We start from the raw sequence: 57,671 nt of genomic DNA, 5'->3' as shown, positions 1-57,671 counted from the left end.
GACGTTTGTAGAATTAAATATATTGATGTCTCTCCATCGTCACGCCCCTTCTTCTACCTACAGCTGACGTTGCTGATAATGACCGAAAAATAACAAAACGGTGGTATTCGTTGTTTTTGATTTCTCTTACACACTCAATGTGAGGAGAACATGTCATCGTTAATGTATGAGAACAGCGACAACGCAACGCATTAAAACATCATTACAAGAGGATTATTTTCTAAAAAATAGCGTTGATTATTAACAGATTGGTTTAGTCGATATTGGTAATCTATTGTTTTCACTCATACTAGTGAAAGCCCTGTGGGAGCCCAAACTCACAGGGTTATTTTTATCTTGCGTTTTTATTTAGGTAAGAAATAAGTTAATCAGAATTATCAATCTGGTATATATACTTACTTAAGCTATACTAACTAAAATCAACCTCGCTATACTCTTACTGATTGGTGTTTAGTTAGTTTGCCCATGCACCCATGCTGGGCTTTTTTTAGTTCACACACTCAACTCTAATGTAATCCTGCAACCCTTTAATCATCTGCTCTGACTCTGCAATTCGCTCTCTGAGTAACCAATAATTTCGGATAGCGGTGTCAGTAGGTCGGGCGGTGGTTGCATAAGCCAAGCTGGTGGCGGGAGTCGTCGTGCTTTTGGGACACTCGGCTTTGATATACACCCGCTCAGGATGACGCTCACTAATATCACGCAAGCGACTAATTTCATTCTTGGCATTCGCCAACTCCTGTATATATTGAATATCCAACTGATTTAATCGCATTATGCGTGCTTGATAATCAGTATTAATAGACTTCTGTTCTTCGAGAGCCACAGTTAGTTTTTTATTGGTATCTGTCAGTGAATTAATCCTGTTAGCTTGCCAGTTAATCACCCAATAACTACCCACAATGATGCCTACCATCGCAATGACGGCATAGAGTTTCCCGTATTTCATGATTAGTACCTATGATGTGAGAGAGCTATCTGACAGCGCTTTTCTAAACTAACTTGGTCTTTAGTACATGAGTTATCAATTAAGAGATAAATACCACCAGCGACTGTAATGAGTAATGCAAGGATAAAGCTGATAATGATGATTAAAGGTTTCCATGACATAGTGCTGACTCCGCCTCTCGACGACTGACAAGCCCTCGCCAAACCTTTCCACCCGCATATACCCAACGTTTTATTTCTTCACAGGCACCCGCTCTATCATCCGCATTTAATTTCTTGAGTAATGTTGAGCGAGCAAATGCTGTCATTCCTACATTAAAAGCAAAGGAATATAAAGCGGCTTTGGTGTAGTCATCGAGTGGTACTTTGATTAATGCATCGACTTGCTGTTGTGTCTTAATAAAATCGTTTTGTAATAACGCATCACATTCTTGTTGTGTATATGTCTTACCTTGAATAATGTCTTTGCCTGTATGCCCATAACAAACCGTCAAAACGCCTGCCACATCACGATAAGGTTCATAACGCACACCTTCAAAATGGGCTATCACTACTAATGCGATTGCTGTGGCTCCTGCTGTTGTTAGCGCCGCTATTTTCTGTTTGAGAGACATTAAATATCCTTTGGCGCTTTCACCATTAATTCAGCAAGTCTTTTTAACGTTTCAGTTGGGTTTTGCGGGTCAACATGACGAACAAGTTCTTCAAATAATTGAGTGCGTTTTCGTTGCTCTCGACGAGTCATAAAATAAGTGGCTAAACCAAGAAGCATGCTGAACGCCATCCCGATAACAAATCCCCATTCATATAATGAGAGGCTGGCAAAAAATGCCGTTAGGCCTGCGGTTCCGTAAGTAACATTGGTTAATTTTTCCATACGCATAGTCACCCCCAAAGGAGTGTCCGAGTTTAGTTACAGGAATGCAGACACACAGCTCTTGTGAAAAGTAATTAGAGTGTGATTAGTACTGTGATCTGCGTATTAGGAAAGGATAATTCTTGCAAAGCCCAAATAGTCCTTGCAGGTAAATTTGCTAAAGTGGCGATATCCGGCAAATAGTAGAGCCATTAACTTTTTTTATTTCAATGAGATTATTAGAAATAGCCATTAATGTGGCATTATTAATAGTCTCTAATTCACAGCTCGTTAATTGCATGCTAGCGAGCTGTTTTTGTAACTCAGCAATTTGCTTGCCTTGCTGAGTAACTTGTCGCATTAAGGTGCTCATTGTCATTTTTAATTGTTCATCACACATCATTCTCTCCTTATTCGCTTATTTGGATAAATTAAGTGCTTTTAATAAACCTTCAGGCAACTGCTCTTCCAGTGACGCATTAGAAACAATCACAAGGCCGTACATGGATATCCATGTATTCGTTTGTTGTAAGTGCCCTTGAATAAATTGCTTCGCTTTCTCTAACAAATAAACACAACTCTCTTGTGTGTTTTTGCGCCAATAGGATTCAATCGCCACCAGCAATGGGTCACCAGCATCACTAATTTTTTGCAAGCCGATCCGATATTGTTTTTTCCCTGCGGGAGATGTTGTGCAAATTAATTGGGTCAGTTGCTGAGTTTCACCATCAACCGTATGAATATTTACCGTTAAAATGGTTGAGATATTCATTTCACTGTCTGTTTCTGAGGCATAGTGAAGACTAAACTGTAATTCGCTTATCTCTTTTGACATAACATTTACCGATTTTTTTAGTTAATAAGGTGCCGACTCACAGCTCTTGTGTGAACGTGAGGTGTTGTGATTGATTCTGTGGTCGGCATATACGAAACCATTTCGAGCATATTCTCGACATGGTAGAAATGAAAAAGGCCACCGAAGTGACCTTTTATATTTGAATAATATTAATAGCGTGATTTAAACCATTTCATTGGTCGCTCACCAGCCTTCTCCGCCCACTTATTATACTCATTCACAAGCGCAGTGAGTTCATCATTAGCCATTTCAAACTCTTTTGATTTTTGATGAAACTCTTGAATATCTACCTCGTGAACCCTTTCGTACGGGTTAGGGTCTGGACAGTATTTTTCTGTCATTCCTTTGAATGCATTGTCACGCTTGCGAGCCGCATCTGCAATCTTAGACCTTAAGTGATGGCAGCGACCTAGAGCTTCGAAATCTATTTCAGTCATAAATGTATAATCCTTATTCATAATTAAATTGCGCATTAATTATACCCTCTATACTGAAAATACAAATCATTAAACCTTGAACGAAAAAAGACCGCCTAAGCGATCTTCTGAATGTGAACTATCCGGTAATTCCGGAGAGTTGGAATTGCCTACCTCACTCCCCCACCACACCAGAGCTTGGGGGACTACGAGACCTATCAGGTTTCTGCTATTAGCTTCATCAGTCGTAGTGTGCTCTGGCTCGGGTACCTACTTGGCAGGCCTTGGTACCGTATGACCTTTAAAATTTAGTTGAGCCTGCAAGAGTTACTTACAGGTTGCTATTCCCCCGAATTCGGGGAAATTAAAGTTTGAAATACCCATTACCGAAAAATAGAGAATCATTAAACTTCCGACTTCTTTCTTCACGCCCTTCTTCTGACAATTTATCGCGCTCAGTGTAAGGGTTGGCTTTTGCTAAATCAGCCCTAGTTGGATATTTAGAATCCATCGAATTCGTCATACATACAAACTCCAGATAACAAAAAACCCCGCCGAAGCGAGGTTTTATATATTCAACTATTTAATGCTTAACTCATTTGAGCTGTCATCACACTTTTGCAAAAGATACATTTTGCGCCATGTGGATTGTTCACTGTGACATCAAATTGTGATGTTCTATATTGTGAACCGCTACAACAAGGGCATTTAAAATAGAGGCGAATAGTAATAGCGCCTTTAGAGAGCCACCACGTTGCCTGCTGCTGGACCTTTCATACCATTTTCAATGGTAAATGAAACTTCTTGGCCTTCCATCAGAGATTTGAAGTCATCACTTTGGATTGCAGAGTAATGTACAAATACATCTTTACTTCCATCTTTAGGGGTGATGAAACCAAAACCTTTATCATCGTTAAACCATTTTACTGAACCAGTCATTGTATTAGACATAGAATTTCCTTTAATTTATTTAATTTGCCATAAGGCATATGCGGTTTGTTTTGTATTTTTACTTATGGGTATTAATTAGAAGGAATTCACAATGAAGAGGTATCGAGGATAACGCTAAACGGGAACAACTTTAAACTGACTAACATAAATAGGTCTGTACTTCCAAACCAGTGACGCTATTAAGCCATAGAAAAATTCAGATAGCAAACTTTATTTTTTAGCTGTAAATCAGATTACGTGCACCTCTAAAAAACACAACCTCGTTATACTCACGAGTTTTTTTTAATAGATAAACCATGTAATATCAAAACCATTATTAACACAATATATTGTGTTTTGTAATTACGCAAGACTATAAATAGGGTATTTTTTAATTATTTTATCCATATCTAATTTTACATTATCAACCGATAAACACCCTTCAATAAATCCTTCCGCTGCCTGTAATCGCTTAGCCACTTCATTATGCGAAATACCGAGTTTTGAAGCCATTGAACGCAAAGGATAATTCTTCACATAGTACATAATAACCAATTGAAACAAGTAACTATTATTTATCTTTAAATGTAATACCGCTTTATTGATTTTTAAGCCATCATCATCTGAACATTGCTCTTGGCTTCGTCTTGAACTTGGAATCAACCCTTTAAAACCTGCGGCAATTGATGAGTAATCGATACTATTTCCCTCATTAGCTGACCACGCTCCCCAACGCGATAAAACTTCCTGCATATCTCTCATACTAATGCTCCCCGTGCCGTATACACGTTAAACCAATGCCCCTATTCCTAATGAACGGTTTAGAAAAGAAAATAACAATTCGATTTGATTGCCATAAGTGGCTTCCCACAACTTGGGATCACGATGCAACTCATCATGGTGTTGCCGACATAATGGAATAGTGAATAAGTCATGAACTTTCGTTCCCATACCTCCCATACCATGGCCGATAATGTGATGTGGATCGTCAGCTTGTTGTCCGCAAACACAACAAGGCTGTATTTTCACCCATTGAAGCCATTGGGAATTCTCCCAACGTTGTATTTTAGGTTTCAAAAGGAATGACGCTAGTGGCTCAGGATCGATAGCAACTTTTGTGACTGGTCTTATCGTGTCTAATCGTTCATTCATTGTTGATAGTGCTGTTACATTGCTTGGAATAATATCTGCTTCAGGAAAACCACCATGTACCCTGCGCTCTTTAGGTTTTTCAGACCAATCCAAAATTTGACGTAATATCGCATCAGGTAATTCATCAACCAGTTTATGCATCACAGCAAATGAGAAAAAATCGGGTACTGTCAGCTGGTGGCCATTATCCAATCTTAAACGACTGCGAATAGTGTCTACCATCCAAGCAATACGATTTTTATGAGCCAATTCAGCAACCCACTCAGCTGATGAATGGCGAATATGATTATCATGGTACCAACAAGTCCGTATCACACCGTCTTTATGCCATGTGGTTGTTAATTCATGGTGATGATAACTGTCATGCTTATCGTTAATCTGACAACAATGGATATTTCTGCCTATCCACATATTCATCGATGACAATCCCCCCATAGCTTGGATAATTTTTTTATTATTCAAAAAATCAACAATGCCCTTGTTATCCAATAATGGCTGTTCATTTCCTGTTAATGCCCCAGAAGGCCATTTATCTAAACTTTTTGGTACATCGCTAATAATCACGCGAGAATGTGGTTTAAATTGCTTAAGCAACTCCGCTCCAGGCTTCAATAAAACAACGCCAAGGTCAGACTGAATATAGGGCGTTAAGAGTAGTTTCATTAAATCTCATCCCCAACTTTATATTCAGCCCATAACCCTGCAATCCACTTCACACCTTTAGTAGTAAACCTTGATTGTGCAAAAGCGTGGTTATTTTTTGGGTTCGTTCCCGTTTTTATCTCAAAGCGACCAAGATCGACATGAGTTTGATAAGGCGTAAACGTATTATTCAAGCGATACATAATTTTCTTATCAATTAAAAAACAGCGAAAATCGGTTTCTTTCGCCTGCAGTAATTTACACACTTGTCGAAACGTCATAGAACCATGGGATAAAACATAATTATCAACAAACTGAGCCTTAGGTGTCGCAATCGCCAGTTCACTTTCCAATTTTTGTTTTTCTTCTGCTAAGTCTGCTGCTAATCGCAATGCTTCTGGTAATGTTTGAGGAATGACTGGCTGCATTTTTGATTCTAATTCCTGCCAGCGATCAACTATTTTTGCTGTGAACTGAGGTGACAATCGAGCTACCAACACCAGAGAGTCTCTTTTATTAAAACGATATTCAGTATATTGATTGCCGTTATGTTCAAAAGGGAACTCAGCCAATGGCTGGGTTAAAATTTGAGCAACAAAAAGCCTATCGGCAGAACGCTTAACATCGGAATGATTACTTCCCGTTAAACTGGCAATCTCTCGACTCGACATAGTTAATTCACGATTCATTATGGGTAATACTGAAACTTCCATTATTTTTTGCATCATGCTATTTCTCTCCACGTTTTACTCGTGACCGTACATCACGTGATTAAATGGGCAGATTGTTCTCTCCTTCACAATATCCATTAACATCAACTCAGGCATAAGTACCCCATAACCCAATCAGTAATGTCACTACAAACCAAAAACCAACGAACAAAATGTATTTAGTTAGCATTACTGAGCCTCCTGTAACATTTCTATCGCTTGCTTCCAAATGCTGTTCCATGCTTGGCGACCTGAAAACTCACTCATACGACGAATGCCTGTTTTACCTGCTAGCTCAAGTGCAATTTCTTCAATGCGGTTTTTAGGTTTAGAGCGAGAGCCAATCAAGCGGGAAAAGGCGCAGTCACGTTCAACGGTGTCAACTTGAACTTTTGGTTCATTCCTTGGCTCTTGGCTACGGACAGTGAGTTCATCAAAGTGTTTACGTAATTTTCGAGGACTTAAAATATTTTTGTGCCAGAATGAATCTTTGTTAGCCCAATCGAACAAGGCACAAATTTGCTCATGGGTACGCCCATCGATTTGGCGCATCAGGCGGATATCGTTCGCCCAGTCATACCAAGTAGGCTCTAATGCGGAGGGATTCAGTTTTTTAACACGACCAAACATCCATTTCGCTGTTTTTAAATCATCTTCATCCCCCCATTTCTGCCCATTAGCGCTGTAAATTACTGCTTCAGGATAACGAGTTAAAAAATCATTTTTCGACTGGTCGCTGGATTCGTCAGAATTCTGCGACGAATGATCTGTTTCTGTTGTACTCTCTGAAGTAATCTCTGTTGTATTCTCTGTAAGAACAGGCCATTTTGACCCGTTCAGAACAGCACATTTTGCACTGTTTGATGGTTTCAATTTGCGCTTATCGATAAGGTCATTTTGAACTGTTCGATCAGATGAATTATCACCGTTCGACTGGGTCATATTGACCTCATCGGTCAGCAAGTGATGAGCGTAGTTAATCGCATAATAATTAGTACGATCATGGTTCGATTTATTGATTTGCTCGATGCGTAAAACACCCTGCTTTTTCAAATTAGCAAAAGCGCGTTTAATCGTTGATTCAGAGAAAAAAGGAAATTGCTCCTTCCACTCTTCAACGGTGTTATAAATCCAGCGTGAGCCGTCATATTCAACACCTGAAGTAGTTTCAGTTAGCCAATATTGAATTTGCTGTAATAACATCGCCTCATTTAAACCGAGACGTACCGCTAATTCAGGAATAACGACTAAAGGGCGACTTTTTAGTAATAATAAACTCATCTTGCCACCTCATTACTTAATACGTGTGTACTTTTCTTTAAATCGCTGTACAGGTTCACATTGCGGATCATCACAGCCATCCAGCATAAAAATGACGCGCTGTTTTTCTCTGTCATAACGAACAACATGAACAACAATACCTCGGTGATTTTTGTAGTAGCGATCAAGTTGGTTTGGGTTCTCATTGCTCATCGCCCCACTCTCCACTTGAAAAATAAAAATCAGCCCATGCCTTTTTAAGAGACTGTCTATCTACCAAACCTGTTTTTTGTTGGTAGTTGTTTGGTTGTTCGTCAGAGACTATGATTTCTACATAGCGAAATGACTGACTACCCGAGACAGGTAAACAACGGAATTGCTTTTTAGGTATTAAATGCGCTAATCTACCCATGCTAATTTCTCTTCACATAATTGAAATTTGCAAACCGAAGCCAGAGGCCGTACACCTTTGGCTTCACCCTTTCTGAATATAACCATCTTTAATTTCTCTTTTGATGTAACGAAACAAACGCATTCATAAATGTGCGGATCTGCGAAATTAATCCATCCAACATCATTTTTATTTTCTGTTCTTCTTCGTTATCAATAACGCCATCAGCCAAGCTATCTTTCATCAATAACGCTAATCTCCCCTGCATTTCGTCAATGTTGTTGCGTAATGTGAATAACTCTGTTGTGTCTAATTCAGCAGGGCTGACTCTATCCACCAACAAGCGATTTGATTCACGAGCAATAAATTCAGCAAATAAAACGGTCTTAGAAATATCTTGCATCGCTAATAACTCGTTTAAATCAAACGAACGACAACCGTTTTTCTCATAAAGCTTGTTATTAAATGATGTTAATGACAGGCCAAGCGCTCCAGCCATAGCCTCACGTCCACCAGCCGTCGCCTCACACATTTCTTTCACTACCTGTTTTATTGATTGGTTACTCATTTCCTACCCTTATTGATAATTTCTTGTAGTTAAATCGTTTGAATGGTTTTGTTATTGTTTTGGTAGAGAATTGGCTTCAGTTGGATACAGATCAGGACGCAATTTATTTCTCGGTATGCCTGTTACGAGTTCAACTAACAAAACTTTGTCTGAAGGAATACGTTTGTTTCTATTTAACCAATTCCATATTTGCTGTTGTTTTACCGTTTTACCTGAAACATCAGTTATTAACTTAGCTAAGCGAGTTTGCCCTCCTGACTTATCAATTGCTTTTTTTAAACCAATAACACAATCAATGTTGGTTGTTTTACTCATAACACCCCCAAGTTGTCAATACAACTTAATATTAATATATAACAACCAGATTAACAACATAAAGGTGTTGGATAATTAAACACTTAAAGTTGTAAAATGTATTTCCAAACAAATGGAGGTTGTTATGTCAATCGCAGAAAGGTTACTCTCTGCTAGAGTAAAGGCTGGTTTAAGCCAAGCCGAATTAGCAGATAAGGTGGGAGTTAGTCAGCAATCGATTCAAAAAATTGAATCAGGACAAACACTGTTTCCCCGCAAAGTTGAAGATATCGCACATGCAGTAGGAGTCTCGGCTCATTGGTTACAATTTGGTGCTCCTGATGAAAATGGTGCAAAGACAGATTTTAATGTCAAAGAGTGGGAAGAAATAGAACAGCACCAAGATGATTTTATTGGCATACCTGTATTAGATATAGAATTATCCGCAGGCTGTGGAGCAAATGCAGAATTAATAGAACAAGAAGAATACACATACCCATTCCGCAGAGATGAATTGAGAAGATATAATGTTAATGCAAGAAATGCCCGAATAGTAAAAATTATTGGGAATAGCCTGTACCCTGTATTAAATAGTGGTGATTTAGTTGCCATAGATACCAGTAAACGAGATATACGAGATGGTGATCTTTATGCTATACGTGACGGAGTTTTACTAAGGGTAAAAATACTTGTTTATCAATCAGATGGTGGGATAATTATTAAAAGTTTTAATAAAGATGAATACCCTGATGAGCGACTTAATAAAAATGAGATGGCTGCTCGGGTACATATTATTGGCAGAGTTTTCTGGTCATCGAGAAGTTGGTAACGACATTATTAACAACTTTTCTGTAATTGTTTTACATTAGGCTTTCACTTACTAACCTCAATGAAAGCCTTCTCTATCATCTATTAGCGTAGACTGAAAAAACTCTAAGCTTAAGAGCCAATAGCAAAAGATGAATATGCCATCGACAACAAAATTCCTATATTTTTAATGTTCCAACTATATTGACTCACATCCCTACAAATTAAAATTTCTACCAGTTAAACAATAGCCTACTGATATAACGTCTAGAATCCCCTCAGCCAAAAACTAACCAAAATTCAATATATAGAAACTACTCTAGTGCTCATTAACCATGCCATCTTTTTTACTTCCAATACACAAAAACAACATAAAGTTGTTGACTTTTTTATTTCAACAACTAATATAACAACTAAAAGGTGTTTTAAATAAAGTATTAATTACAACTTAGAGAAAACATTATGACAACTGCCCCACAATCTTACACCCAGATAATTTAACGAATAACCAGTACTGATGCAGTTAAATGGATGAGAGAAAAATTACAGTCTTTTGACCACTTATCTGAATTGTATGTGAGGCGTGATGTGCTGGTAACTCAATTAGAATGCGTTAATGCTGAAATAGCTGAGTACACAAATAAAAGTGCTATTCAGATACAAAAAAATGATTTTATGTGTGAAGAGAACGTGTGAAAAGAAACAATGGCTGGCTGAGTCTTTAACCATTAACGGGGGTGTGGTGATAATGTTCTGCTCAGTCAGCCATTTTTATCAAATCTAACAATAAATAAGGGTACTGGTATTGCTTGTGAAATGTCTTATCCGGGTTGTATCAACTCGCTAGTGCCCTTTCTTATTGTGTGAAGAGATAACATGAGGTTATAGAAATGAGCCAAGAAGATCGTAAGACAAATGTCCCTGACTTTCTTTCTGAATTAGATGCTGGCGTTTTTGAAAATAAAGTCTCTGCTGTTTTAAATGATGTGGCTTTAGGCGTTTTAAATAATGGTGGAAAAGGCAAAGTCACTATTGAATTAGATTTTGCTCGCATTAGTAATTCAATGGAAGAAAAACGAGTTGAAATAACTCATAAGCTTAAATTCTCTGCACCAACACCTAGAGGAAAACGGACTGAGGAAGATACCACCAAAACACCTATGTACGTGGGTAAAGGTGGCAAGTTGACCATTATGCAAGAAGATCAAGGTCAATTATTTTCTTTACAAGGTCAACCCGAAGGTAAATTAAAAGCCATTAATTAGTTTTCTTATTTTTAATTAAACCTGTCCATTTAATTTAATACTTTTAAATAAGTAGGAGTTTACTCATGTCTCAATTAGACAGTAATGCTATTTCGCAAATTCAAGATATGACAGTGGCTTCATTAAGTCTCAATGCAATAGAGAAGTCATTATGCCCAGCGATTGTGCTTCCGAATGACTTTAAAGTAAGTAGTTTAGAAAATTTACAAGAATGTCGTTTCCGTTTTCGCGGGGAAATGAAAACAACCAGTATCAGCGACTTTGTTAAATACTCAATCAAGAATGCGATAGAAGAAGGTGTTAGTTGCTTTATTGATGCCGATGAAATGAGAGCAGAAACTATTTTTAATCTCGGCACAATAGGTAAAGCAGGTCATGCTGATAACACTGCTATTGTGAAATTAAAACAAACCGCCCCATTCACAGCATTATTAAAAATGGATGGTGTTAAATATCGTCAAAAACAATTAGCCGAGTGGTTAGAAGATTGGCACGATTATTTAATGGCATTTGATGCTGACGGTAATGTTTTAGATATCAAACAAGCTATTTCTGCTGTTCGTCGTATTACGATTGAATCAACACGCTCTGCTGAACATGAAGATGCTGATTTTAGTGCTAAGCGCTCAGTGTTAGAAAATGTTGAAGCAAAAAGCAAAGACATTATGCCTGCCACATTCCAGTTTACTTGTACTCCTTATGACGAATTAAAAGAACGTAGCATTAAATTACGTTATAGCGTACTCACTGGTGATGATATTCCCGTTTTAGTCCTTCGAATCATTCAACTTGAAAAACTTGAAGAACAAATCGCTCAAGAGTTTCGAGATTTGCTTTGCAATGAATTCGATGAAAGCAAAATCGAAACATTCATTGGTAAATTTTCAGCCTAATTAATCGCCCAAATGCCACTAATTTAGTGGCATTTGTAAATTGTGTGGAGAGAATAATGTCTTATATTGCAACTGCAACAAATAAACATTTCTATTATCTCGATGTACGGATCGAAGATATAGATATTCAAGATATTGCCAGTGGCCTTGCTAATGAATGTCGCTTTAATGGGCAGATTGATAATTTCTATTCTGTTGCTCAACACTCGGTATATGTCAGCTATTTAGTTGCTCCTGAATATGCTTTAGAAGCCTTACTTCATGACGCTAGTGAAGCTTATATCAAAGATCTACCATCCCCACTTAAAAAACTATTGCCTGAATATAGGTTAATTGAGTTACGTGTAGAAAAGATGATCCGAAAAAAGTTTGGATTGCCATCAACTATATCTGACTCTGTTCATTTTGCTGATCTAATGATGCTAGCAACTGAAAAACGTGATTTAGAAATTGACGTTGGTAGTAATTGGTTAATGCTTGAAGGTATTCCAGCAAGTGATTTTGTTGTTAATCCATTAACCCCACCACAAGCAAAAGCTCAGTTTTTGCGTCGTTTTAACGAGCTTTATAAAGGAATATAAAATGGCTAACGGATCAGTAAATAAAGTAATCATTATTGGCAATTTAGGGCGAGATCCTGAAATTCGCTATCTTCCCTCTGGTGGTGCTGTTGCTAACTTAGCTGTGTCCACAAGTGAAAAATGGCGTGATAAACAAACGGGTGAAAACCGTGAAAAGACAGAATGGCATCGTGTTGTTTTGTTTGGAAAGCTCGCAGATATCGCCAGTGGCTATTTGTGTAAAGGCTCACAAGTTTATATCGAGGGACAATTACAAACCCGAGAATGGGATGATAACGGCGTTAAACGTTATACAACAGAAATTGTTGTAAAGGTTGGAGGCACAATGCAAATGCTGGGTGGTGCTAGTAAATCAGCAGGAACACAACCAGCACAACAAAACCAACCACCAGCTCAACCTCAAGCACAAAGTAGTCAGCCACCAATGGATTTTGATGATGACATTCCATTTGCTCCGATTGGGCTTATGTATCCTCGCTATTTAATTAATGTAATAGGTGGATGATATGAAAAAGCTTGGAATTATTTCTGATAATAAAGAATGTAGAGAATGAAAAATAAATGCATCCATTGCAATAAAAAACTAAACGATGAAGAGTTGTTTTATTATGGAAACACTTGCGATAAATGTGAACATCATTTCATAACTCTATTTCATGGAAGTAAATTTTAAATAATCATTTCAATGAGTAAACTATATTTCAGAAAAATAATAAGCCTATCAATAAAGTCAATAAGTAATTAACAAGTATATTTAAAACTGTGTACGGACAGTGTGGAGAGAAAATATGAATACTGTATTTTTATTAATGGCTGAATATGAAACATCTCAAATTCCTCTATCTGTTATTGCAGAAAAATTCCTTAATATTTCACCAAATTATGCAGATAAAAAAGCAAATTTAGGAGAGTTGCCTTTTCCAACATATAGAGAAAATCAGAAATCTGGTCGTTTAGTTCATATAGTAGATTTAGCCGAATGGATAGATAAAAAAAGAGAAACGGCTAAAAAAGAATTAGATTTACTTCAATAATATTATGAATATTAAACAAGCTGGAAATAAAATATAACCAGCTTGTTATCAATTATTTGTATTAGCCCAGACTTGACGTTTTTCACCAGCAGAACGATTTAACCAGTGTGTTGCATCCACCGATTGAACTCACAGCGAAGAACTGATGGTGATCTCATGATCATGTGTTGATTTTGTTTAAAATGGGTGAAAATATATGAATTACTGGAGTAGCTGGTTAAATTTCAATTAGTCAAAATAAATAATTACAGGTGTGTGGTATGTCAGAAAATAAATATCAGTACGTTCCCCCCAGAATTAAATGCTGGCTATCATATTGTTTTTATTATAGATCTCTTACCTGGCGCTGATAGAGACAAATATAAAATAACGGACAAATTAAAATAGATACTCGATAATGAGTCACTACCTATTGCAACCGCTTTCCCAAATAATAAAGAAGAATTAATATTTTCTTTTAAAATTCAATGCGGGGCTGGGCAAAAGAAGGGACGAAATACTTTTTGCAATTCGTTGAGCATGGATGTGAATATGGAATTAAAGTTGGAAGTGAAATTGTGGCATGGAAAGCACTTACAGAGCATTTTGAAAAAGTGAATGCTCTTAGTAATAATACCTTATTGTTGAATATGAGCACTTGCAAAGGCATAAATGCTATAAAAGCAACTGCGTCTGATGGCAAGTATTTTTTTCGGTGTTATTGGTGCAACTGAAAATCTTTTAGTAAAATATGCAATACAAATAAATGAGACGCTTTATAAAAAAATGATGGAGGGAAAGTCACTTAAAAAAATAATACCGGAAATAAACACCGAATTAAATAAAGAAGTCCTATTTATATTTTCTACAGAAGGTTTTAGAATGCTCAATAAATGAGTCAGAACTGACTCTAAAAATTAGTTATTTATATGATGCATCCTAAAATTGACCTTCTTTTTAGAATTGCATAAGGAGAATAAAATGGATGTCAATGAGCTTAGAGAGACTCTCATTCAGCATAATGGTCTTCAAAATACTGATGAAGTCTATACGCTGTATTATGATGAAACAAATAATATCCGAAGGCTATATTTAAAAGATTCTAGATTTAATGTTAACAAGGCGGATAATTTCGTCCTTGCGGGAATACTACACAAAGGGTTAAGTACTGACAGTGATTATTCAACTCTATTTCAAATGCTTAATCTTCAAAAAAACACCCATGAGCTAAAACTCAAGCATATTGCTAAGGGTAATTTTTTGGATATGCTTAAATCTGATAAGCTTTTAATTATTCTAAACTGGCTTATCGAAAATAAATTCTATATCCATTATTTTAATCTTAATATCACATATTGGTCTGTTATTGACATTATTGACTCTATTATTGGCGAGTTACATCATCCTTTTTATATCATGAATCACATGTCACTTAAGAGCGATTTTTATGAGCTTGCCAATAGCAATTCTGATGTTTTCTTGAATGCTCTATATGAATTTAACTACCCAGATATTCCAGAAGAAAAAGCTCATGAGTTTTGCCAATGGCTTATCGATTTTACATGCATGCACAGTTGTATGCTTTCGGATTATCGAGCGAGTGCACTCGAAAATTTGGTTAAAGAATCTCAGAAAATCGAAGATCTACCGTTCATATCGGGATTTCATGGTCGAGAACTGATCGATAGCTTTATGGTGTTTTATTTAAGGAACTTGTATCTATTTAAAAATTCCATTCACATATTTGATGAAGAAAAAAGTATTCAGGATGAAGTTAAAAAATTCCCGTTAACTGAAAATGGCATGCCAATACAGAATCATGAATTCGTTAAATCCCACAACTCAGAGGCTATCCAACTATCTGATGTTATCGCAGGCTTTTTGGGTAAGTATTTTTCTTACTTAAAAGATGTAAATGATGAGCAATTAGTGCTTGATAAGGCAGGCTTAACTAGCAAGCAAGTTAAGACGCTTTCTGCGTTAAAACACATTATTGATGCTTCTGATGATATTAGCAGAGGATTTTTTAATGTAGTTTGCAGCGAGGGAGAGCAACGAAGAAATAACTGGTTTTTACATGGTGTAAAACTGTAAGAATTAAAGTCTACTTTTGGCACAGACCTGCCTATCAGATTAGATTTTGGTCTGTGCCATAGCTGTGTCAGGTCAAATCTGAGCTAATACAAATTATTAATCTAAGAATTCAAACTCATCAACATTAAATTGCTCTACTTCTGGCATCCAACTCATATCACTCCATATTTCTTCTAAAGCATCAGTTATTTTATCTTTCTTTTCGTTTGCCTTTAGTCCATCAACAATTAATTTAGTTTGCGATCCCCATAACGTGCTAATCTCTAGCTCAGGATAAAAAGAAGCAAGTTTCCTTTTCACCTCTCTTTTAAGCGCATCAAACATGTCAGGATGAGTATTTTTTTTCATTGATTGATCAAAAATTAACTTTATATGGATCATAAACACCTCACTATACTGTTTATCCATACAGTATAATTTTGATGATAAAAAAATCAACTTTTATTCAATTTATTGAACTTGTCATGTAATGATTTAGGGTATAACTCTGTATAAACTTGCCACAAAACATTTAAGGATCTATGCCCTGTTACTTGAGCCACTTCTTCAATAGTAAAACCCGCTTCAAACAAACGACTAGCCCCCTCTCTCCTTAAATCATGGTATCTAAGATCTTCAATCCCTAACGCATTTCTAGTACGCTGAAAACCTGCAGTAACTGATTTAGGGTTATAAGGAAAAATTCTATCGCTTGTTTTTGGTTGTTTATTCAATATTGTCCATGCATCACCAAGTAAAGGTACTGACATATGGTTGCCTGATTTTTTACGCGGATCTTTTCTATCTCTAACAATTACTGATCTGTTTTTCTCATCAACGTCTGCCCATAGAATTTTGCACACTTCACCAATTCGCATGCAACTAAGAATAGAAAAATCTAAAATATCAACATAAGGGATAATGCACTCTCTGTGTTTGCTTCGTTTTTTAAGCGCTTCTCTTAGTTGTTTTAATTCTCCTTTTTGAGGTCTACGACTACGCCGTTGCGATTTACCGATCAATCCCATTTGAATGAGTAATGGACGAGCTTCATATGCAGGATTAGATGTATACTCTATACCGTAAATAGGTTTCGCTGTTTTTAATACTGAGGTTAAATAACTAATGTCATGATTAATTGTCGAAGGTGATGCACCTGACGCATGTCTATGCCTGCAGTGATCAACAATATGTGAAACGGTCAGTTCTGTTAACCCATATTTAGACAAATCAGAATCAAATAGCATTTCTAAAACATACCGTTTTGTCCTTCCCGCTTTTCCACCAAGATTTGGATCATTTAAATATTTAAACAGTAAATCTCTGACTGTTATTTTTGTTGCATCAGTTGGATCTGGTATGCCGTTTTGCTCTAGTTCTAAAACGCGTTTAGTTCCCCATGTCTTAGCATGCGCCTGCTTTGTGAATGTTCTGCTTTCGTTATAAATTCGCTTTCCACCAGCTTTCACAGAAACAGAGCATCTGTATCGTGCAGTACCGTCTGCTCTATCACGTTTTGATATGGTATAGTAAGCCATCTCTATATAAATCCTCTTTCACTCTCAGTGAGGACACCAAAATTTGGTGTCCTCACTGGTGTCCTGATAAAGAAAAAATACACTAAAATAGGTTATAATGCACGAAAATACACCAACCGATAAAACATTAAAAAACAAGCAAACACAGGGCATTCAAGGCAATTACCCACTTAATAGATTTTCTGTTGCGCCGATGCTCGATTGGACTGATCGTCATTGTCGTTATTTCTTTCGTCAATTAAGTAAAAATACGTTGCTTTATACTGAGATGGTGACAACTGGTGCCATTATTCATGGTAAAGGCGACTATCTAAAATACAGTGATGAAGAACACCCAGTCTCTTTGCAATTAGGCGGAAGTGATCCTCAAGCTTTAGCGCAATGTGCAAAATTGGCACAAGAGCGTGGTTATGATGAAATTAATTTAAATGTAGGTTGCCCTTCAGATCGCGTACAAAATGGGCGCTTTGGTGCTTGTTTAATGGGAGATGCGCAACTCGTCGCAGATTGTGTGAAAGCTATGCGTGATGTGGTTGATATCCCTGTTACAGTAAAAACGCGCATTGGGATCGATGACCAAGATAGCTACGAATTTTTATGTGATTTTATTGATACGGTTAGTCGCGATAATAATTGCGATACTTTTATTATTCATGCACGTAAAGCATGGTTATCAGGTTTAAGTCCAAAAGAGAACCGTGAAGTTCCACCTTTAGATTATCCCCGTGTTTATCAATTAAAGCGTGATTTCTCGCATCTCACAATGGCGATTAATGGTGGTATTAAGTCACTAGAAGAAGCTAAGGAACATTTAAAATATATGGATGGTGTTATGGTTGGTCGTGAGGCCTATCAAAACCCGTCAATTTTAGCGCATGTTGATCATGAACTTTTTGATAATCAATTGCCTATTGTTGATGCAGTCGCTGCGGTAAGAGCAATGTATCCTTATATTGAAAAAGAACTCTCACAAGGTACTTATTTAGGTCATGTTACACGTCATATGTTGGGAATATTCCAAGGTATTCCGGGCGCTAGACAATGGCGTCGCCATTTAAGTGAAAATGCTCATAAGCAAGGTGCTGATTTAGCTGTATTAGAAAATGCCCTTAAATTTGTGACTGAAAAATAATTAAATAATAAAACCAGCCATCTAATGGCTGGTTTATTCTTATTAAAGTAATGAGAAGAAGCGATTATAATTTGCAATTAAATAAGCAATTTGAAATTCAAAAGCTTCTTTTACTTCACTCTTACCCTCTTCTGAGCTTTCTTTCTTTTTAATATCAAAAAAGGCATTTTGCATTAATTGAACTGATACATCCATCGATTTTTGGAATGCTGATAAATTATTATTTTCACCAAAGCGTTTAAATAATGCATCTATCTTTTCATCAGCCACATCACGAATAAACTGTAACTCAACATTACTGACTTTATTATCTTCATAAATAAAATCAATAAAATCCTTTAATTCATCCTTTTGCATAAATGCTCCATATTCCATTAATAAAAATCACGAAAACATAAATTAAAAGAGATAGCGTTAAAAATAAATATAAAATAAAAATAAGGTTTTTTTTTGATAATCAAACTGGAAATGATTTATATTTATTAATAATAAATACTCAAAACCTATTTAATTTATTTTAAATAGGTTTTAGTCTTTAAAAATAATAATTAAGGAATAAGTAAGCTTGATCCTTGAGATTGTCTACTTTCAAGATAACGATGTGCATCTTTCGCATCAGCTAAAGCAAATTTCTGATTATCAGGCACACTTACATTAATTTTACCGCTACCAATTAACGCAAATAACGCTTCACTTGCAGCATCTAGCTCTTCACGCGTTGTGATATAACCCGAAATAGATGGGCGCGTCACATATAGAGAACCTTTTTTATTGAGAATACCTAAATCAACACCAGTTACAGCACCTGATGCATTACCAAAACTCACCATTAAGCCACGGCGTTGCAAGCAATCTAACGAATCTAACCAAGTTGATTTACCAACAGAGTCGAAAACAACAGGCACTTTTTGGTTATTAGTTAGCGCCAAAACACGTTCCACAATCGACTCTGTCTGGTAATTAATCACCTCCCATGCGCCAGCGGCCTTTGCTTTAGCAACTTTTTCATCACTACCTGCTGTACCAATCATTTTTGCTCCAATGGCTTTTGCCCACTGGCTTGCAATTAAACCAACGCCACCAGCAGCAGCGTGAAATAAGAAGGTTTCACCCGCTTGTAATTTATAGGTTTCATAGAAAAGATAATAAACCGTTAATCCTTTTAAAAAAGAGGCGGCGGCTTGTTCAAAAGAGATATTATCAGGCAGACGAGCCACTTTATTTTCTGGTACATTATGCGTATCGCTATAAGCTCCTAGCGGAGATTGCGCATACACAACTCTGTCCCCTTCCTTTAGTGATGTCACTTTAGCGCCAGTTCTGATAATAATGCCTGCTGCTTCAGTGCCTAATCCACTTGGGAATTGGCTTACAGGATATAATCCGCTACGTACATAAGTATCAATATAGTTAATACCAATTGCCTTATTGGCAACTTGAACTTCATGATCGCCAAGAGGTGCAGGTGCAAATGTTGCTAACTCAAGGACATCTGCATCACCATGAGTTGCAAATTGAATACGTTGAGCCATTACTATCTCCTTTGTAGGATAAGAGGTTAAATAAGCGAGCGCAAAAAGACCTTTAGAGATAATGACAAAGGATAGCTATTTCTACAAGGCACAGATAATTGGGTTAGCGTATACTAATATGCTGACTGAGACTTTTTCGATTTTATGCAGGATTTATGGCCAGAAACAAGACCACTGACAAGCTGATGTCTGATATTAAAGACCGACAAATGGAGGGATTAAAGCTACCTCCCCATTCGCTGGAAGCAGAGCAGTCCGTGTTAGGCGGTCTGATGATAGATAATGAACGTTGGGATAATGTTTCGGAGCGCGTCACCGCAGAAGACTTTTATAGCCGACCTCATCGTACTATTTTCTCACAAATGCAACGTTTGTTGGAATTAGGCAAACCTATCGATCTTATTACGCTATCAGAAGCATTAGAGCAAAATGCAGAACTAGACAGTGTAGGTGGTTTTGCTTACTTAGCTGAACTTTCAAAAAATACGCCAAGTGCAGCGAATATCAACGCTTATGCAGATATCGTCAGAGAACGTGCTGTTGTTCGCGATATGATAAAAGTCGCCAACGAAATTGCAGATGCAGGTTTTGATCCTCAAGGGCGCACCAGTGAAGATCTACTCGACTTTGCTGAATCAAGAGTGTTCCAAATTGCTGAGACAAGAGCCAACAAAGACGAAGGTCCTAAAGCAATAGATGCCATTTTAGAAGAGACTGTTGAAAAAATAGAACAGCTCTATCAAAAGCCTCATGATGGTGTAACAGGCGTTTCAAGTGGTTATCAAGATCTTGATAAAAAAACGGCTGGATTACAAAAATCAGATTTAATTATTGTCGCTGCGCGTCCTTCTATGGGTAAAACCACATTTGCCATGAACTTATGTGAAAATGCGGCAATGACAGAAGAAAAACCCGTACTTATCTTTAGCTTAGAGATGCCTGGCAACCAAATCATGATGCGTATGTTGGCATCATTATCTCGTGTCGATCAAACAAGAATTCGTACTGGTCAGCTTGATGATGAAGATTGGGCTCGTATTTCGAGCACCATGGGTATTTTGCTTGAAAAACGCAATATGTATATCGATGATTCATCAGGTTTAACACCAACAGAAGTACGCTCTCGTGCTCGTCGAATTTATCGTGAACATGGCGGTTTAAGTCTTATCATGATTGACTACTTACAGCTAATGAGAGTACCTTCATTATCTGAAAATAGAACACTAGAAATTGCTGAAATTTCCCGTTCTTTAAAAGCATTAGCTAAAGAATTACAAGTTCCTGTGGTTGCTCTATCACAGTTAAACCGTAGTTTGGAACAACGTGCTGATAAACGCCCGGTTAACTCCGACTTACGTGAATCAGGCTCTATTGAGCAAGATGCTGACCTTATCATGTTTATTTATCGTGACGAGGTTTACCACGAAAGTAGTGATTTAAAAGGGGTTGCAGAAATCATCATCGGTAAACAACGTAATGGCCCAATTGGTACAGTAAGGCTTACCTTTAACGGTCAATGGTCACGCTTTGATAATTACGCTGGCCCTGCTTACGACGATGAATAATCACTCACTTTGACTTAATTAAAGGAAGTATTGGAATAATATGAAAGCGGCAACCGCAGTGATAGATCGCCGCGCTCTGCGTCACAATTTTCAGCATGTGAGAGACTATGCCCCACATAGCCACCTGATAGCTGTCGTGAAAGCAAACGCTTATGGTCATGGGTTATTAGAAACAGCATATACCTTAATGGATAATGCCGATTGTTTTGGTGTTGCGCGTATTGGTGAAGCATTAACCTTACGCAGTGGAGGTATTGTAAAACCCATTCTTCTGTTAGAAGGCTTTTTTGATGTCATCGACCTACCTATTTTGGTCGTCAACCACATTGAAACTGTTGTTCATAGCCAAGAACAATTAGAAGCATTAGAACAAGCCGACTTAGATGAACCTGTCAAAGTATGGATGAAAATTGATACGGGAATGCATCGTTTAGGGGTAAGACCTGAAGATGCGCAAGCCTTCTATTTACGACTTTCCGCCTGCAAAAATGTACAACAACCTATCAATATTGTAAGCCATTTTAGTCGTGCGGATGAGCCAGATGCACCTGAAGCGACACAAAAACAAATCTCACTATTTCAAGATTTTATTCAAGATAAAGCCGGTGATAAGTCTATCGCAGCTTCTGCTGGTATTTTATTTTGGCCCCAAGTTCATTATCAATGGGTTCGCCCCGGCATTATTACTTATGGTATCTCCCCTACTGGTGATGAAAGAACGGGTAAAGACTTTGGCTTAATTCCTGCAATGACGCTAAAGACAAGCCTGATTGCCGTTCGTAAACATAAAGCGGGTGAACCTGTTGGTTATGGTGGCACATGGGTAAGTGAAAAAGACACTTATCTTGGTGTGATCGCTATTGGTTATGGTGATGGTTATCCTCGTAGCGCACCTTCAGGTACACCTGTGTGGATCAATGGTCGAAAAGTGCCTATTGTTGGCCGAGTTTCAATGGATATGATCAGCGTCGATTTAGGGACTGAACTGATTGATTGTGTCGGTGATGAGGCTATTTTATGGGGAGATGTGTTGCCCGTAGAAGAAATTGCCAAATATAGTGGTATTAGCGCCTATGAATTGATTACGAAATTAACCTCGCGCGTCATCATGGAATACCTAGACGAACAATAATACACACGATATTGTATCCCTATGACACACTAAAAGTGATTGGAGAAGAAGCCGTGTTTCAACAGGTTGAAGCGTTTCCGGGAGATCCGATTCTCTCATTGATGGATGTTTATAACAAAGACCCGCGTCAGGATAAAATTAATTTAAGCATCGGTCTTTATTATGACGAAGAAGGCAAGACCCCTATTTTAGGGACTGTTTCTGTCGCACGTCAGCAACTCAATGCCATGACACCTACCGCAACACTTTACCTTCCAATGGAAGGGCTAGCCCCTTATCGCAGTGAAGTTCAAAAGCTCCTTTTCGGTGCAGATAATCCTCTAATTGCAGAAAAGAAAATTGCTACAATCCAAACATTAGGTGGATCAGGTGCATTAAAAGTGGGCGCTGATTTTCTGCATCGCTATTTCCCAGGATCAGAAGTGTGGATAAGTGATCCAACTTGGGATAATCATGCTTCTATTTTTGCAGGCTCGGGTTTCAAGGTGAATAACTACCCTTACTTTGATCCTGAAACCAAAGGCGTAAAATTTGAAGCCCTATTAGATTGCTTTAAAAAGCTACCTGAAAAAAGCATTGTATTGATGCATCCATGTTGCCACAATCCGACAGGCTCTGATCTGACTAAAGATCAATGGGATCAAGTCACTGAAGTATTAAAAGCTCGTCAAGCAATTCCATTCTTAGATATTGCTTATCAAGGCTTTGCTGAAAATTTAGATGAAGATGCTTACGCGATTCGTACTATGGCAAAAGCAGGACTGCCAATACTTATCAGTAACTCTTTTTCAAAAATATTTGGGATCTACGGTGAACGTGCTGGCGGCTTATCGATTGTTTGTAATAATGCCACTGAATGTGAACATGTATTAGGTCAGTTAAAAGCAGCTGTACGTCGTATCTATTCAAGCCCAGCAAACTATGGTGCACAAATTGTCAATAAAGTGCTATCAGACCAGGTTTTGACTGCACAATGGCAAAAAGAAGTTGCACATATGCGTGATCGCATTAAAGAGATGCGTGTTACGTTAGTCAAAGCTTTAAAAGTTGCACTACCTGAAAAGAATTTTGATCATCTATTAACTCAACGCGGTATGTTCAGCTATACCGGCTTTACACAAGCACAAGTTGATAGATTACGTGACGAATTTGGTATTTATCTTGTCGGTACTGGTCGTGTATGTATGGCTGGTGTTAACACAGGTAATGTTCAGCGTATTGCTCAAGCCTTTGCGGCTGTGAGTATTTAAGCCAATCAACGTCATTTCATGATAAAAAATACCTGCCTATTTTCATAGACAGGTATTTCTTTTACTCCATCACAACATCACTGTCATTTTAAGCTTTTGCCTTTTATATATTGACAGCTTGCTTCTTTTCCCCAGCATTACGGCGCGCTTTTTCTTCCATTATCTCAATGATTTGAATATCTGTATGTTGCATTGCACGACTCGCTAATGCACAGAGATTCGCTATTGAGCTATCAACATTGTCGCTGACAATACCATCAGTACCCGCAACACTTTGATTTTGCATCGCCATCAATACTGCTTTATAAGCACTTGCTGCACTACTGGATACTTTCATTGCACAGCTATTCGATGCACCATCACAGATAATGCCACTGATATCACCAATCATACTGTTGATAGACATACTGACAGTGGTGAAATCTTTTGTGAGCAACCATGCCATTCCTGCGGCTGCTCCCATTGAAGCGGTTGTTGCAGCACAAAGGGCGGAAAGTGGTGGAAAATGACTATGAACATAAATTGCCATTAAATGAGATAAAACTAATGCACGTAGTAAAGTTTCATCATCTGCTTTAATAAATTCAGCAACAACCATTACGGGCAATGTTGCGGCAATACCCTGATTACCAGAACCTGAATTACTCATTGCAGGTAATACCGCTCCTCCCATACGAGCATCAGATGCTGCTGATGCCCTGATCATGATTTCATTAAGTAAGTCTTTACCTAATAAACCTTTCTCTTGCTGCAGAATTAAGGTACGACCAATGGCTAATCCATAGGTGTTTTGTAGCCCCTCTTCTGATAAAGCACCATTTAAACGAGCAGCATTAAGCATAAACTCAATTTCACTCACTGGCACATTAAGTGCGAAGTTATAGATATCTTCAGCACAAACATCAGTAAAAGGCTTTTCATCAGTACATGCACAATTATTGGTAAGCGCTGATTTGTCTTCTTCAAAAACAACATTACCATTACATTCACAACGAACAACGTGTGTATGCTCTCTTGCAATACTGACGATGGCATAACCAGATTGGCTATACACTTTCGCTTCAGAGTAAAGAACATCTTCACAAGGTGCTTTTACACCAACGGTGACTTTACCTTGAGCAACCAGTGTTTTAGCTTCAGCAACCGCATCAGTGGATGCTTTTAACAAGACCTCCAATCCAGCATCAGGATCTCCACCTGTCGCACCTAATGCTGCCGCAATAGGTAGCCCAGCCATTCCCGTTCCCGGCACTGTTACGCCCATTCCGTTTTTCATCAAGTTTGGCGAAACCCAAGCTTCGATACGAATAACTGGCTCTCCTAAAAGCGCCGTTGCTTTCGCTGCTGCCAATGCTAATGAAATTGGCTCAGTACAACCGACTGCAGGCTTAACACCTTCACGTAACTGACGAACAAACTGTGACCATAAATGAGAATTTTTGTTCTGGCTCATAACCTAACACCTTGGATTAATTTAGTTTTTAAAAACAACTCCTAACTAGAACCGAAGTTGGCGACTATGAGAATGCCAAGAACGGAGAGATAACGAGCAGTAACCCGGTAAAGATAATCAGATAGAGTGACGCACCTTTGTATTTGTGTAACATAGGTACTTTGTACACTAAGTATGCAGGGATAAGACAACCCACCATACCGAAGATTGGGCTACAAATTGAAGTGAAGCTCAGTACCGGTGCATTAAGGATGATTGCCCCCCATGCCAGTAGCACAGCGAAAATCATGATGCCGTTTTGTACCCATTTTTGGTTGATTTTCTCTAATGGGATATAACGTTGCAGAATGTTCATGACGATCCCTTGTGTCGCCTCACGGAAACCTAAGTAGACACCAAAGAATGCAGTCATTACAGCGAAGATATTCAGCATAACACTTACTACTGTAACCCAACCACCAGGGAAGAATTTCGCAGCAATCGCCAGAGCAGAGATATTTTGTTCATACGCTTTAACTGCTTCATCATGGCCCATTGCTAATGTGAATGAGATTGCATAGAAGAAAACAGTACAGAACAACACACCAAACGCGATATTCATTGCACGCAACGCTTTGTGACGAGCAACTTCACGGTTTTTATTACGACCACGGTAAGAGATAACCATTGGACTCAATGTTTGGATAAACAGAATTGAAGTCAGTGTAAAAGGTAATGTAATGATTGCTTCTTTGATTAAACGTCCAGCAGGTGGTAATGCTCCTACGTTATAAAGATGCCACATACCAATCATGGAGAGCCCTAACGCTGCAACAACAAGCAGTTTAGTTAGCACCATAAAGCTTGATAATTTAAACAGTAATTGCTCACCACGAGAAGAGATAGCGACTAAAGCACAAATCAGGATCAAACCATAAAATGGGTTTTCTGACAGTAAACTTTCAGTCACACCAAATGTTTGTAAATAAGAAGCACTGTCATTGGTGATTGCTGTTGAGTAAACAAACATCCAAATGACTAACATAACAAAGTAAAGTGCCCCTAATAAAATCCCCCAGTTTTTACCAAGATAACCAGTGATAACACTTGGATAGTCTTTACACTCTGGAGATTCCGCCAACGTATTAATAAATAGACGTTGGAAAAGGTACATAGCAGGATAACCAATCAGTGAGGATAGTAGAAAAACCCATAATCCCATCAGGCCTACCTGTACAGGTAAAAACACAATACCTGCACCGATCGCCATACCGATACTCATGATAACCCAGCCCACATCATTGCCGTCGAATTTAATAGCTGCACGCCATTCTTGTTCAGTCATACCTGCGCGACGCGCGCCAGCACTAGTTGCGGGATAGCTTGTTGTCTCTGTTTTTGAGGAAGCCGTTTCCATATTAGTACTCACTTTTTATATTGTAATTGTTAATAGCAAAACGAATTTTGGGGGTAAAAAAGTCTATCTAACATTGCGATGTCAAAATAACCTTACTCTTTGCAGGTATTATTTATTATGGGTAAATGATAGGAAATATTGCGGAGAAAAAAGTTGTTATAAATCGTGATAGCCTGAAATGATTTGGAAAAAAATTCTATCGTAAGGAGAAAAGTAGGATTATCTGTTCAAAGAGCACAGTAAATAATACCCCTCCCTTTATCCTAACCTTTAAAAACAAATAACCTATTGATTAATAATGTAAAACATCTATTGTTATACAATAATAGTCAAGTATAACAATTGAAACAAATCACCAAATAAACTGTGCAGTCCATCACGATATACTATGATAATCCTTTCTATTTAACTTTGTTATCTCGTATTTGGTTAAAATACTGTTACAAAACAGCATAATTAACCATTTAATCCGCTTTTTATAAAAATAGCCGATTAATAAGATAAAAATAGATAAGGAAGTGTATAACCAAAAGAGAATACTTTTTTCGATAGAATTAAATTCTATCATATTCCATGGATTTACTTTTCTTGAAGAAAGCGCGCTACAAACAGTAAAGTGTTTATTGTCTGTAGCGCTTAGATCATAAGAGAATAAGTAGCGCGATGTTAATAGCCACGCTCTAAGATTGGTTTTAAGAATCTTGCAGTATGAGAGCCTTCAAACTCTGCAACTTGCTCTGGTGTGCCTGACACTAAAATTTGACCACCACCGCTTCCGCCTTCAGGGCCAAGATCCACTATCCAGTCTGCTGTTTTGATCACATCAAGATTGTGCTCAATCACAACAATAGTATTACCTTGGTCGCGTAACTGATGAAGCACGTCAAGTAACAGCTCAATATCAGCAAAGTGAAGCCCAGTTGTAGGCTCATCGAGAATATAGAGAGTCTGTCCCGTACCACGTTTTGACAACTCTTTTGCTAACTTAACCCGTTGCGCTTCACCGCCCGATAACGTCGTTGCTGATTGTCCCAAGCGAATATAAGAAAGACCAACATCAATCAATGTTTGTAGCTTACGAGCTAATGCAGGCACCGCATCAAAGAACTCTCTCGCCTCTTCAATGGTCATATCTAACGCTTCGTGAATATTTTTTCCTTTGTATTTAACTTCAAGAGTTTCACGATTATAACGCTGGCCTTTACATTGATCACAAGGTACATACACATCAGGCAAGAAATGCATTTCAACTTTTAAAACACCATCACCTTGGCAAGCTTCACAACGCCCACCTTTTACGTTGAAACTGAACCGACCCGGTGTATAACCACGAGTACGAGACTCAGGTACACCCGCAAATAACTCACGAATAGGTGTAAAGACACCGGTATAAGTTGCGGGGTTTGAACGAGGAGTACGACCAATTGGGCTTTGGTTAATATCAATCACTTTATCGAAATATTCTAGCCCTTCAACATCTAAATAAGGTGCAGGTACACTATTTGTCGCCCCATTTAATTGGCGTTGTGCGATAGGGAATAACGTATCGTTGATCAGCGTTGATTTACCTGATCCTGAAACACCTGTAATACAGGTAAATAAACCTACGGGTAATTTTAGATTTACATTTTTTAGGTTATTACCTTTTGCGCCAAGAATGGTCAGCATTTTTTCGCGATCAACAGGCACTCGTTGTTCTGGAATTGCGATGCGACGTTCACCACTTAAGAATTTCCCCGTTAATGAATTCGGGTTATTAATAATATCTTCAAGCGTCCCTTGGGCGACAATTTCACCGCCATGAACACCCGCACCAGGACCAATATCAATGATATGATCAGCGGCTCGGATGGCATCTTCGTCATGCTCTACGACGATCACAGTGTTACCCAAATTGCGTAAGTGGATCAGCGTTTCCAGCAAACGATCGTTATCTCGTTGATGTAACCCTATCGAAGGTTCATCCAATACATACATCACGCCAACTAATCCCGCACCAATCTGACTCGCCAAGCGAATACGTTGAGCTTCACCACCTGATAAAGTTTCTGCAGAACGAGATAGTGTGAGGTAATTTAATCCCACATTGACTAAGAATTTTAATCGGTCACTGATCTCTTTTAAGACTTTTTCTGCAATCTTCGCTCGCTGACCACTCAATTTTAGATTTTGGAAAAAGATCATTGCATGACCAATACTGTAATCGGCTATTTCAGGTAATGTTGTATTCTCAACATACACATGGCGCGCTTCTCGGCGTAAACGTGTACCACCACAAGAAGCACAAGGGCGATTACTAATATATTTAGAAAGCTCTTCACGTACCGCACTAGATTCTGTCTCGCGGTAACGGCGTTCCATATTATTTAATACACCTTCAAAAGGATGATGACGAACAACAACATCACCACGATCGTTTGTGTATTTAAATTCAATATTCTCTTTGCCTGAACCCGTTAAAATGACTTTTTGAATATTATCTGGTAACGAATCAAATGGCGCTTCAACATCAAAATGATAGTGTTCACCCAATGAGCGAAGCATTTGGAAATAGTAGAAGTTACGACGATCCCATCCTTTAATTGCGCCACCAGCAAGAGAGATTTCTCTATTTTGGATCACTAATTCAGGATCAAAAAATTGCTGAACACCTAAACCATCACAAGTTGGACAAGCACCCGCAGGATTATTAAAAGAGAATAAACGTGGTTCTAGCTCACTCATGCTGTAACCACAAACAGGACAAGCAAAGTTCGCAGAGAAAACAATATCATCGGCATTGTTATCATCCATATCAGAGATAACGGCAGTACCACCAGAAAGCTCTAATGCGGTTTCAAAAGATTCTGCTAAACGTTGAGCCAGATCGTCACGAACCTTAAAGCGGTCAATAACCACTTCAATGGTGTGTTTTTTCTGTAATTCTAATGTTGGTGGATCAGAAAGATCACACACTTCGCCATCAATACGGGCACGAATATAACCTTGAGCGGCAAGATTATTGAGTAACTTAATATGCTCGCCTTTACGCTCTTTAACCACAGGTGCTAACAGCATTAAACGCTTACCCTCTGGCTGCTCAAGTACATTATCAACCATTTGGCTCACTGTTTGAGCGGCTAATGGAATGTCGTGATCAGGACAACGAGGCTCACCAACACGTGCAAATAAAAGACGTAGGTAATCGTGAATTTCTGTAATCGTTCCCACTGTCGAACGTGGGTTGTGCGACGTAGATTTCTGCTCAATCGAAATAGCGGGAGATAAACCTTCAATATGATCAACATCAGGTTTTTCCATCAATGAAAGAAACTGACGAGCGTAGGCAGAAAGCGACTCGACATAACGTCGTTGCCCTTCCGCATAAAGCGTATCAAAGGCTAAAGAAGATTTACCTGAACCAGAAAGCCCCGTAATAACAATGAGTTTATCGCGAGGAATGATCAAATTGATATTTTTTAGATTATGGGTGCGAGCGCCCCGTACTTCGATTTTATCCATGAATATATCCCGGATTGAGAGAGTCGCCGAAAAAGAAAGAATCGGATAATTATGACACAAAGTTAACTGAATGGATATACAGTATATATAGTGAAATTGAATGCTAGTGTAACTCTGTCATTTTGAGACAAAAAAATGTCGACAATGTTCACAAATGAGAAATTCATTACTCGTCATATTCAAATTTTAGCGTACGTGATAAACTTATTCGCTTATGATTTCAAAAAATTTACTTTCGCAGGAGTACCTCACATGGCGAGCAGAGGCGTAAACAAAGTTATTCTTATCGGTAATTTAGGGCAGGATCCAGAAATCCGTTATATGCCAAGTGGCGGTGCAGTTGCCAACCTAACACTGGCAACATCAGAAAGCTGGCGCGATAAACAAACCGGTGAAATGAAAGAAAAAACCGAGTGGCACCGTGTGGTAATTTTCGGCAAATTAGCGGAAATTGCAGGCGAATATCTGCGTAAAGGTTCACAAGTGTATATCGAAGGCCAATTACAAACACGTAAATGGCAAGATCAAAGCGGCCAAGACAGATATAGCACTGAAGTTGTTGTTAACATCGGTGGCACAATGCAGATGTTAGGTGGCCGTGGAGGTCAAGATAACGCACCATCTCAAGGTGGCCAAGGCGGTTGGGGTCAACCACAACAACCACAAGCATCTCAACAATTTAGTGGTGGTGCGCAATCTCGCCCACAACAACCAGCAGCAGCTCCAGCACCAAGTAATGAACCACCAATGGATTTTGATGACGATATCCCGTTCTGATCCTCTCATCTCAGAATAAATTATCTAAAACCATCTAAAAACCCCAGCTTAAGCTGGGGTTTTTGTTGTTTATCATCATTAGATACCGCCCTATATAAACCATCCCACTTTTGCATCGTATAAAATGGCTTTACACAACTCTCTTTGCATTCTTCTCTTCCTTCTTAAAAATGCTTTCTTTATATTGAAAGAAAATATGATATTGAAAAAACATGTTTTCTTATCTAACAACAGATCACTTTAAAAAGAGTGTAATTCCACAGTTATTTTTATAAAACCCCACTTTACACAAAGGTTTACTCTGGAAAAATATGATAGGATCCGTGTTATTAACAACGTCTGAGAGCATCTTATCCCCATGAATGAAGAGAAATTGCTCGCTCAGGCAGAAAAGATCTGCCAGAAACGAGGTGTTCGCCTGACTTCACAACGTCTGGCAGTATTACGTCTGATAATGCAGCAACCTTCTGCTATCAGCGCATACGACTTATTGGATTTATTACGCCAAGTTGAGCCTCAAGCAAAACCCCCCACTGTCTATCGCGGGTTAGAGTTTTTACTTGAGCAAGGATTTATCCATAAAATAGAATCCACCAACAGTTATGTGCTTTGTCATCATTTTGATGATGTTGAACATACGTCAGTAATGCTAATTTGTGACCGTTGTTTGTCTGTCACTGAAAAGAATAGCCATAAAATCGAAGATGCGATTTCATTACTGGCAAAAGAGAGTGGGTTTCATTTACGACATAGCGTCATAGAAATTCATGGATTATGTTCACAGTGCCACGAAGCACAAGAGTGTACCCATCCTGAAGGTTGTCATCATGATCATAGTATGGATGATAACCTTAAACAGAAAAAAACCGGTGATTATAAGCCACGTTGATTGAGCAACTGTCAGTAAGTCTAGACATAAAAAAATGCAGATGGTTTTGTGTTTTTACACATCATCTGCATCTTTATAAAATAAGTTGTATTGACTTACTTTGGTACAAATTACAGCCATTCACCGTTACGAATAACCCCAACGGCTAAACCTTCAACAGTAAAGCTTTGTTCGCGTAAATCGACGATAATAGGTGAAAACTCTGGGTTTTCTGCATGAAGTTCAATTTTATTACCGCTTTTCTTAAAGCGCTTTACTGTCACCTCATCTTCAATACGCGCCACAATGACTTGCCCGTTGTGAACATCTTGCGTTTTATGCACAGCAAGTAAATCACCATCCATAATACCGATATCTTTCATTGACATACCATTAACGCGCAATAAAAAATCTGCACTCGGTTTAAATAGCATTGGGTCAACTTGATAATGGCTTTCAATATGCTCTTGCGCTAAAAGTGGTTCACCAGCCGCGACTCGCCCAATTAATGGCAACCCTTCTGGCTCTTCTTCCATTAGCAAACGGATACCTCTAGATGCACCAGAGACAATTTCTATCACGCCTTTACGAGCAAGAGCTTTTAAGTGCTCTTCTGCCGCATTTGGTGAGCGAAACCCAAGTTGGGAAGCTATTTCAGCCCGTGTTGGTGGCATACCCGTTTGCGAAATGTGATCACGAACCAAATCGTAAACCTGCTGCTGCCTTGCAGTTAATGCTTTCATTCCGCCCCCTGTTTGTTTATACAGTCAGACTGTGAGTATATACAGGTATATGACGATTTGAAACCTTAAATGAATATAAAACACGCATCTTTGGATTATTTTTCGACAAAAAGCGAATTTTTTAACTTTATGCGAAGAAATGTCCCCAAAGAATGGTTACCCAAGTAAATAATCCCAATATAATAGCAATTAGAACGGCGGCAGACCCCATATCTTTTGCACGTCCGGATAATTCGTGGTATTCAGATCCAATTCGATCGACAACGGCTTCTATTGCACTATTTACTAGTTCCAAAATCACAACCAATACAACGGAACCAATGAGTAAAATGCGCTCTAGACCACTGACATCGATGAAAAATGAAAGGATAATTGCAACTAAGGTCACAATTGCTTCTTGTCTAAAAGCGGCTTCATTAATCCATGCGGCACGAATACCTTGGTATGAATAACCACCAGCTTTGATGATTCGGGTAAGACCTTTATTTTGATTAGCCATAATAAACTCTATCGAAAACAAACGATTATTTTGTCACTTTTCTCTATTAATATTGTCACAGCACCACAGATCTACGAAAGACTTTCTGTTATGCTTTCGAAGTATTGCTAATAAGAGGCTACAACTATTTATGTCAGCTTGGCGTAAACTATATTATAACACATTGAATTTACCACTAAAATTACTGGTAAAAAGTAAACGAGTTCCGACTGATCCTATCACTGAATTAGGGTTAGATACGTCGCGCTCTTTCCTTTATGTTCTGCCTTATCATTCAAAGGCTGACTTACTGACATTAAGACAGCAATGTCTCTCTTTAGGGTTGCCTGATCCACTGCAACCTATTGAGATCGGTGGAACTAAGCTTCCTGCTTATGTCTTTATTGATGACGGCCCAAGAGTATTCCGTTATTACTCGCCCGATCCTCGTAAAGACTCCGTGAAGACATTTCACGCTTATCTTGATGCACATCGTAATAACCCACATCTTGATATCGAGATGTTGCCAGTTTCTGTGATGTTTGGCCGCTCTCCTGGTCGTGAAGGTCATAATGGCGTTCCTCATTTACGCGTGCTTAACGGTATCCAGAAATTTATCGCTATCCTCTGGTTAGGTCGTGATAGTTTTGTTCGTTTTTCACCCACTGTATCAATGCGTGAAATGGCGAACGAACACGGTACAGACACCAGTATAGCGAGAAAACTTGCACGTGTTGCGCGTATCCACTTTTCACGCCAACGTTTAGCTGCTGTTGGCCCTAAATTGCCAGCACGCCAAGATCTCTTCAATAAATTGCTTTCATCAAAAGCGATTGAAAAAGCGATTGAAGATGAATCAAAAGCGAAGAAAATCTCACTTGATAAAGCGCGTAAAAATGCCACAGATATCATGGAAGAGATCGCTGCTAACTTCTCATATGAAGCAGTGCGTATTAGTGATCGCGTATTAAGTTGGACATGGAATAAGCTCTATCAAGGTATCAACGTTTATAATGCCGAACGCGTACGTAAACTCGCGCAAGATGGGCATGAAATCGTGTATGTTCCTTGTCACCGTAGCCATATGGACTACTTACTGCTTTCTTATGTGCTTTACCACCAAGGTTTAGTACCACCCCATATAGCTGCCGGTATTAACCTCAATTTCTGGCCAGCTGGCCCTATTTTCCGCCGTTTAGGGGCTTTCTTTATTCGAAGAACCTTTAAAGGTAACAAGCTTTACTCCACCATTTTCCGCGAATATTTAGGTGAGCTATTTACACGAGGCTACTCCATTGAATACTTCGTTGAAGGTGGTCGCTCTCGTACAGGTCGATTGTTAGATCCTAAAACAGGAACACTTTCAATGACAGTACAAGCCATGTTACGCGGTGAAACACGCCCTATCTCTGTTGTTCCAATTTACATTGGTTATGAGCACGTTATGGAAGTCGCAACCTATGCTAAAGAGTTACGTGGAGCAACAAAAGAGAAAGAAGGCTTTATGCAGATGGTCAGAGGATTACGTAAATTACGTAACCTTGGTCAAGGCTATGTGAACTTTGGTGAGCCAATTTCTGTTGTACAATACTTAAATCAAGCTGTACCACAATGGCGTGATGATATTGATCCAATTGAGCCACAGCGCCCAAGCTGGTTAAACCCAACAGTAAGCACACTCGCTGATAACATTATGGTTCATATCAATAATGCAGCATCGATTAATGCAATCAATCTGGTTTCAACAGCCTTATTGGCATCACGTCAGCGCGCACTCACGAGAGAACAACTGTTAGAGCAAATAGATTGTTATCTACAATTATTACGCAATGTGCCTTATTCGACAGATATGATTGTGTCTGATAAAAACGCTGAAACTTTATTAGAACACGCACTACAATCAGATAAATTCCAAGTCGAAAAAGACAGTCTGGGTGATATTGTGGTACTCCCTCGTGAAAGTGCGGTATTAATGACTTATTACCGTAATAACACAATCCACTTAATGATCACTCCGTCATTAATTGCCAGCATTGTCTTACATCATGAAAAAATTCATCGTGATGATTTAATGAAACAAGTGGAGCTCATCTTCCCTCTGATTAAAGCGGAACTATTTATTCGTTATGAGAAAGAAGAACTCCCTGAAGTCATTAATACTTTGATTGCAGAATTGTGCCGTCAGCGCCTGATTTGTTGTAATAGTGATGGTTTACTGCGTATCAACCCCGCGCGTATTCGTCCATTACAGCTTTTAGCCGCCAGCGTCAGAGAAACATTACAACGCTACGGCATTACACTCTCTTTACTCAATTTTGCACCTGAAATTAGCCGAGCATTATTGGAAAAAGAGAGCCGGATCTTGGCACAACGTCTTTCTGTTCTACATGGTATCAACGCACCTGAATTCTTTGATAAAGCGGTATTCTCTACCTTAGTTTCAACGCTACGTGAAGAAGGGTATCTCAATGATAATGAAGATATCCTAAAAGCAGATGCATCTGCCCTTTACCAAGTGATTGCAAAATTAATGTCACCAGAAATTCGCTTAACCATTGAAAGCGTCGGGATCGCTGAAGATAATAATTCAGTACAAGCCATTGGCGAAAAAAGTGAAACTAAAGCTGATGAATAATCAGTAAATAGCACCATGACCGAAATAGAAAAGGGATAAGCTTATTGCTTATCCCTTTTTGTTTTGACTCAATGGTAGAGAAGACTTCAGCACTGACTTATCTTAAAAATAACTAAATAAAATACCCGCAAATAAAACAAAACCAACATAGTTATTATTCATAAAAGCTTGGAAACACGGCGCTCTTTCACGCTCTGCAATAAGTTTCTGTTGATAAATAAACAGCGCTGTTACTAACAATAGCGACCAGTAGTAGATACCTTTCAGATCCAATAAAATACCGATCCCTACTAATAATGCCAACATCACCAATTGTAAAATGCCGATAATAATTTTGTCATAACGACCGAATAAAATAGCGGTAGATTTAACCCCAATTTTTATATCATCATTACGATCAACCATTGCATATTGCGTATCGTAAACAACAGACCAAACAATATTGACAAAGAATAATAGCCAACACACCAACGGCAAACTTTCAGAAACGGCAGCAAATCCCATAGGGATTGACCAGCCAAAAGCCATACCTAAAATAAGCTGAGGTAAATTACTAAACCGTTTAACGAAAGGATAAAACCACGCCAGTGCGAGCCCTGCCACAGAGAGCCAAATAGTCATGGTATTAAGTGTTAGGACTAATGCAAATGACAAGAGTACCAAAACGATAAATAAGATTTTGCTCTCTTTCTCTGTCACAGCCCCACTAGGTAATGGTCTATTTTTAGTTCGTTCAACACTGCCATCAATTTTTCGGTCAGCAAAGTCGTTTATTACACACCCAGCGGCACGCATCGAGAACACACCAATAGTAAAGACAATCAGAATATGCCAATCAGGAAAGCCTTTAGCAGCAATCCATAAAGCCCAATAAGTTGGCCAAAGTAGTAATAGCGCTCCGATAGGTTTATCTATACGCATTAAACGGCTATATGCTTGCCATTTACTTTGCGTCATACTTCCCTCCAATTTTAGCTCCCCCTAATTACTTCTCATACACTGGTGATGCAGGTAGAAACATCTCGGTTAATAATAAAGGTTTATCTGAAAGCTGAAAACGAGAACGGCGTAACCAATACCCATTTTGTTGCCCAATATGAATAAAATCACGAATTAAGGTTGTTTCCTGAAACAGATAACGCCCAAGTGGAACGGTTCTTAGATTGACCAGTTTTCTGTCTTCACCTGTCAATGTCTCTTCTGGCACTAACGTCCGCCCTAATAACCAAGGAATATCATCACCACACAATACCACTTCTCTTAACCAATAACGCTGACTTTTGGGTAAACACGCTCTTTCGTCAGCGGGTTCAATAAAATCAACAAATCCTTCTTGGTAAGGCATTACAGTGACTTTATTACAATATTGCTCAAAACGCCGAGTCATCGAGCCTAATTCCATTAACCAACTTAATGTACTTTCTTTAATGTTTTCGTGTTCCTCATTAGGTAACCAATGGATAGGAGCGGGAGTAATTATTGATTTTTTGAACATTATTTCATCATCACGCGTTGATGATCCTAGCTTGTACGATTTATTATTCATAAGGATATCATGATGTGACTAATGGAAGTTAAAAGCTGATAACATTTCGCATAAATAATCTAAAAAAGCGTTAAAAGAAAATCAGATAAAATGCTAATGATGCCAAAAAGAAAGGAGGTTATTACAACCTCCTTTTTATCTAACCAACTACTTATATTCAGTTTATTCGATTAACGCCATGCTTTATAACGATTAATCAGATTATTTGTTGAGCTATCATGGCTGTTAACACTTTCCTTACCTTTTAATTCAGGAAGAATACGGTTAGCCAGCTGTTTACCTAATTCAACACCCCATTGGTCAAACGTAAAGATGTTGAAGATAACACCTTGTACAAAAATTTTATGCTCATACATGGCAATTAATGCACCCAATGAGTAAGGTGTAATTTCTTTTAATAAAATAGAGTTTGTTGGTCGATTACCTTCAAATACTTTAAAAGGTGCAACATAATCCATGGTTTTAGGATCTTTTCCTGCAGCAGCAAATTCAGCATCAACTTGCTCACGAGTTTTACCAAAAGCGAGTGCTTCAGTTTGAGCAAAGAAGTTAGACATCAGTTTTGCGTGATGATCTGATAGAGGATTATGGCTAATAGCTGGCGCAATAAAATCACAAGGAATAATTTTTGTCCCTTGATGGATCAATTGATAAAACGCATGTTGACCATTTGTACCCGGCTCACCCCAAATGATAGGGCCCGTTTGATAATTAACTTTATTACCATCACGATCAATATACTTACCATTAGACTCCATATTACCTTGTTGGAAGTAAGCAGCAAAACGATGCATATATTGATCGTATGGCAGAATCGCTTCAGTTTCTGTGCCAAAAAAATTGTTATACCAAATGCCAATCAGAGCGAGGATCATCGGAATGTTATTTTCAGCACTTGCTGTTTTAAAGTGGTTATCCATTGCATGAGCACCTTCCAACAATTGCTCAAAATTGTCATAACCAACAGATAATGCGATAGATAAACCAATTGCTGACCATAATGAATAACGACCACCTACCCAATCCCAGAATTCAAACATATTGGCTGTATCAATACCAAATTTTGCCACTTCAGTACTGTTTGTGGATAACGCGACAAAGTGTTTAGCCACAAAAGCACTCTCTTTAGCAGAAGCTAAGAACCAATCTCTTGCTGAGTGTGCATTGGTCATAGTTTCTTGTGTAGTAAAGGTTTTTGACGCGATTAAGAAGAGCGTTGTTTCTGGATCACATTTTTTCAATGTTTCTGCGATATGAGTGCCATCAACATTAGAAACAAAATGCATAGTCAAATGATTTTTATAAGGACGTAAAGCTTCTGTCACCATATAAGGGCCAAGATCAGAACCCCCAATACCGATATTCACAACATCAGTAATCGCCTTACCTGTATAACCTTTCCATTCACCACTAATAATGCGTTCACTGAACTGTTTCATTTTATTCAGTACAGCATTAACTTCTGGCATTACATCTTTACCATCAACGATTACGGGAGCATTGCTGCGATTACGTAATGCAGTATGCAATACAGCACGATCTTCAGTACGGTTGATTTTTTCCCCCGTAAACATGCTATTTATCGCACCTTCAACGTCGCATTCCTTAGCCAAAGCCTGCAATTTCTCTAATGTTTCTTTCGTAATACGGTTTTTTGAAAAATCTACTAGAATCTGGTCTGAAAACGTTTTTGAAAACTGATCAAAGCGTGATGGATCCTGAGCAAACAATGTTTTCATCTCGGTATCTTTGATAACCGAAAAATGGTTTTCTAATGCTTTCCAGGCTAGTGTTTGGGTTGGGTTTACATTTTTCATTCACAATACTCTCTTAAGATTACAATCTGATATTCTCAGATTGTAGCCTGACATTTAATAGTTACAGTCAATTCTTTCTCATTTGATGATATTGGTCAAAACCATTCAACAAATCTAGTACTAATTACTTTCATAGGTAAAACCGATAATGCAGCACTGATTATTAATTAAATTGATTATTCTTCACTCTGCATTGACTCTCTACTTAATAACCGATATTCCTAAGTTGTGTCCAACATCTCATTTTTGCCTAAAGGAATACGACAATGACTGATAATACTGCTACGCCTTCATCTGCATCATCGCCATACACTATCGCTAAATTTGGTGGCACCAGTGTTGCTAACTTTTCAGCAATGGAGAAGTGTGCAGATATTATTCTTAAACAAAAATCAGTGCGTGTTGTCGTTCTTTCGGCATCTGCAGGAATCACTAATTTATTAATTGAACTTGCATCAGGGACTGAACTTTCACAACGAGAAGCTTTACTCTCACAAGTACGTGATATTGAGTATGCGATTATCAACCAGCTTTCTCAGCCAGAAATTATTTCTCAAGAAATAAATCGTCTGCTTGAGAATATTGAGATGCTCTCAGAAGCAGCGTCGCTAGCCACATCTGATGCATTGACAGATGAATTAGTCAGCCACGGTGAATTAATGTCAACATTGCTCTTTGTTGAATTATTGCGTGAAAAAGGTATACAAGCAGACTGGTTTGATGTCAGAAAAGTGATGAAAACCAACGATCTGTTTTGCCATGCTGAACCTGATATGATGCAATTAACAGAGCTCACACAAAGCCTTATTCAACCTCGTTTAGAAGAAACAGTGATTGTCACTCAAGGTTTTATTGGCCAAGAGCCAAAAGGGAGAACCACAACCCTAGGACGCGGTGGCAGCGATTATACCGCAGCACTTATTGGTGAGGCGTTGGGTATGTCTCGTGTAGATATTTGGACAGATGTACCGGGTATTTACAGCACTGATCCAAGAATAGTGCCAGAGGCGCATCGTATTGATCAAATTGCCTTTGATGAAGCGGCTGAAATGGCAACCTTTGGCGCTAAAATTTTGCATCCAGCCACATTATTACCAGCTGTTCGTAGCGGTATTCCTGTTTTTGTTGGCTCAAGCAAAGCCCCCGAAGAAGGTGGTACTTTAGTGTGTGCACAAACAGAGAATCCACCTGTATTCCGTGCAATTGCACTGCGTAGAAAGCAAACGTTACTCACGTTACATAGTCTGAAAATGCTTCATGCGCGTGGCTTCTTGGCTGAAATTTTTACCATTTTATCGCGCCACCATATTTCGGTTGATGTGATAACCACCTCTGAAGTAAGCATTGCATTAACTCTCGATACAACAGGAACCACCAGCGCATCAGGTAGTTTATTAACCAATGCACTCTTAACGGAACTATCCGCATTATGTCGTGTTGAAGTTGAAGAAAATTTGGCTCTGGTTGCGATTATCGGTAATTCACTCTCACAAGTGAATGGCTTAGGAAGCCAGATTTTTGGCGCATTAGAAGATTACAATATTCGTATGATAAGCCATGGTGCAAGTACTCACAATTTATGTTTATTAGTTGATGGCAAAGATGCCGATAATATTGTGCGTAAATTACATGATACACTGTTTTAATTAATTAATAATTTCAATATATAGAAGAGAGATAACACATTATTTCTCTTCTATTTTTCATACTTTGCATTAAAAATGCTTCATTTTTAATAAACCCGATAACCACCATATTTTTTTGCAAATTGATTAAATTTACCAAAATCAATTAAGGCAATCTCTAAAGTTTTATGCGAAAGATGAGACATTTTTGCAATTTTTTCAACAAAAACTCGGTTATCTTCCAGCAACTTAGCGGTAAGCGTAGCAGCAATGATTTCACACTCATTTGGTGTGACAATCCAACCATCATTGGTAGCAAATTTATGAATAGGGATATGACCTTCTTTGTCACTTTCTTTGGCTAATAATGCCTCTTCTTCTTTCATTGCCTGTTTAAATAATTCTATTTCTTCTTCAACAGGCTCTGGAGAGGTAGGAATTTTATGATAAATATAGTCTCCCACTTCTTCGATTCGAGCCGGCGTCATTTCTGCTTTTAGCCAAATATTATCAAATGCTTTTTCGTCTAAAATTGCCTCTGTATCTAAACTTCCTGTTAATTGCATCAGATTTAAAAAAGCATTAATTAACACTTCATTTAAGGGATATCCCCCTTTCGCTAAAGAAGGAAAAGGTATTTCAGTGCCAGTAGGAGGCGTTTTCTGAAGATACAAAGTATAACTCATCGTCATGTCCTTTTTTCTGATACAGGCTTATAGCTTATACACCTTTAATAGGAACTGCGAGAGAAAATAACAAGGGGATATCTCGATCCCCATGGTATTTATTATATTGTTGAGATCTCAGAATTAAGAGAAATTAAGACTCATACCCTAAATTAGGAGCAAGCCAACGTTCAACTTCACTGACGCTCATCCCTCGGCGTTGTGCATAATCTTCAACCTGATCTTTTTGTATTTGAGCAACAGCGAAATATTTACTATCAGGATGACTAAAATACCAACCCGATACTGACGCCCCAGGCCACATGGCATAAGCATCAGTCAATTTCATCCCAATGCGATTTTCAACATCAAGTAATTGCCAAATTTTGGCTTTTTCCGTGTGTTCAGGGCAAGCAGGATAACCAGGCGCAGGTCGTGTTCCTTGATATTTTTCTCTAATTAATTCGTCATTAGAGAGGTTTTCATCAGGGCTGTAGCCCCAAATTTTCGTTCTGACTTGCTGATGAAGATATTCGGCAAAGGCTTCTGCTAATCTATCTGATAATGCTTTTACCATAATTTTATTATAATCATCATGGGCATTATCATAAGCATTCGCGAGAGTATCTTCTTCTAATCCGCCTGTTACTGCAAAAGCACCGAAGTAATCAGCAATACCACTTTCTGCGGGTGCAATAAAATCCGCTAAACAGTAATTAGGAAACTCTTTTTTCTCTGTTTGCTGACGTAAATGGCAGCTATATAACAACGGTTGTTGCCTAGTTTCATCGCGATAAATCACAATGTCATCACCGACACGATTAGCTGGAAATATCCCAACAATTCCTTTTGGTGTTAATAATTTTTCACAACTTAATTTATCCAGCATCGCATTTGCATCAGCAAATACACGCTTAGCCTCTTCACCAACCACATCATCTTCTAAAATACGTGGGTATTTTCCAGCTAAAGACCATGTCATAAAGAAAGGGGTCCAATCGATATATTCACGCAATATTTCAATACTTGCTGTGATCTCTTGCACTCCTAATTGATTAGGTTTTGGCGGTGTGTAATTTTGCCAATCAATTTGTAGCGCATTGTTTCGCGCAACCTCTATAGAAACGGGCGGTGTACGAGGTTTTTTTCTAGCGTATTGCTGACGTACGACTTCGTATTCCCGTCGTGTTTTAGCAACAAAATCGGCTTTTTGTGTTTCAGATAATAGTGCAGCAACAACACCTACAGTTCTCGATGCATTTTGTACATAAACAGTAGGATGACTATAATTCGGCTCTATTTTTACGGCAGTATGTGCTTTAGACGTTGTTGCTCCCCCAATCATTAAAGGTAAAGAAAAACCGCGCCTTTCCATCTCTTTGGCAACATTCACCATTTCATCAAGTGAAGGTGTGATAAGTCCTGAAAGACCAATAATGTCGACTTTTTCATCAATTGCTGTTTGCAAAATTTTATCGCAAGGCACCATCACACCTAAATCGATAATTTCGTAGTTATTGCACTGCAAAACCACACCCACAATATTTTTACCAATATCGTGAACATCCCCTTTTACGGTAGCCAGTAAAACTTTACCTGCGGATGTACCCGCTTGTTTTGTCGCTTGAATATAAGGTTCAAGATAAGCAACGGCTTGTTTCATCACCCTTGCTGATTTCACAACTTGAGGTAAAAACATTTTACCTTCGCCAAATAAATCTCCAACAGTATTCATGCCATTCATCAATGGCCCTTCTATGACTTCAATCGGGCTTGATGCTTGTTGTCGACACGCTTCGGTATCTTCAACAATAAATTCAGTGATCCCTTTCACTAACGCGTATTCTAAGCGTTTTTCTACATCCCATTGTCGCCATTCTGCCAACTGATGATTTTGCTCATCACTTTTACTACCGCGATAACGCTCAGCAAGTGCTAATAAATTATCAGTACTCTCTTCATGACGATTTAATATGACATCTTCTACTGCGTTACGCAGTTCATCCGGTAATGAGTCGTAAATGGCAAGTTGCCCTGCATTCACAATTCCCATATCCATGCCATTTTTAACGGCGTAATAGAGAAAAACAGAGTGAATAGCCTCACGAACGGGATCGTTACCTCGAAATGAAAATGAAACGTTAGAAACACCACCAGAAATTAAGGCATAAGGTAGTTGAGACTTAATATCCGCACAGACTTCAATAAAATCAACAGCATAATTATTATGTTCAGCAATACCGGTTGCCACAGCAAAAATATTAGGATCAAAAATAATATCTTCAGGTGGGAAACCTGCCTGTTCTGTGAGAAGTTGATAAGCTCGGCGACAAATTTCAATTTTGCGCTCTCGAGTATCCGCTTGCCCCACTTCATCAAATGCCATAACAACAACTGCTGCACCATATTTACGTACTAATTTAGCGTGTTCAAGAAAAGGTTTTTCTCCCTCTTTCATTGAAATAGAGTTAACAATGCCTTTGCCTTGAATGCATTTTAATCCCTCTTCAATCACTTCCCATTTAGAAGAATCAATCATCACAGGAACTTTAGCAATATCAGGCTCACCCGCAATCAGATTTAGAAAACGTGTCATGGCTTCAACTGCATCTAACATGCCTTCATCCATGTTGATATCAATGATTTGAGCACCATTTTCAACTTGCTGACGCGCAACATCTAACGCCTCTTGATAGTTTCCTTCTTTTATTAAACGTTTAAATTTAGCCGATCCTGTAACATTGGTTCGTTCACCCACATTCACAAACAGTGAATTCTCATCAATGATTAATGGCTCAAGACCTGAAAGGCGGCATGCTTTTTTCAAGGTTGGTAATACTCTTGGTGCAATACCTTCTACTGCTTGTGAAATAGCAAGAATATGCGCAGGTGTTGTTCCGCAACATCCACCTACAATATTAAGAAAACCCGCTTGTGCCCACTCTTTAATTTGCTCAGCCATTTCTTGAGCATCTAAATCATAGCCTCCAAATGCATTAGGCAAACCAGCATTAGGATGAGCACTAACATAAGTTTCAGAAATTTGTGAAAGTGTTTGAATATATTGGCGTAATTCTTTAGGGCCTAACGCGCAGTTTAAACCAAATGAGAGCGCATCAGCATGACGTAAGGAGTGATAAAATGCTTCTGTTGTTTGACCCGTTAGGGTTCTTCCTGAAGCATCTGTAATGGTACCAGAGATCATCACAGGTAATTCAATATTGAGCGATTCAAACTCACATTTAATCGCAAAAATAGCCGCTTTCGCGTTTAGTGTGTCGAAAATAGTTTCGACCATAATTAAATCAACACCGCCTTTAATTAACCCACGCGTTGCTTCTCGATAAGCCTCCACCAGTTTATCAAATGAAACATTACGAAAAGCTGGATCATTAACATCAGGGGATATAGATGCCGTTCTGTTTGTTGGCCCTAAAACACCCGCAACATAGCGAGGTTTATCCGGTGTTAAAGCACTCCATTTATCTGCACAGGCTCTCGCTAATTTTGCAGCCTCTTCATTCAACTCAAAACAGAGTGACTCCATGTGATAATCAGCCATCGCGATAGAAGTCGAGTTAAAGGTATTGGTTTCAACAATATCAGCACCGGCTTGAAAATAAGCATCATGTATATCAGCAATGATCTGAGGTTGTGTTAAGACTAAAAGATCATTATTCCCTTTAACATCACAATTCCAATCAGCAAAACGTTCACCTCGATAATCGACTTCTGTAAGTTGATATTGCTGGATCATCGTCCCCATTGCGCCATCAAGTACTAAGATACGTTTTTCTAATGCTTCCACCAGTTGTTGTTTTATGTTTGCCACGTTATTTCCTCTTAATCGAGAATGCTTTTGTGCTTATTTTTTATCGTTATTTCGTTGTTTTTTTATCCTACCATATCTTTTTGCAAAGATTTCTAAGACGAAGATGAGAGATTTTCACTTAGTGATAAACGCTTTTAATAAATATTTCTTATCACACATATTGTTTTGAAAAATGCGGTGATCGGAGGAGTTTTATTACGCGAGATAGTTCATAATAGATATTAATATGGATAGCATTTCTGGAGTGTATACATGACAGTTTCCCCTACAAATAAAAAAGTGCGTAAGACAAAAACAACTGCCACTCAAAGCACTACACAAGGAGGCCCTGTTCAATCGTTAAGTCGCGGACTTACACTATTGGAATATATTTCCGAATCTCCGGGTGGTATCACTCTGACCGATCTCGCATTTCAAGCAGGATTACCCAATTCCACAACACATCGCCTACTCACGACACTTCAACAACATGGTTTTGTTCGTCAAGTCGGAGATTTAGGCTTATGGGTTGTAGGCACTCACGCCTTTATTGTTGGCAGTAGCTTTCTACAAACTCGCAATCTTTTGGTCATGGTGCATCCTATTTTACGTCAGTTGATGGAAGATTCTGGCGAAACCGTTAACCTAGCTATTCTTGACCAAATTGAATTTGATGCAGTAATTGTCGATCAGGTGCAATGTAATGCGCTAATGAGAATGTCAGCGCCTATTGGCGGTAAATTACCGATGCATGCATCTGGTGCAGGTAAAGCATTCCTTTCTACTTTAGCAGATAATAAATTACTGCCTTTGCTCCAGAAGAAAGGTCTAATGGCTTATACACCTCACACCCGAACACTCCCTTCATCCTTAAAAGAAAATTTAGAGCAGGCTCGCAAACAAGGTTTTTCTTTCGATGATGAAGAACATGCTTTAGGCCTGCGCTGTATAGGTGCTTGTATTTATGATGAACACCACCAGCCTTTTGCGGCTATTTCACTTTCAGGCCCTGTTTCTAGAATGACGGATTCGCGTATCACTGAATTAGGCGCAATGGTTATCAAAGCAGCAAAACAAATTAGCCGTGAATATGGCGGTGTAAAAAGTTAACCCAATTTCTCCTTCCTTGTCATCAACAGCAAGGAAGGTATTTTCCAAAATAAAACGATTCAGCTTTGCAAAAAAGCGACTTTTATCTCTTTATTCCCATCAAATATTAAAAAACTGTTACTTATCACCTTAAAAAATTGATGTCGATCACAGATGTTGTTTAAGACGAATTAAGAGTATTGCAACTCTTCTTGTTACCCGTAACAATGTTACCGGTAACAAATACTATAGCGAATTTAAAGATCCTCTTTTGAAAGCCAATAGTAACGCTCATCACCCTTGTGTGAATAAAGGAAGTATCATTATGAACCCTAAAAATCATGACCCTATTCAGAACGACGTTGTTCCCCTTAATGAGACAGTAAAGCAGGTGACTGAGCGCATTATTGCTCGCTCATATGCAACTCGTCGTGCTTATCTGAAAAAAATTGAAGCTGCAAAAAGTCAAACCGTACATCGTGCTCAGTTGGCTTGCGGTAATTTAGCTCATGGTTTTGCTGCTTGTCAGGCTGATGATAAAAATCGCCTGAAAAATATGGTTCATAATGATATTGCCATTATCACGGCTTACAATGATATGTTGTCGGCTCATAAGCCGTATGAAGATTATCCTCAAAAAATTAAAAAAGCATTACATGCTGTTGGTGCCGTAGGACAAGTAGCAGGCGGTGTTCCAGCAATGTGCGACGGTGTCACACAGGGACAAGATGGTATGGAGCTATCGCTCCTAAGTCGTGATGTTATTGCAATGTCAGCGGCAGTTGGTTTATCCCATAATATGTTTGATGGTGCACTCTATTTAGGGATCTGCGATAAAATCGTTCCCGGACTGACTATGGCCGCTCTCTCTTTTGGTCATCTTCCTGCCATTTTTGTTCCAGCAGGCCCCATGACTAGCGGTTTGCCAAATAAAGAAAAAGTCCGTATTCGCCAACTCTATGCAGAAGGTAAAGTTGATCGTAATGCGTTGTTAGAAGCCGAGGCGGCATCTTATCATAGCATTGGAACCTGTACTTTTTACGGTACAGCAAACTCTAATCAAATGGTCATGGAAATGATGGGATTACATCTACCCGGCGCTTCTTTTGTCCATCCAGATACGCCATTGCGTGATGCATTAACAGATGCTGCGGCAAATCAGATTGTACGATTAACAGAAAACTCAGGTAATTATCTTCCTATCGGTCAGTTAGTTGATGAAAAAGTCATTGTTAACGGCATTATTGCGCTACTGACAACAGGTGGTTCAACTAATCTAACCATGCACTTAGTCGCCATGGCACGCGCAGCAGGGATTATAATTAATTGGGATGATTTTTCTGAACTGTCTCAAGTTGTTCCTCTTATTGCACGCATTTATCCTAATGGGCCTGCCGATATCAACCAATTTCAAGCAGCAGGCGGCATTGCACTGATCATTCGTCAATTACTGAAAAAAGGCTTAATTCATCGTGATGTAAACACTGTTGCTGGATTTGGTATTGAGCGATATACCTTAGAGCCTTGGTTAAATGACGGTAAACTTGATTGGCGTGAAGGCGCGATAAGCTCTTTAGATAAAGATGTGATTGCCGATATAAATACCCCATTCTCATCGCATGGTGGAACACAAGTAATGCAGGGTAATTTAGGTCGAGCTGTAATGAAGACCTCAGCAGTGCCTGATGAAAACAAAATCATCGAAGCGCCTGCCATTGTGTTTAATAGCCAACATGATATCGCCGCTAAGTTTGAAGCCGGCGAGTTAAATAAAGATTGTGTGGTTGTTGTACGTTATCAAGGACCGCAAGCGAATGGTATGCCTGAATTGCACAAACTGATGCCACCTTTAGGTGTATTAATGGATAAAGGCTACAAAGTAGCATTAGTTACAGATGGTCGACTTTCAGGCGCTTCAGGTAAAGTTCCCGCAGCAATTCATGTTACACCAGAGGCTGTTAATAGAGGTTTATTATCCAAAGTACGTGATGGTGATATCATTCGTGTTAATGGTAAAACAGGTGAGTTAACGTTGCTTGTCGATGAGCAAATATTAAATGCTCGCCAAGATGAAATTCCTGATTTAAGTGCCAATAATACAGGCTGTGGTCGTGAGTTATTCGTTAATTTACGCCGTCATTTATCAGGTGCTGAACAAGGTGCTTGCTGCATTGATTTTTAATATAGCAAGTTTGAGGCTTAACGAGGAGCAGATTGCATTTATTTGCTCACCACTTTCTGATTAGGAAATACAATCATGGATCATTGGAATACAAGTGCAGAGTCTGTACTAAAATCAGGGCCTGTTGTTCCTGTTATTGTTATCAACCATATTGATGATGCCGTCCCTGTAGCAAAAGCTTTAGTCGCCGGTGGCGTAAAAGTTTTAGAAGTGACATTACGTACAGAATGTGCAATTGAGGCTATCCGCCGTATTGCAAAAGAAGTGCCTGAAGCTATTGTTGGCGCGGGTACAGTAATTAATCCTCAACAATTAGCACAAGTCACTGAAGCCGGTGCTCAATTTGCTATTAGCCCTGGATTAACAGAAGCATTACTCAAAGCAGCCGTTGCGGGAACTATTCCTTTAATCCCAGGTATTTCAACAGTTTCTGAATTAATGCTGGGAATGAGCTACGGTTTAAATGAATTTAAATTTTTCCCAGCAGAAGCTAATGGTGGGGTCAAGGCATTAAAAGCAATTGCAGGCCCATTCTCAACAGTCCGTTTCTGCCCAACTGGTGGCATTTCACCTGAAAACTACCGTAATTACCTTGCACTTGAGAGCGTACTTTGTATTGGTGGTTCTTGGTTAGTGCCTAACGATGCAGTGAAAGCAGGTGATTTCAAACGTATTACCGAATTAGCTAAAGAAGCCGTTGCAGGCACTCAACGTTAATTATCTCAATACAAAAATAGGTTTTATCCAATAAAGGTAGGTATCCCCTTGTACCTATCTTTATTTTTATCTTTTCGTGACTGCTCCCCGCCCTGTCGGGCGAGGCTTCCCACTTCTTAGACCGCAACCGTCTGTGTGACGGATTTACGCTGGCCTCCATGGGCAGAAACGACGAGTCCCGCCGCTTGTAATTCCAGTATGCCCTTGCGTTCGATGTTGATCGCCACGTTGATATCGCGGTCATGCTCAATTCCGCATTCAGGACATTGCCAGATGCGTTTATTTAACGGCATCTCCGGCATTTTCTTATATCCCCGCCCGCATTGGGCGAGGGTTTACGGCGTTTTTCGCTAAGGCAATTTATTAAGTAAATCGCTTAGTTTGGGAATAGGCATAAACATCTTCGATATACCCTTCTTTAATTTTTTGCTGTTGCTGTTGCCAATATTCTGGTGATAAAAGCTCATGATGTTGAGCTTCAAAATAGTGGCAAACTCGCTTATCACTACATAAAAAATAGCGAAATTCTTCAGGAAATACATCATTGAGTGCAACGCTATACCAAGGCTCACTTGCTAATTCATCTTCAGGGTAACGAGCAGGAGGGATCGCACGAAAATTCATATCTGTCATATAACTAATTTCATCATAGTCATAGAAAATCACACGATGATGTCGAGTCACACCAAAGTTTTTAAACAGCATATCGCCGGGAAAAATATTCGCCGCAATAAGCTCCTTCAACGCCTGCCCATAATCTTCAACAATAGCTTTAAGTTGATTGTCATCGCACTGCTCCATATAGATATTGAGCGGTATCATTCTCCGCTCCATATAAAGATGACGGATCAATATCTTATCGCCCAGATCTTCCAATTTATTGGCGATCTCTTGTTCAAAGATCGCCATTAATTCAGGGCTAATTCTTTTCTTCTCGATCATAAAATTCTCAAACTCTTGGGTATCTGCCATTCGCCCAACACGATCGTGCTCTTTAACCAATTGATAGCATTCTTTTACACGCTCTGCCGTGATCGTTTTTTGTGGTGCAAACTTATCTTTGATCACTTTAAAAACACGATCATAAGTTGGTAATGTAAAGACCAACATCACCATCCCCTTTACACCAGGAGCTTCAATAAATTGCTCTGATGAAAAATTCATAAAGGCAAGGTATTCACGATAGTATTCTGTTTTGCCGTGTTTTTGACACCCTATCGACATATAAAGCTCCGCAATAGATTTGCTCGGTAAGATATCTCTTAACCACGCGACTAATGCAGCAGGAAATGGGGCATAAACCATAAAATAAGAGCGGGCAAAACCAAAGACAATACTCGCTTCATCTGCCGAGATAAGGCAGGTATCAATCAGTAATTGTTGTTCAACATTATGAATGGGTAATAAGAATGGAATATATTGATCATTAATCACTATTTTGCCAATCAACCAAGCCGCTTTATTACGATAAAAGAGTTCATTTGCGATATGAAATACCGCACTCTGTAATTGTTCAGAAGAGAACTGAGCGGTAAGTACGTTACAAATAGAGTGAATATCACGTTGTTTATTTTGCCACGGTAGTCGCAAAGGTAAACGTGATAAAATGTCTTGCAATAATGCGGGTAAATCACTCTGAATAACAAACTGCTTTGATAACGGTCGAGGCGCTTGTGTAAAGCGGTAAGCTGGCTGTGATGAAAAAACAAAGAGGTTTTTTTTATTCAACTCACGATGGTAAAACAGACGACAATAAACAGAATTAAAAAAACTCTCTGCAATCTCAAATCGAGGGTAATTGGGTAATAATTGCGTATAGTTATCTTTCACCTTTTGTAAAAAAAGACTATCTTTATCAATATCATGTCGAATACATTTAAGTTGCTCAACGACTAATCCAACATGATTATCATATAAACGGATGCGCTCTTTCATCGCGATTTGCACACCATGCCAATCCGCTTGCTCAAAACGATATTGTGCCCCTGACGTTATCTCAAGGAAGCGACCATATTGGGCATCAAAGCCTTGTAAAATTGTTTGAGCAATTAAATCTTCTGGCGTCATTAGCAACCTCACGAAAAAGAGGAGCATCCTGCTCCTGAATTATCACCACAAAAACAGATAATAATATTTTTGGATCTTAGAATTGCTGTTCTTCTGTTGAGCCTGTTAGTGCCGTCACCGAAGACATGCCACCTTGAATAATCGTCGTGACTTTATCAAAATACCCTGTTCCGACCTCTTGCTGATGCGATGAGAAGGTATAACCTTGATTAAGTGCCGCAAACTCTTTTTCTTGCACTTTCTCAACATAATGTTTCATACCTTCGCCCTTAGCATAATCATGAGCCAGATCGAACATGTTGAACCACATGCTGTGAATGCCTGCTAACGTAATAAATTGGAATTTATATCCCATTGCGGAGAGTTCATCTTGGAAATGCGCTATCGTGCGATCATCTAGGTTCTTTTTCCAGTTAAAGGAAGGAGAACAGTTGTAAGCCAACATTTTCCCTGGATATTTATCGTGGATAGCTTCAGCAAACTTAGCCGCCATTTTCAGATCAGGTAGCGATGTTTCACACCACACCAGATCGGCGTAAGGAGCATAAGCAAGCCCTCGACTAATAGCTTGATCAATACCTGCATGAGTACAGAAAAAACCTTCAGGTGTGCGTTCTCCAGTTAAGAACGAACTATCATAAGGATCGCAGTCTGAAGTCAAGAGATCGGCTGCATCGGCATCCGTTCTTGCAACAAGTAATGTAGGCACATCAGATACATCTGCGGCTAAACGTGCAGCAACCAGCTTTTGAACAGCCTCTTGGGTCGGAACAAGTACTTTTCCCCCCATATGACCGCATTTTTTCACTGCTGCTAACTGATCTTCAAAGTGAACACCTGCTGCTCCCGCCTCAATCATCGCCTTCATTAATTCAAAGGCATTTAATACTCCCCCAAAACCGGCTTCCGCATCAGCCACAATAGGAAGGAAAAAATCAATATAATCTTTATGTTGAGGACCAATGCCATTTGACCACTGAATTTGATCGGCTCGTCTAAAGGTATTATTAATACGTTGGACAACATTAGGAACAGAATCAACTGGATATAGCGACTGATCAGGGTACATGCTTGCAGCTGTGTTGGCATCAGCAGCGACTTGCCACCCTGAAAGATAAACAGCTTCTAATCCTGCTTTTGCTTGTTGCAATGCTTGCCCACCCGTTAAAGCACCCAATGCATTAACATAGCCTTTCTTCGATTTTCCATTTAATGATGACCAAAGCCTTTGTGCACCACGTCTTGCTAAGGTATGTTCTGGGTTAACCGAACCTCTTAATTTAATAACATCTTCAGCGCTATAAGGACGAGTAATACCTTTCCAGCGAGGTTGTTCCCACTCTTTCTCTAATTGGGCGATTTGCTCTGATCTACTAATAGTCATAAAAACAGCTCCTATAAATACGGTAGTGATGATGTTTGCAGTTTATAAATACGTTGTGACGTATCTTTTTTAATTTAAAAGTTGGTAACCCGGTAAAGTCAGAAAATCGACTAATTCATCTTGGGTTGTGATCTTATCCATTAAAGAAGCCGCTTCTTTAAAACGCCCTTCTTCAAAACGAGTATCACCGACTTCTTGATGTATCACTTCAAGCTCTTCTCTCAGCATTTTACGAAAGAGATCTTTGGTCACGACTTGTCCATCAGACAGTGTTTTTTGATGGCGGATCCATTGCCATATAGAGGTACGTGATATTTCTGCTGTTGCTGCATCTTCCATTAATCCATAGATAGGTACGCAACCATTACCAGAAATCCATGCTTCGATATATTGCACAGCAACACGGATATTCGCTCTCATGCCTTTTTCTGTACGTTCACCGGCACAAGGTGCTAATAACATTTCTGCCGTTATTTTTTCATTACGTTGCACATCGAGCTGATTAGAGCGGGTTCCCAATACGGCATCAAAAGCAGACAATACCGTTTCAGCAAGACCTGGATGAGCAATCCAAGTGCCATCATGGCCATTTGTTGCTTCAAATTCTTTATCATCAAATACTTTTTTCAAAATAATGCCGTTCTGCTCTGGATCTCGACTTGGAATAAATGCAGACATTCCGCCCATAGCAAAAGCACCACGTTTATGGCAAGTCTGGATCAGTAAACGCGAATAAGCACTTAAGAAAGGTTGAGTCATCGTGATCCCCTGTCTATCAGGTAAGACACGATCAGGATAATTTTTTAATGTTTTGATATAGCTAAAAATATAATCCCAACGACCACAATTAAGCCCAACGATATGCTCTTTCATATGAAAGAGGATTTCTTCCATTTGGAAAACTGCGGGTAAGGTTTCGATTAATACAGTGGCTTTAATGGTTCCTGTTGCTAAACCAAAGCGCTTTTCAGTGAAATGAAAAACATCGCTCCACCATTTAGCTTCTTGCCATGTTTGCAATTTAGGAATGTAAAAATAAGGACCACTCCCTTTTTCTAATAGGGCTTTGTGGTTATGGTAAAAATACAAAGCAAAATCAAATAATCCCCCTGCAATAGGCTTCCCTTTCCATAACACATGCTTCTCAGGAAGGTGAAGTCCTCTTACTCGGGCAATCAATACTGCAGGTGACGCTTTAAGTTGATAGCATTTGCCTTGTTCATTGGTATAAGAAATAGTGCCTTTGACGGCATCGCGCAAATTGATTTGACCATCAATCACTTTATCCCACGTAGGTGCTAAGGAATCTTCAAAGTCCGCCATAAACACTTTCACATTAGCATTTAATGCATTGATAACCATTTTTCGATCAACTGGCCCTGTTATTTCAACACGACGGTCTTGAAGATCTTTGGGTATGGGGTTAACTTTCCACTCTGATTTTATAATGGAATCTGATTCCGAAATAAAATTAGGAAGCTCACCATTATCAACTCTGTGTTTCCAGCTATCTCTTTCAGCTAATAAAGCATGGCGTCTATCTGAAAAATGATTTAACAAGTCAGTCAAAAACAACTTAACATCATGATTTAGTATCTCTTTTTCCTGTTCACCAAAAGATTGCGTAAAATTTAATTCTTCTGTAGTTAACGATTGTGACATTCTGCATTCCCCTAAAAGCGTTTACACACCTGATTAAGATTAATGCAGTTTTTACAAAAATCAAAAATGAATTCCATTTTTATTTAAATAATTTTTAACATTGTGATTACACCGTTGTTTTTTTATTGTACAAAAATCGGAATTACAAAATAATTCGAGCATTTTGGAAGAGATCGAGAATAGACAGAGAAAAGGAATGTTAATGTTTGATAATTTTGGCTATATAGCTTTTTCTTATATGAATATTCTTCATACACAACATGAAGACCTCGACATTCAAAAGGTTATTAGCTAAATTCAGGCTTCTAGATGTCTAGATGCTTTTTAGAGGTTATTAAAATGCCAATTAGAGTCCCCGATGAGCTACCCGCAGTCAGTTGTTTACAAAAAGAAAATGTCTTTGTTATGACATCCAGTAGAGCGAGCATTCAAGATATTCGGCCATTAAAAGTGCTTATCCTTAATTTAATGCCAAAGAAAATAGAAACAGAAAATCAATTTCTGCGATTACTTTCTAATAGCCCTCTTCAAATCGATATTCAATTATTGCGTATTGACTCTCGTATACCTAAAAATACTCCAGTAGAACATCTCGATACTTTCTACTGCGATTTTGACCAAATTAAAGAACAAAATTTCGATGGACTTATCGTCACAGGTGCACCATTAGGACTAGTGGAATTTAAAGATGTGACTTATTGGAATGAAATAAAAGAAGTCATTACATGGGCTAAAGAGCATGTAACTTCTACACTCTTTATTTGCTGGGCGGCTCAAGCTGGATTGAATATCTTATATAACCTGCCTAAATACACACTAGAACAAAAAATTTCAGGCGTATATAGTCATAACACTTGTTCACCATTTTCACTGTTAACTCGTGGATTTGATGAGACTTTTTTCGCTCCACATTCTCGTTATGTCGGTTTTCCTATCGACCTTATTCAAAACAATACTGATTTAGAGATCCTTGCAACTTCAGAAGAAGCGGGTGCTTATTTATTTGCATCAAAAGATAAAAGAGTCGTTTTTGCAACAGGGCACCCAGAGTATGATCCCAATACACTAGCAGATGAATACCATCGTGATATGAAAGCAGGACTAGATCCTCAATTACCAGAAAACTATTTTCCTAATAATGATCCGAATAAAAAACCTATTGCTTCTTGGCGTAGCCATGGTCATTTGTTGTTTGCAAATTGGTTAAACTATTATGTTTATCAGATAACACCATTCGATCTTACCCAAATGAATCCAACATTAGATTAAACAAAAACCCCAAAATCAATTTGGGGTTTTAAGATAATCACTTACCAAACTAAGAATTATTTATAACGATGAGCTAACGCGTTAGCTGCAACCATTGCATTATAAACATCTTCTTCAGTCACTCTCATTGGCATATTACCCATAGTGTCTCCTTCAGCACAGGCAATCTTAGCAACAGTGCGCCATTCACTTTCAATAAATTCCTTCATGCCCATATCTTCAAGTGTCAGTGGTAATTCTGCCGCTTTAATAATACGGATCACTTCATCAATTTCTTCTTGTGGTGCATTTTCTAACACTAATTGAGTTAATAAACCGAATACTACTTTTTCACCATGTTGAACATGGTGTAAAGACTCAACCGCAGACATACCATTATTTACTGCATGAGCAGCAGCTAAACCACCGGCTTCAGCACCAACACCACTAAGGTAGATTGTTGCTTCAATTGTTTGTTCTAATGCAGGAGTAGTAATTTTATGGCGAATAGCGTCCATAGCTTTATCAATGTTTTCACTTAACATTTCAAAGCAAAGCTGTGCTAAGCCAAGACCTGTACGTGATGGACGTTGATTGACTAAATTTAAGCCGTCTGCTTGATAGCAAGCACGTGCTTCAAAGTAAGTGGCTAGGGCATCACCAACACCTGCTGAAAAAAAGCGTTGTGGGGCAGAGGCAATAATAGCGGTATCTGCGATAACAACGTCTGGGTTTTGTGGTAAGAACAAATATTTATCAAACTCACCATTTTCTTTATATAACACAGACAATGCCGTACAAGGAGCGTCAGTTGAAGCGATAGTCGGAAATAAAATAACAGGAATATGCTGATAATAAGCAACGGCTTTAGACACGTCTAATGTCTTACCTCCCCCAATACCAATAATCACGTTCGCTTTATTTTCAACCGCAATTTTACCAAGGCGATTAACTTCTGCCTCAGTGCATTCATAATTAAATTTTTCAACCTGTGAAACAATGCTATTTTCTTTTAGAGAAGGAATGGCTTCTTTAGTTACTTTTTCTAAAAAAAACTCATCACTAATAATAAATGCGTTATCACCAAAATCTTTTACATATTTACCGACAGAAGACAGTAATTGACTACCAATAAAGAATTTTTTTGGTGAGGTTACAGAACGAGGTAATATAGATGACATAACTAAATTCCTTTATTTTAGATTTTGCTACACACAATAGCAGAATTAGTATTTTATCTTACCTCTCATCATAATATGAATCTAGTAAACTCTCTAATAGTCATTATCTAAATCATTTTCGTTAATTATTTTTAATTTATATAAAACAAATAGTTATTTTATATTCTTTTAAAAAACAGATTATCTACGTATTTATCACGATAATAAAGGCATCACGACGGTGATGCCATAAAAAGTACAACACAATAAATCGTTATTTGATATACAGTCATGCTATATTCACGATATAACAATATATTATTTTATTAAGGTGATTTCTTGTGGAAGACGCTGTTATTCTCGTAGATAAAAATGATAATGAGCTGGGAACGATGCCAAAGCTTGAAGCTCATATTGTAGGCGCCTTACATCGAGCCTTCTCAATATTTATTTTTAACTCAAAAAAGCAATTACTTATTCAACAACGTGCAATATCCAAATACCACTCTGGTGGTTTATGGGCAAATACATGTTGTAGTCACCCGCTTCCAAATGAATTACTTTCAGATGCTATTCATCGTCGTTTAAATGAAGAATTAGGCATGAAATGTGATATGCAATCTATCGGCACTATTCTGTATAACGAAAAAGTGACAGATGATCTGATAGAACATGAATTTGATCATCTATTTCTTGGGTTTAGTAACGAATTACCCCAAAGCAATCCAGATGAAGTGATGGATTACCGCTGGCTCTCTCTCGATTCTCTTTATCAAGATATTGAAGAGAATGCACAAAATTACAGTGTTTGGTTTCGTTATATATTAAATCGGATGGGAATTGAGCAATTTTCTCGTTGGAGCCAAGGTATTATTTAGCAATTATCTTATTAACAAACTAAATATAAAATAAATTACTCATTTTTTAAAAACCCCAAACGCAAAAAAGCCAACCCAGTGGGTTGGCTTTCTCGTCTTATTTAATGCCTGGCAGTTCCCTACTCTCACATGGGGAGACCCCACACTACCATCGGCGCTACAACG

Annotated in this window: 57 protein-coding genes and 1 pseudogene; 21 read left to right on the top strand and 37 right to left on the bottom strand. The window is 38.6% G+C overall.

Translation table 11 applies throughout. The features are described from left to right. Positions 1–487 precede the first annotated feature (487 nt). From QSH13_RS16510 to QSH13_RS16425, 18 genes are all read right to left on the bottom strand, one after another. On the bottom strand, positions 488–949 hold the full coding sequence (locus QSH13_RS16510; RefSeq protein ID WP_286039365.1) for a lysis protein: 462 nt from the start codon (positions 947–949) through the stop codon (positions 488–490). Positions 950–951: 2 nt separating this feature from the next. Next, a complete protein-coding gene (locus tag QSH13_RS16505; RefSeq protein ID WP_004244729.1) occupies positions 952–1,110 on the bottom strand; it encodes a hypothetical protein in 159 nt (52 codons plus the stop codon). Further along, entirely contained in the window at positions 1,092–1,562 is a 471-nt protein-coding gene (locus QSH13_RS16500) for a lysozyme (protein ID WP_196556811.1), read from the bottom strand. Before QSH13_RS16500 ends, QSH13_RS16505 begins: the two co-directional genes overlap by 19 nt. Continuing rightward, entirely contained in the window at positions 1,562–1,831 is a 270-nt protein-coding gene (locus QSH13_RS16495) for a phage holin family protein (protein ID WP_036905789.1), read from the bottom strand. Before QSH13_RS16495 ends, QSH13_RS16500 begins: the two co-directional genes overlap by 1 nt. A 151-nt stretch (positions 1,832–1,982) precedes the next feature. Then, complete coding sequence (locus QSH13_RS16490; RefSeq protein WP_103004806.1) at positions 1,983–2,204, bottom strand: hypothetical protein; 222 nt, start codon at positions 2,202–2,204, stop codon at positions 1,983–1,985. 18 nt (positions 2,205–2,222) lie between these two features. Next, entirely contained in the window at positions 2,223–2,639 is a 417-nt protein-coding gene (locus tag QSH13_RS16485) for a hypothetical protein (protein ID WP_286039366.1), read from the bottom strand. A gap of 170 nt (positions 2,640–2,809) precedes the next feature. Beyond that, positions 2,810–3,133, bottom strand: coding sequence for a hypothetical protein (locus tag QSH13_RS16480; protein WP_161750384.1), 324 nt, complete (start codon positions 3,131–3,133; stop codon positions 2,810–2,812). A gap of 307 nt (positions 3,134–3,440) precedes the next feature. Further along, positions 3,441–3,599: a hypothetical protein gene (locus tag QSH13_RS16475; protein ID WP_286039367.1), complete on the bottom strand. Its 159-nt coding sequence runs from the start codon at positions 3,597–3,599 to the stop codon at positions 3,441–3,443. Between the two features lie 67 nt (positions 3,600–3,666). After that, on the bottom strand, positions 3,667–3,807 hold the full coding sequence (ymcF, locus tag QSH13_RS16470; protein ID WP_418312483.1) for a cold shock small protein YmcF: 141 nt from the start codon (positions 3,805–3,807) through the stop codon (positions 3,667–3,669). Between the two features lie 7 nt (positions 3,808–3,814). Continuing rightward, positions 3,815–4,027, bottom strand: coding sequence for a transcription antiterminator/RNA stability regulator CspE (gene cspE, locus QSH13_RS16465; protein WP_041701226.1), 213 nt, complete (start codon positions 4,025–4,027; stop codon positions 3,815–3,817). Positions 4,028–4,369: 342 nt separating this feature from the next. Then, positions 4,370–4,768 carry an antiterminator Q family protein gene (locus QSH13_RS16460; protein WP_004247136.1) on the bottom strand — a complete coding sequence of 133 codons (399 nt, stop codon included), beginning with the start codon at positions 4,766–4,768 and terminating at the stop codon, positions 4,370–4,372. Between the two features lie 27 nt (positions 4,769–4,795). Beyond that, on the bottom strand, positions 4,796–5,821 hold the full coding sequence (locus tag QSH13_RS16455; RefSeq protein ID WP_286039368.1) for a DUF968 domain-containing protein: 1,026 nt from the start codon (positions 5,819–5,821) through the stop codon (positions 4,796–4,798). After that, entirely contained in the window at positions 5,821–6,528 is a 708-nt protein-coding gene (locus tag QSH13_RS16450) for a phage antirepressor KilAC domain-containing protein (RefSeq protein ID WP_235365662.1), read from the bottom strand. Before QSH13_RS16450 ends, QSH13_RS16455 begins: the two co-directional genes overlap by 1 nt. Positions 6,529–6,699: 171 nt before the next feature. After that, positions 6,700–7,791: a phage replication protein O gene (locus tag QSH13_RS16445; RefSeq protein WP_286039369.1), complete on the bottom strand. Its 1,092-nt coding sequence runs from the start codon at positions 7,789–7,791 to the stop codon at positions 6,700–6,702. 12 nt (positions 7,792–7,803) lie between these two features. Beyond that, complete coding sequence (locus QSH13_RS16440; RefSeq protein ID WP_004247132.1) at positions 7,804–7,983, bottom strand: DUF4222 domain-containing protein; 180 nt, start codon at positions 7,981–7,983, stop codon at positions 7,804–7,806. Next, positions 7,973–8,182 (bottom strand): hypothetical protein, encoded by a 210-nt coding sequence (locus tag QSH13_RS16435; RefSeq protein ID WP_196738781.1) that lies wholly within the window; start codon positions 8,180–8,182, stop codon positions 7,973–7,975. Before QSH13_RS16435 ends, QSH13_RS16440 begins: the two co-directional genes overlap by 11 nt. A gap of 88 nt (positions 8,183–8,270) precedes the next feature. Continuing rightward, a complete protein-coding gene (locus QSH13_RS16430) occupies positions 8,271–8,729 on the bottom strand; it encodes a YmfL family putative regulatory protein (RefSeq protein WP_196738782.1) in 459 nt (152 codons plus the stop codon). A 51-nt stretch (positions 8,730–8,780) separates the two neighbouring features. Further along, entirely contained in the window at positions 8,781–9,044 is a 264-nt protein-coding gene (locus tag QSH13_RS16425; protein WP_196738783.1) for a transcriptional regulator, read from the bottom strand. Between the two features lie 124 nt (positions 9,045–9,168). Here QSH13_RS16425 and QSH13_RS16420 point away from each other — a divergent pair, with 124 nt between their 5' ends. From QSH13_RS16420 to QSH13_RS16385, 8 genes are all read left to right on the top strand, one after another. Beyond that, positions 9,169–9,852, top strand: a complete 684-nt coding sequence (locus tag QSH13_RS16420) for an XRE family transcriptional regulator (RefSeq protein ID WP_135017330.1) — start codon at positions 9,169–9,171, stop codon at positions 9,850–9,852. 868 nt (positions 9,853–10,720) lie between these two features. Continuing rightward, positions 10,721–11,095: a YfdP family phage-associated protein gene (locus tag QSH13_RS16415; protein WP_099075721.1), complete on the top strand. Its 375-nt coding sequence runs from the start codon at positions 10,721–10,723 to the stop codon at positions 11,093–11,095. A 65-nt stretch (positions 11,096–11,160) separates the two neighbouring features. Continuing rightward, positions 11,161–11,988, top strand: a complete 828-nt coding sequence (locus QSH13_RS16410; protein WP_196738784.1) for a YfdQ family protein — start codon at positions 11,161–11,163, stop codon at positions 11,986–11,988. A gap of 56 nt (positions 11,989–12,044) precedes the next feature. Then, positions 12,045–12,569 (top strand): HD family hydrolase, encoded by a 525-nt coding sequence (locus QSH13_RS16405; RefSeq protein WP_196738785.1) that lies wholly within the window; start codon positions 12,045–12,047, stop codon positions 12,567–12,569. Between the two features lies 1 nt (position 12,570). Beyond that, entirely contained in the window at positions 12,571–13,074 is a 504-nt protein-coding gene (gene ssb / locus QSH13_RS16400) for a single-stranded DNA-binding protein (RefSeq protein WP_196738786.1), read from the top strand. A 283-nt stretch (positions 13,075–13,357) separates the two neighbouring features. Continuing rightward, on the top strand, positions 13,358–13,603 hold the full coding sequence (locus QSH13_RS16395) for a pyocin activator PrtN family protein (protein WP_135017183.1): 246 nt from the start codon (positions 13,358–13,360) through the stop codon (positions 13,601–13,603). A gap of 675 nt (positions 13,604–14,278) precedes the next feature. Then, positions 14,279–14,479 carry a hypothetical protein gene (locus QSH13_RS16390; protein WP_196738787.1) on the top strand — a complete coding sequence of 67 codons (201 nt, stop codon included), beginning with the start codon at positions 14,279–14,281 and terminating at the stop codon, positions 14,477–14,479. Positions 14,480–14,563: 84 nt separating this feature from the next. Beyond that, positions 14,564–15,676 (top strand): DUF3800 domain-containing protein, encoded by a 1,113-nt coding sequence (locus QSH13_RS16385; RefSeq protein ID WP_196738788.1) that lies wholly within the window; start codon positions 14,564–14,566, stop codon positions 15,674–15,676. A gap of 96 nt (positions 15,677–15,772) precedes the next feature. On the opposite strand, the gene QSH13_RS16380 is transcribed toward QSH13_RS16385, so the two are convergent. Together QSH13_RS16380 and QSH13_RS16375 are read right to left on the bottom strand one after the other, a co-directional pair. After that, a complete protein-coding gene (locus tag QSH13_RS16380; RefSeq protein ID WP_196738789.1) occupies positions 15,773–16,057 on the bottom strand; it encodes a DinI-like family protein in 285 nt (94 codons plus the stop codon). Between the two features lie 53 nt (positions 16,058–16,110). Further along, positions 16,111–17,193 (bottom strand): tyrosine-type recombinase/integrase, encoded by a 1,083-nt coding sequence (locus tag QSH13_RS16375; RefSeq protein WP_196738790.1) that lies wholly within the window; start codon positions 17,191–17,193, stop codon positions 16,111–16,113. A gap of 97 nt (positions 17,194–17,290) precedes the next feature. Between QSH13_RS16375 and dusA the strand changes: the two genes are divergently transcribed. Further along, positions 17,291–18,325, top strand: a complete 1,035-nt coding sequence (gene dusA, locus QSH13_RS16370) for a tRNA dihydrouridine(20/20a) synthase DusA (RefSeq protein ID WP_286039370.1) — start codon at positions 17,291–17,293, stop codon at positions 18,323–18,325. Between the two features lie 42 nt (positions 18,326–18,367). Here the strand turns inward: dusA and QSH13_RS16365 are convergent, their stop codons facing one another. Further along, positions 18,368–18,682, bottom strand: coding sequence for a hypothetical protein (locus QSH13_RS16365; RefSeq protein ID WP_228407347.1), 315 nt, complete (start codon positions 18,680–18,682; stop codon positions 18,368–18,370). Between the two features lie 191 nt (positions 18,683–18,873). Continuing rightward, on the bottom strand, positions 18,874–19,857 hold the full coding sequence (locus tag QSH13_RS16360; RefSeq protein ID WP_109398342.1) for a quinone oxidoreductase: 984 nt from the start codon (positions 19,855–19,857) through the stop codon (positions 18,874–18,876). Between the two features lie 155 nt (positions 19,858–20,012). Between QSH13_RS16360 and dnaB the strand changes: the two genes are divergently transcribed. The 3 genes from dnaB to QSH13_RS16345 are packed head-to-tail and all read left to right on the top strand — an operon-like array spanning position 20,013 to position 23,804. Next, positions 20,013–21,422: a replicative DNA helicase gene (gene dnaB / locus QSH13_RS16355; RefSeq protein ID WP_023583065.1), complete on the top strand. Its 1,410-nt coding sequence runs from the start codon at positions 20,013–20,015 to the stop codon at positions 21,420–21,422. Positions 21,423–21,462: 40 nt separating this feature from the next. Next, on the top strand, positions 21,463–22,554 hold the full coding sequence (alr, locus tag QSH13_RS16350) for an alanine racemase (RefSeq protein WP_109407057.1): 1,092 nt from the start codon (positions 21,463–21,465) through the stop codon (positions 22,552–22,554). A 53-nt stretch (positions 22,555–22,607) separates the two neighbouring features. Continuing rightward, the gene (locus QSH13_RS16345; RefSeq protein WP_286039371.1) at positions 22,608–23,804 is read left to right on the top strand and encodes an amino acid aminotransferase; all 1,197 of its coding nucleotides are present in this window, start codon (positions 22,608–22,610) and stop codon (positions 23,802–23,804) included. A 103-nt stretch (positions 23,805–23,907) separates the two neighbouring features. Here the strand turns inward: QSH13_RS16345 and QSH13_RS16340 are convergent, their stop codons facing one another. The 3 genes from QSH13_RS16340 to uvrA all read right to left on the bottom strand — a co-directional run bounded on the left by QSH13_RS16340 (position 23,908) and on the right by uvrA (position 30,154). Then, complete coding sequence (locus QSH13_RS16340) at positions 23,908–25,257, bottom strand: L-cysteine desulfidase family protein (protein ID WP_109398345.1); 1,350 nt, start codon at positions 25,255–25,257, stop codon at positions 23,908–23,910. 64 nt (positions 25,258–25,321) lie between these two features. Then, entirely contained in the window at positions 25,322–26,653 is a 1,332-nt protein-coding gene (locus QSH13_RS16335) for an SLC5/6 family protein (RefSeq protein ID WP_006536365.1), read from the bottom strand. Positions 26,654–27,319: 666 nt separating this feature from the next. Further along, entirely contained in the window at positions 27,320–30,154 is a 2,835-nt protein-coding gene (gene uvrA / locus QSH13_RS16330) for an excinuclease ABC subunit UvrA (protein ID WP_109398346.1), read from the bottom strand. A gap of 252 nt (positions 30,155–30,406) precedes the next feature. Here uvrA and ssb1 point away from each other — a divergent pair, with 252 nt between their 5' ends. Then, the gene (ssb1, locus tag QSH13_RS16325; protein ID WP_109398347.1) at positions 30,407–30,931 is read left to right on the top strand and encodes a single-stranded DNA-binding protein SSB1; all 525 of its coding nucleotides are present in this window, start codon (positions 30,407–30,409) and stop codon (positions 30,929–30,931) included. Between the two features lie 358 nt (positions 30,932–31,289). Then, positions 31,290–31,820, top strand: a complete 531-nt coding sequence (gene zur / locus QSH13_RS16320) for a zinc uptake transcriptional repressor Zur (protein WP_088494416.1) — start codon at positions 31,290–31,292, stop codon at positions 31,818–31,820. Positions 31,821–31,930: 110 nt separating this feature from the next. On the opposite strand, the gene lexA is transcribed toward zur, so the two are convergent. Beyond that, entirely contained in the window at positions 31,931–32,542 is a 612-nt protein-coding gene (lexA, locus tag QSH13_RS16315; RefSeq protein ID WP_023583074.1) for a transcriptional repressor LexA, read from the bottom strand. A 127-nt stretch (positions 32,543–32,669) separates the two neighbouring features. Beyond that, the gene (locus QSH13_RS16310) at positions 32,670–33,041 is read right to left on the bottom strand and encodes a diacylglycerol kinase (RefSeq protein ID WP_109398349.1); all 372 of its coding nucleotides are present in this window, start codon (positions 33,039–33,041) and stop codon (positions 32,670–32,672) included. A 130-nt stretch (positions 33,042–33,171) separates the two neighbouring features. Here QSH13_RS16310 and plsB point away from each other — a divergent pair, with 130 nt between their 5' ends. After that, positions 33,172–35,655, top strand: a complete 2,484-nt coding sequence (gene plsB / locus QSH13_RS16305; protein WP_109398350.1) for a glycerol-3-phosphate 1-O-acyltransferase PlsB — start codon at positions 33,172–33,174, stop codon at positions 35,653–35,655. A gap of 102 nt (positions 35,656–35,757) precedes the next feature. Here the strand turns inward: plsB and ubiA are convergent, their stop codons facing one another. The 3 genes from ubiA to pgi form a co-directional block, all read right to left on the bottom strand. After that, positions 35,758–36,612, bottom strand: coding sequence for a 4-hydroxybenzoate octaprenyltransferase (ubiA, locus tag QSH13_RS16300; protein WP_109398351.1), 855 nt, complete (start codon positions 36,610–36,612; stop codon positions 35,758–35,760). Positions 36,613–36,640: 28 nt separating this feature from the next. Then, the gene (ubiC, locus tag QSH13_RS16295; protein ID WP_109398352.1) at positions 36,641–37,150 is read right to left on the bottom strand and encodes a chorismate lyase; all 510 of its coding nucleotides are present in this window, start codon (positions 37,148–37,150) and stop codon (positions 36,641–36,643) included. A 221-nt stretch (positions 37,151–37,371) separates the two neighbouring features. Continuing rightward, a complete protein-coding gene (gene pgi, locus QSH13_RS16290) occupies positions 37,372–39,018 on the bottom strand; it encodes a glucose-6-phosphate isomerase (protein ID WP_286039372.1) in 1,647 nt (548 codons plus the stop codon). A gap of 266 nt (positions 39,019–39,284) precedes the next feature. On the opposite strand from pgi, the gene lysC reads away from it, so the two are divergent. Further along, entirely contained in the window at positions 39,285–40,664 is a 1,380-nt protein-coding gene (gene lysC / locus QSH13_RS16285) for a lysine-sensitive aspartokinase 3 (protein WP_109407059.1), read from the top strand. A gap of 86 nt (positions 40,665–40,750) precedes the next feature. On the opposite strand, the gene QSH13_RS16280 is transcribed toward lysC, so the two are convergent. Both QSH13_RS16280 and metH read right to left on the bottom strand, forming a co-directional pair. Beyond that, positions 40,751–41,329 carry a hypothetical protein gene (locus tag QSH13_RS16280; RefSeq protein WP_235376110.1) on the bottom strand — a complete coding sequence of 193 codons (579 nt, stop codon included), beginning with the start codon at positions 41,327–41,329 and terminating at the stop codon, positions 40,751–40,753. Positions 41,330–41,462: 133 nt separating this feature from the next. Continuing rightward, positions 41,463–45,140: a methionine synthase gene (gene metH / locus QSH13_RS16275; protein WP_109398356.1), complete on the bottom strand. Its 3,678-nt coding sequence runs from the start codon at positions 45,138–45,140 to the stop codon at positions 41,463–41,465. 252 nt (positions 45,141–45,392) lie between these two features. On the opposite strand from metH, the gene iclR reads away from it, so the two are divergent. The 3 genes from iclR (at position 45,393) to QSH13_RS16260 (ending at position 49,107) form a co-directional block, all read left to right on the top strand. Further along, a complete protein-coding gene (iclR, locus tag QSH13_RS16270) occupies positions 45,393–46,229 on the top strand; it encodes a glyoxylate bypass operon transcriptional repressor IclR (RefSeq protein WP_286039373.1) in 837 nt (278 codons plus the stop codon). Between the two features lie 304 nt (positions 46,230–46,533). Then, a complete protein-coding gene (gene edd / locus QSH13_RS16265; RefSeq protein ID WP_286039374.1) occupies positions 46,534–48,390 on the top strand; it encodes a phosphogluconate dehydratase in 1,857 nt (618 codons plus the stop codon). Positions 48,391–48,465: 75 nt separating this feature from the next. Next, entirely contained in the window at positions 48,466–49,107 is a 642-nt protein-coding gene (locus QSH13_RS16260; RefSeq protein WP_109398359.1) for a bifunctional 4-hydroxy-2-oxoglutarate aldolase/2-dehydro-3-deoxy-phosphogluconate aldolase, read from the top strand. Between the two features lie 116 nt (positions 49,108–49,223). On the opposite strand, the pseudogene QSH13_RS16255 reads toward QSH13_RS16260, so the two are convergent. The 4 genes and pseudogenes from QSH13_RS16255 to aceB all read right to left on the bottom strand — a co-directional run. Beyond that, a pseudogene (locus tag QSH13_RS16255) lies at positions 49,224–49,412 on the bottom strand (zinc ribbon domain-containing protein); the annotation flags it as partial. Positions 49,413–49,470: 58 nt separating this feature from the next. Then, on the bottom strand, positions 49,471–51,180 hold the full coding sequence (gene aceK / locus QSH13_RS16250) for a bifunctional isocitrate dehydrogenase kinase/phosphatase (RefSeq protein WP_369961870.1): 1,710 nt from the start codon (positions 51,178–51,180) through the stop codon (positions 49,471–49,473). Between the two features lie 70 nt (positions 51,181–51,250). Beyond that, complete coding sequence (gene aceA / locus QSH13_RS16245) at positions 51,251–52,558, bottom strand: isocitrate lyase (RefSeq protein WP_072065199.1); 1,308 nt, start codon at positions 52,556–52,558, stop codon at positions 51,251–51,253. Positions 52,559–52,627: 69 nt separating this feature from the next. Next, the gene (aceB, locus tag QSH13_RS16240; protein WP_286039375.1) at positions 52,628–54,220 is read right to left on the bottom strand and encodes a malate synthase A; all 1,593 of its coding nucleotides are present in this window, start codon (positions 54,218–54,220) and stop codon (positions 52,628–52,630) included. A gap of 339 nt (positions 54,221–54,559) precedes the next feature. Here aceB and metA point away from each other — a divergent pair, with 339 nt between their 5' ends. Then, on the top strand, positions 54,560–55,489 hold the full coding sequence (gene metA / locus QSH13_RS16235) for a homoserine O-acetyltransferase MetA (protein ID WP_286047525.1): 930 nt from the start codon (positions 54,560–54,562) through the stop codon (positions 55,487–55,489). A gap of 56 nt (positions 55,490–55,545) precedes the next feature. On the opposite strand, the gene QSH13_RS16230 is transcribed toward metA, so the two are convergent. Beyond that, positions 55,546–56,649 (bottom strand): glycerol dehydrogenase, encoded by a 1,104-nt coding sequence (locus QSH13_RS16230; protein WP_109398363.1) that lies wholly within the window; start codon positions 56,647–56,649, stop codon positions 55,546–55,548. Between the two features lie 320 nt (positions 56,650–56,969). On the opposite strand from QSH13_RS16230, the gene idi reads away from it, so the two are divergent. Continuing rightward, on the top strand, positions 56,970–57,506 hold the full coding sequence (idi, locus tag QSH13_RS16225) for an isopentenyl-diphosphate Delta-isomerase (protein WP_109398364.1): 537 nt from the start codon (positions 56,970–56,972) through the stop codon (positions 57,504–57,506). Positions 57,507–57,671: the final 165 nt, after the last annotated feature.

This window comes from Proteus faecis (assembly GCF_030286765.1).
GTDB classification, from domain to species: domain Bacteria; phylum Pseudomonadota; class Gammaproteobacteria; order Enterobacterales; family Enterobacteriaceae; genus Proteus; species Proteus faecis.
The sequence above is the reverse complement of the archived record's forward strand: the minus strand, read 5'-3'. Positions and strand labels throughout refer to the sequence as shown.

Excerpts from the sequence above, each read along its gene's own strand:
- QSH13_RS16475 (WP_286039367.1), bottom strand. The coding sequence starts at position 3,599 with ATGACGAATTCGATGGATTCTAAATATCCAACTAGGGCTGATTTAGCA.
- QSH13_RS16500 (WP_196556811.1), bottom strand. The coding sequence starts at position 1,562 with ATGTCTCTCAAACAGAAAATAGCGGCGCTAACAACAGCAGGAGCCACA.
- ssb1 (WP_109398347.1), top strand. The coding sequence starts at position 30,407 with ATGGCGAGCAGAGGCGTAAACAAAGTTATTCTTATCGGTAATTTAGGG.
- plsB (WP_109398350.1), top strand. The coding sequence starts at position 33,172 with ATGTCAGCTTGGCGTAAACTATATTATAACACATTGAATTTACCACTA.
- QSH13_RS16485 (WP_286039366.1), bottom strand. The coding sequence starts at position 2,639 with ATGTCAAAAGAGATAAGCGAATTACAGTTTAGTCTTCACTATGCCTCA.
- aceB (WP_286039375.1), bottom strand. The coding sequence starts at position 54,220 with ATGTCACAATCGTTAACTACAGAAGAATTAAATTTTACGCAATCTTTT.
- QSH13_RS16480 (WP_161750384.1), bottom strand. The coding sequence starts at position 3,133 with ATGCGCAATTTAATTATGAATAAGGATTATACATTTATGACTGAAATA.
- ubiA (WP_109398351.1), bottom strand. The coding sequence starts at position 36,612 with ATGACGCAAAGTAAATGGCAAGCATATAGCCGTTTAATGCGTATAGAT.
- edd (WP_286039374.1), top strand. The coding sequence starts at position 46,534 with ATGAACCCTAAAAATCATGACCCTATTCAGAACGACGTTGTTCCCCTT.
- lexA (WP_023583074.1), bottom strand. The coding sequence starts at position 32,542 with ATGAAAGCATTAACTGCAAGGCAGCAGCAGGTTTACGATTTGGTTCGT.
- QSH13_RS16505 (WP_004244729.1), bottom strand. The coding sequence starts at position 1,110 with ATGTCATGGAAACCTTTAATCATCATTATCAGCTTTATCCTTGCATTA.
- uvrA (WP_109398346.1), bottom strand. The coding sequence starts at position 30,154 with ATGGATAAAATCGAAGTACGGGGCGCTCGCACCCATAATCTAAAAAAT.
- QSH13_RS16455 (WP_286039368.1), bottom strand. The coding sequence starts at position 5,821 with ATGAAACTACTCTTAACGCCCTATATTCAGTCTGACCTTGGCGTTGTT.
- ssb (WP_196738786.1), top strand. The coding sequence starts at position 12,571 with ATGGCTAACGGATCAGTAAATAAAGTAATCATTATTGGCAATTTAGGG.
- cspE (WP_041701226.1), bottom strand. The coding sequence starts at position 4,027 with ATGTCTAATACAATGACTGGTTCAGTAAAATGGTTTAACGATGATAAA.
- alr (WP_109407057.1), top strand. The coding sequence starts at position 21,463 with ATGAAAGCGGCAACCGCAGTGATAGATCGCCGCGCTCTGCGTCACAAT.
- dusA (WP_286039370.1), top strand. The coding sequence starts at position 17,291 with ATGCACGAAAATACACCAACCGATAAAACATTAAAAAACAAGCAAACA.
- QSH13_RS16365 (WP_228407347.1), bottom strand. The coding sequence starts at position 18,682 with ATGCAAAAGGATGAATTAAAGGATTTTATTGATTTTATTTATGAAGAT.
- QSH13_RS16445 (WP_286039369.1), bottom strand. The coding sequence starts at position 7,791 with ATGAGTTTATTATTACTAAAAAGTCGCCCTTTAGTCGTTATTCCTGAA.
- QSH13_RS16385 (WP_196738788.1), top strand. The coding sequence starts at position 14,564 with ATGGATGTCAATGAGCTTAGAGAGACTCTCATTCAGCATAATGGTCTT.
- QSH13_RS16340 (WP_109398345.1), bottom strand. The coding sequence starts at position 25,257 with ATGAGCCAGAACAAAAATTCTCATTTATGGTCACAGTTTGTTCGTCAG.
- QSH13_RS16230 (WP_109398363.1), bottom strand. The coding sequence starts at position 56,649 with ATGTCATCTATATTACCTCGTTCTGTAACCTCACCAAAAAAATTCTTT.
- QSH13_RS16490 (WP_103004806.1), bottom strand. The coding sequence starts at position 2,204 with ATGTGTGATGAACAATTAAAAATGACAATGAGCACCTTAATGCGACAA.
- QSH13_RS16440 (WP_004247132.1), bottom strand. The coding sequence starts at position 7,983 with ATGAGCAATGAGAACCCAAACCAACTTGATCGCTACTACAAAAATCAC.
- QSH13_RS16395 (WP_135017183.1), top strand. The coding sequence starts at position 13,358 with ATGAATACTGTATTTTTATTAATGGCTGAATATGAAACATCTCAAATT.
- QSH13_RS16390 (WP_196738787.1), top strand. The coding sequence starts at position 14,279 with ATGGCAAGTATTTTTTTCGGTGTTATTGGTGCAACTGAAAATCTTTTA.
- QSH13_RS16280 (WP_235376110.1), bottom strand. The coding sequence starts at position 41,329 with ATGAGTTATACTTTGTATCTTCAGAAAACGCCTCCTACTGGCACTGAA.
- dnaB (WP_023583065.1), top strand. The coding sequence starts at position 20,013 with ATGGCCAGAAACAAGACCACTGACAAGCTGATGTCTGATATTAAAGAC.
- QSH13_RS16435 (WP_196738781.1), bottom strand. The coding sequence starts at position 8,182 with ATGGGTAGATTAGCGCATTTAATACCTAAAAAGCAATTCCGTTGTTTA.
- zur (WP_088494416.1), top strand. The coding sequence starts at position 31,290 with ATGAATGAAGAGAAATTGCTCGCTCAGGCAGAAAAGATCTGCCAGAAA.
- QSH13_RS16375 (WP_196738790.1), bottom strand. The coding sequence starts at position 17,193 with ATGGCTTACTATACCATATCAAAACGTGATAGAGCAGACGGTACTGCA.
- QSH13_RS16430 (WP_196738782.1), bottom strand. The coding sequence starts at position 8,729 with ATGAGTAACCAATCAATAAAACAGGTAGTGAAAGAAATGTGTGAGGCG.
- QSH13_RS16310 (WP_109398349.1), bottom strand. The coding sequence starts at position 33,041 with ATGGCTAATCAAAATAAAGGTCTTACCCGAATCATCAAAGCTGGTGGT.
- QSH13_RS16450 (WP_235365662.1), bottom strand. The coding sequence starts at position 6,528 with ATGATGCAAAAAATAATGGAAGTTTCAGTATTACCCATAATGAATCGT.
- QSH13_RS16260 (WP_109398359.1), top strand. The coding sequence starts at position 48,466 with ATGGATCATTGGAATACAAGTGCAGAGTCTGTACTAAAATCAGGGCCT.
- QSH13_RS16415 (WP_099075721.1), top strand. The coding sequence starts at position 10,721 with ATGAGCCAAGAAGATCGTAAGACAAATGTCCCTGACTTTCTTTCTGAA.
- QSH13_RS16510 (WP_286039365.1), bottom strand. The coding sequence starts at position 949 with ATGAAATACGGGAAACTCTATGCCGTCATTGCGATGGTAGGCATCATT.
- pgi (WP_286039372.1), bottom strand. The coding sequence starts at position 39,018 with ATGAAAAATGTAAACCCAACCCAAACACTAGCCTGGAAAGCATTAGAA.
- QSH13_RS16380 (WP_196738789.1), bottom strand. The coding sequence starts at position 16,057 with ATGATCCATATAAAGTTAATTTTTGATCAATCAATGAAAAAAAATACT.
- iclR (WP_286039373.1), top strand. The coding sequence starts at position 45,393 with ATGACAGTTTCCCCTACAAATAAAAAAGTGCGTAAGACAAAAACAACT.
- QSH13_RS16335 (WP_006536365.1), bottom strand. The coding sequence starts at position 26,653 with ATGGAAACGGCTTCCTCAAAAACAGAGACAACAAGCTATCCCGCAACT.
- QSH13_RS16420 (WP_135017330.1), top strand. The coding sequence starts at position 9,169 with ATGTCAATCGCAGAAAGGTTACTCTCTGCTAGAGTAAAGGCTGGTTTA.
- QSH13_RS16425 (WP_196738783.1), bottom strand. The coding sequence starts at position 9,044 with ATGAGTAAAACAACCAACATTGATTGTGTTATTGGTTTAAAAAAAGCA.
- lysC (WP_109407059.1), top strand. The coding sequence starts at position 39,285 with ATGACTGATAATACTGCTACGCCTTCATCTGCATCATCGCCATACACT.
- QSH13_RS16405 (WP_196738785.1), top strand. The coding sequence starts at position 12,045 with ATGTCTTATATTGCAACTGCAACAAATAAACATTTCTATTATCTCGAT.
- QSH13_RS16460 (WP_004247136.1), bottom strand. The coding sequence starts at position 4,768 with ATGAGAGATATGCAGGAAGTTTTATCGCGTTGGGGAGCGTGGTCAGCT.
- QSH13_RS16360 (WP_109398342.1), bottom strand. The coding sequence starts at position 19,857 with ATGGCTCAACGTATTCAATTTGCAACTCATGGTGATGCAGATGTCCTT.
- QSH13_RS16410 (WP_196738784.1), top strand. The coding sequence starts at position 11,161 with ATGTCTCAATTAGACAGTAATGCTATTTCGCAAATTCAAGATATGACA.
- metA (WP_286047525.1), top strand. The coding sequence starts at position 54,560 with ATGCCAATTAGAGTCCCCGATGAGCTACCCGCAGTCAGTTGTTTACAA.
- QSH13_RS16495 (WP_036905789.1), bottom strand. The coding sequence starts at position 1,831 with ATGCGTATGGAAAAATTAACCAATGTTACTTACGGAACCGCAGGCCTA.
- aceA (WP_072065199.1), bottom strand. The coding sequence starts at position 52,558 with ATGACTATTAGTAGATCAGAGCAAATCGCCCAATTAGAGAAAGAGTGG.
- ubiC (WP_109398352.1), bottom strand. The coding sequence starts at position 37,150 with ATGTTCAAAAAATCAATAATTACTCCCGCTCCTATCCATTGGTTACCT.